Annotated in this window: 50 protein-coding genes, 1 tRNA gene, 2 pseudogenes and 1 other annotated feature; of the genes and pseudogenes, 31 read left to right on the top strand and 22 right to left on the bottom strand. The window is 62.1% G+C overall.

The window, feature by feature from the left end; genetic code table 11:
- The first annotated feature begins 83 nt into the window (after positions 1–83).
- The 7 genes and pseudogenes from ABIC65_RS22160 to ABIC65_RS22130 all read left to right on the top strand — a co-directional run bounded on the left by ABIC65_RS22160 (position 84) and on the right by ABIC65_RS22130 (position 4,640).
- Positions 84–293 (top strand): helix-turn-helix transcriptional regulator, encoded by a 210-nt coding sequence (locus tag ABIC65_RS22160; protein WP_354311709.1) that lies wholly within the window; start codon positions 84–86, stop codon positions 291–293.
- A gap of 140 nt (positions 294–433) precedes the next feature.
- A pseudogene (locus ABIC65_RS22155) lies at positions 434–1,258 on the top strand (integrase core domain-containing protein).
- Positions 718–834 (top strand) — a sequence feature (AL1L pseudoknot). Its footprint overlaps the pseudogene before it by 117 nt.
- Before the next feature lie 274 nt (positions 1,259–1,532).
- On the top strand, positions 1,533–1,793 hold the full coding sequence (locus ABIC65_RS22150) for a hypothetical protein (protein WP_354311681.1): 261 nt from the start codon (positions 1,533–1,535) through the stop codon (positions 1,791–1,793).
- Between the two features lie 456 nt (positions 1,794–2,249).
- Positions 2,250–2,489, top strand: coding sequence for a hypothetical protein (locus ABIC65_RS22145; protein WP_354311680.1), 240 nt, complete (start codon positions 2,250–2,252; stop codon positions 2,487–2,489).
- Positions 2,486–2,773, top strand: a complete 288-nt coding sequence (locus tag ABIC65_RS22140; protein ID WP_354311679.1) for a hypothetical protein — start codon at positions 2,486–2,488, stop codon at positions 2,771–2,773. Before ABIC65_RS22145 ends, ABIC65_RS22140 begins: the two co-directional genes overlap by 4 nt.
- Before the next feature lie 954 nt (positions 2,774–3,727).
- On the top strand, positions 3,728–4,309 hold the full coding sequence (locus ABIC65_RS22135; RefSeq protein WP_354311677.1) for a PEPxxWA-CTERM sorting domain-containing protein: 582 nt from the start codon (positions 3,728–3,730) through the stop codon (positions 4,307–4,309).
- A gap of 109 nt (positions 4,310–4,418) precedes the next feature.
- Entirely contained in the window at positions 4,419–4,640 is a 222-nt protein-coding gene (locus ABIC65_RS22130; RefSeq protein WP_354311676.1) for a hypothetical protein, read from the top strand.
- Between the two features lie 37 nt (positions 4,641–4,677).
- Here the strand turns inward: ABIC65_RS22130 and ABIC65_RS22125 are convergent, their stop codons facing one another.
- Complete coding sequence (locus ABIC65_RS22125; RefSeq protein ID WP_354311675.1) at positions 4,678–4,989, bottom strand: ArsR/SmtB family transcription factor; 312 nt, start codon at positions 4,987–4,989, stop codon at positions 4,678–4,680.
- 798 nt (positions 4,990–5,787) lie between these two features.
- On the opposite strand from ABIC65_RS22125, the gene ABIC65_RS22120 reads away from it, so the two are divergent.
- The 5 genes and pseudogenes from ABIC65_RS22120 to ABIC65_RS22100 all read left to right on the top strand — a co-directional run bounded on the left by ABIC65_RS22120 (position 5,788) and on the right by ABIC65_RS22100 (position 10,148).
- Positions 5,788–6,186: a hypothetical protein gene (locus tag ABIC65_RS22120; protein WP_354311674.1), complete on the top strand. Its 399-nt coding sequence runs from the start codon at positions 5,788–5,790 to the stop codon at positions 6,184–6,186.
- Between the two features lie 397 nt (positions 6,187–6,583).
- A complete protein-coding gene (locus ABIC65_RS22115; RefSeq protein ID WP_354311673.1) occupies positions 6,584–6,898 on the top strand; it encodes a hypothetical protein in 315 nt (104 codons plus the stop codon).
- Between the two features lie 340 nt (positions 6,899–7,238).
- Positions 7,239–8,060, top strand: a complete 822-nt coding sequence (locus tag ABIC65_RS22110) for a sulfurtransferase/chromate resistance protein (RefSeq protein ID WP_354311672.1) — start codon at positions 7,239–7,241, stop codon at positions 8,058–8,060.
- 11 nt (positions 8,061–8,071) lie between these two features.
- Positions 8,072–9,459 (top strand): annotated as a pseudogene (chrA, locus tag ABIC65_RS22105) (chromate efflux transporter).
- Positions 9,456–10,148: a superoxide dismutase gene (locus ABIC65_RS22100; RefSeq protein ID WP_354311670.1), complete on the top strand. Its 693-nt coding sequence runs from the start codon at positions 9,456–9,458 to the stop codon at positions 10,146–10,148. The pseudogene chrA and the gene ABIC65_RS22100 overlap by 4 nt, the downstream one beginning before the upstream one ends.
- Before the next feature lie 680 nt (positions 10,149–10,828).
- Here ABIC65_RS22100 and ABIC65_RS22095 read toward each other — a convergent pair.
- Positions 10,829–11,011 carry a PEP-CTERM sorting domain-containing protein gene (locus ABIC65_RS22095; protein ID WP_354311707.1) on the bottom strand — a complete coding sequence of 61 codons (183 nt, stop codon included), beginning with the start codon at positions 11,009–11,011 and terminating at the stop codon, positions 10,829–10,831.
- A gap of 1,502 nt (positions 11,012–12,513) precedes the next feature.
- Here ABIC65_RS22095 and ABIC65_RS22090 point away from each other — a divergent pair.
- Both ABIC65_RS22090 and ABIC65_RS22085 read left to right on the top strand, forming a co-directional pair.
- The gene (locus tag ABIC65_RS22090) at positions 12,514–13,095 is read left to right on the top strand and encodes a GAF domain-containing protein (RefSeq protein WP_354311669.1); all 582 of its coding nucleotides are present in this window, start codon (positions 12,514–12,516) and stop codon (positions 13,093–13,095) included.
- Complete coding sequence (locus ABIC65_RS22085) at positions 13,088–14,923, top strand: sensor domain-containing diguanylate cyclase (protein ID WP_354311668.1); 1,836 nt, start codon at positions 13,088–13,090, stop codon at positions 14,921–14,923. Before ABIC65_RS22090 ends, ABIC65_RS22085 begins: the two co-directional genes overlap by 8 nt.
- A 621-nt stretch (positions 14,924–15,544) precedes the next feature.
- On the opposite strand, the gene ABIC65_RS22080 is transcribed toward ABIC65_RS22085, so the two are convergent.
- The 6 genes from ABIC65_RS22080 to ABIC65_RS22055 form a co-directional block, all read right to left on the bottom strand.
- Positions 15,545–16,576 (bottom strand): GGDEF domain-containing protein, encoded by a 1,032-nt coding sequence (locus ABIC65_RS22080; protein ID WP_354311667.1) that lies wholly within the window; start codon positions 16,574–16,576, stop codon positions 15,545–15,547.
- A gap of 610 nt (positions 16,577–17,186) precedes the next feature.
- Positions 17,187–18,686 (bottom strand): serine hydrolase domain-containing protein, encoded by a 1,500-nt coding sequence (locus ABIC65_RS22075; protein WP_354311666.1) that lies wholly within the window; start codon positions 18,684–18,686, stop codon positions 17,187–17,189.
- Between the two features lie 70 nt (positions 18,687–18,756).
- Positions 18,757–19,395: a hypothetical protein gene (locus tag ABIC65_RS22070; RefSeq protein WP_354311665.1), complete on the bottom strand. Its 639-nt coding sequence runs from the start codon at positions 19,393–19,395 to the stop codon at positions 18,757–18,759.
- Positions 19,392–19,658, bottom strand: coding sequence for a PadR family transcriptional regulator (locus ABIC65_RS22065; protein WP_354311664.1), 267 nt, complete (start codon positions 19,656–19,658; stop codon positions 19,392–19,394). Before ABIC65_RS22065 ends, ABIC65_RS22070 begins: the two co-directional genes overlap by 4 nt.
- 638 nt (positions 19,659–20,296) lie before the next feature.
- Positions 20,297–21,130, bottom strand: a complete 834-nt coding sequence (locus ABIC65_RS22060) for a metallophosphoesterase family protein (RefSeq protein WP_354311663.1) — start codon at positions 21,128–21,130, stop codon at positions 20,297–20,299.
- Positions 21,131–21,291: 161 nt separating this feature from the next.
- Positions 21,292–21,924: a tyrosine-type recombinase/integrase gene (locus ABIC65_RS22055; RefSeq protein WP_354311661.1), complete on the bottom strand. Its 633-nt coding sequence runs from the start codon at positions 21,922–21,924 to the stop codon at positions 21,292–21,294.
- Between the two features lie 425 nt (positions 21,925–22,349).
- On the opposite strand from ABIC65_RS22055, the gene ABIC65_RS22050 reads away from it, so the two are divergent.
- From ABIC65_RS22050 to ABIC65_RS22040, 3 genes are all read left to right on the top strand, one after another.
- Complete coding sequence (locus ABIC65_RS22050; protein ID WP_313540432.1) at positions 22,350–22,532, top strand: hypothetical protein; 183 nt, start codon at positions 22,350–22,352, stop codon at positions 22,530–22,532.
- A 227-nt stretch (positions 22,533–22,759) separates the two neighbouring features.
- Entirely contained in the window at positions 22,760–24,328 is a 1,569-nt protein-coding gene (locus ABIC65_RS22045) for a PAS domain-containing sensor histidine kinase (protein ID WP_354311660.1), read from the top strand.
- Positions 24,329–24,886: 558 nt separating this feature from the next.
- On the top strand, positions 24,887–25,882 hold the full coding sequence (locus tag ABIC65_RS22040) for a sigma-70 family RNA polymerase sigma factor (RefSeq protein WP_354311659.1): 996 nt from the start codon (positions 24,887–24,889) through the stop codon (positions 25,880–25,882).
- 409 nt (positions 25,883–26,291) lie between these two features.
- On the opposite strand, the gene ABIC65_RS22035 is transcribed toward ABIC65_RS22040, so the two are convergent.
- The 3 genes from ABIC65_RS22035 to ABIC65_RS22025 all read right to left on the bottom strand — a co-directional run bounded on the left by ABIC65_RS22035 (position 26,292) and on the right by ABIC65_RS22025 (position 31,781).
- On the bottom strand, positions 26,292–29,468 hold the full coding sequence (locus tag ABIC65_RS22035) for a PAS domain S-box protein (RefSeq protein WP_354311658.1): 3,177 nt from the start codon (positions 29,466–29,468) through the stop codon (positions 26,292–26,294).
- 333 nt (positions 29,469–29,801) lie between these two features.
- Complete coding sequence (locus tag ABIC65_RS22030; RefSeq protein ID WP_354311657.1) at positions 29,802–30,692, bottom strand: alpha/beta fold hydrolase; 891 nt, start codon at positions 30,690–30,692, stop codon at positions 29,802–29,804.
- Positions 30,693–31,055: 363 nt separating this feature from the next.
- Complete coding sequence (locus ABIC65_RS22025) at positions 31,056–31,781, bottom strand: glycine betaine ABC transporter substrate-binding protein (protein ID WP_354311655.1); 726 nt, start codon at positions 31,779–31,781, stop codon at positions 31,056–31,058.
- A 268-nt stretch (positions 31,782–32,049) separates the two neighbouring features.
- On the opposite strand from ABIC65_RS22025, the gene ABIC65_RS22020 reads away from it, so the two are divergent.
- From ABIC65_RS22020 to ABIC65_RS21990, 7 genes are all read left to right on the top strand, one after another.
- On the top strand, positions 32,050–32,613 hold the full coding sequence (locus ABIC65_RS22020) for an ester cyclase (RefSeq protein WP_354311654.1): 564 nt from the start codon (positions 32,050–32,052) through the stop codon (positions 32,611–32,613).
- Positions 32,614–32,633: 20 nt separating this feature from the next.
- Entirely contained in the window at positions 32,634–33,758 is a 1,125-nt protein-coding gene (locus ABIC65_RS22015; RefSeq protein ID WP_354311653.1) for an L-dopachrome tautomerase-related protein, read from the top strand.
- Positions 33,759–33,766: 8 nt separating this feature from the next.
- Positions 33,767–34,069, top strand: a complete 303-nt coding sequence (locus ABIC65_RS22010) for a putative quinol monooxygenase (RefSeq protein ID WP_354311651.1) — start codon at positions 33,767–33,769, stop codon at positions 34,067–34,069.
- Between the two features lie 19 nt (positions 34,070–34,088).
- Positions 34,089–34,925 carry an SDR family oxidoreductase gene (locus ABIC65_RS22005; RefSeq protein WP_354311650.1) on the top strand — a complete coding sequence of 279 codons (837 nt, stop codon included), beginning with the start codon at positions 34,089–34,091 and terminating at the stop codon, positions 34,923–34,925.
- Positions 34,926–34,975: 50 nt separating this feature from the next.
- Positions 34,976–35,866 (top strand): LysR family transcriptional regulator, encoded by an 891-nt coding sequence (locus tag ABIC65_RS22000; RefSeq protein WP_354311649.1) that lies wholly within the window; start codon positions 34,976–34,978, stop codon positions 35,864–35,866.
- Positions 35,867–35,965: 99 nt separating this feature from the next.
- On the top strand, positions 35,966–36,979 hold the full coding sequence (locus ABIC65_RS21995) for a zinc-binding alcohol dehydrogenase family protein (RefSeq protein WP_354311647.1): 1,014 nt from the start codon (positions 35,966–35,968) through the stop codon (positions 36,977–36,979).
- Positions 36,980–37,536: 557 nt separating this feature from the next.
- Positions 37,537–37,842, top strand: a complete 306-nt coding sequence (locus ABIC65_RS21990; protein ID WP_354311646.1) for an I78 family peptidase inhibitor — start codon at positions 37,537–37,539, stop codon at positions 37,840–37,842.
- 104 nt (positions 37,843–37,946) lie between these two features.
- On the opposite strand, the gene ABIC65_RS21985 is transcribed toward ABIC65_RS21990, so the two are convergent.
- From ABIC65_RS21985 to ABIC65_RS21950, 8 genes are all read right to left on the bottom strand, one after another.
- Positions 37,947–38,822: an NAD(P)H-hydrate dehydratase gene (locus ABIC65_RS21985; RefSeq protein ID WP_354311645.1), complete on the bottom strand. Its 876-nt coding sequence runs from the start codon at positions 38,820–38,822 to the stop codon at positions 37,947–37,949.
- Positions 38,819–39,580 carry a histidine phosphatase family protein gene (locus ABIC65_RS21980; RefSeq protein ID WP_354311706.1) on the bottom strand — a complete coding sequence of 254 codons (762 nt, stop codon included), beginning with the start codon at positions 39,578–39,580 and terminating at the stop codon, positions 38,819–38,821. The genes ABIC65_RS21985 and ABIC65_RS21980 overlap by 4 nt, the downstream gene beginning before the upstream one ends.
- 463 nt (positions 39,581–40,043) lie before the next feature.
- Positions 40,044–41,864, bottom strand: coding sequence for a M61 family metallopeptidase (locus ABIC65_RS21975; RefSeq protein ID WP_354311644.1), 1,821 nt, complete (start codon positions 41,862–41,864; stop codon positions 40,044–40,046).
- Positions 41,865–41,914: 50 nt separating this feature from the next.
- Positions 41,915–42,154, bottom strand: coding sequence for a DUF6894 family protein (locus ABIC65_RS21970; RefSeq protein WP_354311642.1), 240 nt, complete (start codon positions 42,152–42,154; stop codon positions 41,915–41,917).
- An 85-nt stretch (positions 42,155–42,239) separates the two neighbouring features.
- Positions 42,240–43,385, bottom strand: coding sequence for an alpha/beta fold hydrolase (locus tag ABIC65_RS21965; protein ID WP_354311641.1), 1,146 nt, complete (start codon positions 43,383–43,385; stop codon positions 42,240–42,242).
- A 173-nt stretch (positions 43,386–43,558) separates the two neighbouring features.
- Entirely contained in the window at positions 43,559–44,092 is a 534-nt protein-coding gene (locus ABIC65_RS21960; RefSeq protein ID WP_093298229.1) for a hypothetical protein, read from the bottom strand.
- A 13-nt stretch (positions 44,093–44,105) separates the two neighbouring features.
- Entirely contained in the window at positions 44,106–45,251 is a 1,146-nt protein-coding gene (locus ABIC65_RS21955) for a zinc-dependent alcohol dehydrogenase (RefSeq protein WP_354311640.1), read from the bottom strand.
- 142 nt (positions 45,252–45,393) lie between these two features.
- Complete coding sequence (locus ABIC65_RS21950; protein WP_354311639.1) at positions 45,394–45,732, bottom strand: hypothetical protein; 339 nt, start codon at positions 45,730–45,732, stop codon at positions 45,394–45,396.
- Between the two features lie 664 nt (positions 45,733–46,396).
- Here ABIC65_RS21950 and ABIC65_RS21945 point away from each other — a divergent pair.
- The 3 genes from ABIC65_RS21945 (at position 46,397) to ABIC65_RS21935 (ending at position 49,682) form a co-directional block, all read left to right on the top strand.
- Positions 46,397–47,203 (top strand): NIPSNAP family protein, encoded by an 807-nt coding sequence (locus ABIC65_RS21945; protein WP_354311637.1) that lies wholly within the window; start codon positions 46,397–46,399, stop codon positions 47,201–47,203.
- Between the two features lie 317 nt (positions 47,204–47,520).
- Positions 47,521–48,999, top strand: a complete 1,479-nt coding sequence (locus tag ABIC65_RS21940) for a hypothetical protein (RefSeq protein ID WP_354311636.1) — start codon at positions 47,521–47,523, stop codon at positions 48,997–48,999.
- Positions 48,996–49,682 carry a DUF2161 family putative PD-(D/E)XK-type phosphodiesterase gene (locus tag ABIC65_RS21935; protein WP_354311635.1) on the top strand — a complete coding sequence of 229 codons (687 nt, stop codon included), beginning with the start codon at positions 48,996–48,998 and terminating at the stop codon, positions 49,680–49,682. The genes ABIC65_RS21940 and ABIC65_RS21935 overlap by 4 nt, the downstream gene beginning before the upstream one ends.
- Before the next feature lie 233 nt (positions 49,683–49,915).
- On the opposite strand, the gene ABIC65_RS21930 is transcribed toward ABIC65_RS21935, so the two are convergent.
- Positions 49,916–50,650 carry a Crp/Fnr family transcriptional regulator gene (locus tag ABIC65_RS21930; RefSeq protein ID WP_354311633.1) on the bottom strand — a complete coding sequence of 245 codons (735 nt, stop codon included), beginning with the start codon at positions 50,648–50,650 and terminating at the stop codon, positions 49,916–49,918.
- Between the two features lie 635 nt (positions 50,651–51,285).
- On the opposite strand from ABIC65_RS21930, the gene ABIC65_RS21925 reads away from it, so the two are divergent.
- The 4 genes from ABIC65_RS21925 (at position 51,286) to ABIC65_RS21910 (ending at position 55,624) form a co-directional block, all read left to right on the top strand.
- Positions 51,286–52,092, top strand: a complete 807-nt coding sequence (locus tag ABIC65_RS21925) for an NIPSNAP family protein (protein ID WP_354311632.1) — start codon at positions 51,286–51,288, stop codon at positions 52,090–52,092.
- Positions 52,093–52,444: 352 nt separating this feature from the next.
- Positions 52,445–52,711, top strand: a complete 267-nt coding sequence (locus tag ABIC65_RS21920; RefSeq protein ID WP_354311631.1) for a hypothetical protein — start codon at positions 52,445–52,447, stop codon at positions 52,709–52,711.
- Positions 52,712–53,009: 298 nt separating this feature from the next.
- Positions 53,010–53,597: a LuxR C-terminal-related transcriptional regulator gene (locus ABIC65_RS21915; RefSeq protein WP_354311630.1), complete on the top strand. Its 588-nt coding sequence runs from the start codon at positions 53,010–53,012 to the stop codon at positions 53,595–53,597.
- A gap of 119 nt (positions 53,598–53,716) precedes the next feature.
- Entirely contained in the window at positions 53,717–55,624 is a 1,908-nt protein-coding gene (locus ABIC65_RS21910; protein ID WP_354311629.1) for a hybrid sensor histidine kinase/response regulator, read from the top strand.
- Positions 55,625–55,885: 261 nt separating this feature from the next.
- On the opposite strand, the gene ABIC65_RS21905 is transcribed toward ABIC65_RS21910, so the two are convergent.
- Both ABIC65_RS21905 and ABIC65_RS21900 read right to left on the bottom strand, forming a co-directional pair.
- Positions 55,886–57,109, bottom strand: coding sequence for a tyrosine-type recombinase/integrase (locus ABIC65_RS21905; RefSeq protein WP_354311627.1), 1,224 nt, complete (start codon positions 57,107–57,109; stop codon positions 55,886–55,888).
- Positions 57,110–57,296: 187 nt separating this feature from the next.
- A tRNA-Met gene (locus tag ABIC65_RS21900) sits at positions 57,297–57,373 on the bottom strand.
- Positions 57,374–57,388 lie beyond the last annotated feature (15 nt).

Raw genomic sequence — 57,388 nt, 5'->3', positions numbered from 1 at the left:
CTTTTCCCGACTAGCCACCCGGCTCAGACTTCCCCCGAAGCGCTCCACCAATCCCCAAACGATACAAGGTGATAGCAATGCAGATGCAACCCGACCCACCAGATCGCATTCTCCGGATCAAGACCGTGCTCGCACGCACCGGCCTGACCCGCTCCACCCTCTACCGAAAGATGGAAGCCGGCACCTTCCCGAAGAACATCCGGATTAGCACCCGCTGCATGGGCTGGCGGGAATCCGCTATCGCTGAATGGCTTAGCAGCCTCCCATCGGATGAGCCCAACCTACACTCGTGAGGTGTTCTTCTCAGACGCATTCACCGCGACTGCTAATGGGCCGTAAGCGGTCAGGCCGCTTTCAGGCCGAAAAATGCGAAAGCGGACATATGAACCGCGCCGGGTTTGTCGGAGGCCCCAACTCCTGAGAGGAAGGGTCAATGACGAGCAAGACGACGAACAGGTTCTCGCCTAAGGTGCGCGCCCGCGCGGTTCGGATGGTGCTGGAACACGAGAAGGATAACCTGTCGCGGTGGGCGGCGGTAGTATCGATCGCGGCGAAAACCGGCTGTTCCGGGCAGACGCTCAACGAATGGGTGAAGAAAGCCGAGGTGGACAGCGGCATGCGCGGTGGTGTGCCGAGTGACGTCGCGGAGCGGATGAAAGCCTTGGAGCGCGACAATCGCGAACTGCGTCAGGCGAACGAGATCCTTCGCCAGGCGTCCGCCTATTTTGCGATGGCGGATCTCAACCGCCGAGCGAAGTGATGGTGTCGTTCATCGACGCGCACCGCGCGGTGTACGGGGTCGAGCCGATCTGCCGGGTACTGCCGATCGCCCCATCCACCTACCATCCCCATGTTGCCAGAAGGATGGAGCCGACCAGGCGGTCGGCTCGAGCAGGCGCTGCACGATCGTCGTCCTGCGCGAGGTCCTGGCCTTGTCCACCACTCGGACCGCGGCAGCCAGTACGTGTCCATCAAAGGCACCAAACGCCTCGCAGAAGCAGGTATCGAGCCCTCCGTCGGCAGCGTCGGAGACAGCTATGACAATGCCTTGGCCGAGACGATCAACGGCCTGTACAAGGCTGAGGTCATCCATCAACGCGGGCCATGGCGCAGCTTCGAAGCCGTCGAATACGCCACCCTCGAATGGGTCGACTGGTTCAACCATCGCCGGCTCCGCGAGCCCATCGGCTACATCCCGCCTGCCGAAGCTGAAGCGAACTACTATGCTGCCGCTGAGCAGATTGATATGGCGGCGTGACTAACATCCAATGGCCTCCGGCAAACCCGGCGCGGTTCAACGGTCGATGGTGGCTTTCACTTGGATGGGGTCGAGTTTGAATATCGTACCGAGCGTCGTCAGCGGGAGCGACCGCCTTCTGCTTAGCGAGCCGCAAGGCGCCATGTTGTGGCGGCGCGAGCGGTGGGCTTCTCTGTTTGAAGTTCTTGCGCTAACCTGTGGAGCAAGGAGGAGGCGCGATACGACCTTCATCCAGTCGGGCGCGCAGATGCTATGCAACTCGGAGCGATCGAGCATGGGTGGCCTCTTCTGGAGCCTTAAAGCGGAGCTTTCGCGAACCATCATCTTCGACGAGCTGGGCGGCTGGCCCTTCTCGATGGGCGACGATATCGCGAACGGGACCCTCGCGGAGATGTTGGACAGGTATCTCGACTTTCCCGAGGAGGAACGCTCGCGTCTGACGATCACGACCGCCACTGGATTCCGTCTGGAAGGCGAAGAAATTGACTCGCTCGTGGTGCGACGTCTCCGGGAGATGCCCTCGAACGAGGGGTGAGGGGCAGGTGCCCAGGCGGTACCTAGGCCAGTACCATTCCCAGCGCGTCGCAGCTCCGGCCGCCAGCACCGCGCAGGAAAGGTCGCGGCCGTCCGGTAGGCGGCAGCGCGCGACGATGCAGCTGTAGCTGGGCTCAAGCGCCTGGCAGGTCAGCCGGTGGCGGAGGACGAGCGCGGACAGGGTTCGCTGGCTCGCTCGGGCCCGCGCGTCGCTGCAGACGTACTCAGCGCGCCGCTGGCGGCAAGGTTCAGCGGATGCAAAGTCGGGGGCCTGGACGCCGGCAATGCGACCTTCGGCCCCTCGGCGCACCAAATCGGTCCGTCCCCATCATGGGCGCGGGTGACGGTGCAGGAGAACGTTTGCGGCGAACCGAGGCCAACTAGTAAAAGCACGATATCGATCATGATCAGGGGTTAGCCAATTGAGGCTCGATCACCGTCAGCCGGGGTTCGGGCTTTGAGCAGATCGCAGCACAGTGCAGATGAAATCCGCGAGGAGCTGGAGCGGGTTGCCGCCAGCCTGAGCACGCATGATGAGGATCTCGACCTCGATTTCCGGCGACCATTCTTGGCGGGCCCGCACTGGCCCTTCGCGCACGATTGGGACGTTTGCGTTGAGGTTCCCGACGGGCTTGAGGATTTGGCGTTTCGGACAATCGATGACGTCGCCACTCGCTGGAATCTGGAAGAGAAATGAACGGATCCGACGTCCATCGGCTGAGCGCCGGCACCGTCACCTTTCAGATGCCCCTCCACCAGCCGGCCTGGTCGTACGATCACGAGGCCCTCAACCGGTCTGTCGATGTCGAGGTGGAAGTCCGCGCGCTACTGCGATTGAGCAGCGCCTCCTCCGGCAAGTACGTCACGAGGCCTACGCTGGCGGGTAACAGGCAGCTGGTCGAGAAAGTGGCACGGCGCATTATCGATCGAGAAGGCCCGAGTTTCGTTCAGCCTGTCCGGGTGACTGCAAAGGACCTCTGACCCGTTCGCAGTCAGGGCAGCAAGCTGCGTGCCGAGTGAATACGTATGCAACGGCGGAAAGGCAGTGCGCGTGTGTCCCTCCGGTAACTTACGACATTGGCGCCGCGACTATAACGAGAGCCGTCCTCATACATCGCTTGGCTGACTGACGCCGGTCGAATATGCTGCCGTCGCGGCCAAGATCGCCGCCGAATGAACGCCGGATACTCACGCCCAAACTGGATGAGAAACCGGGGGACCCTCATGAACGCCGGATACTCACGCCCAAACTGGATGAGAAACCGGGGGACCCTCATGAACGCCGGATACTCACGTCCAGGATGGATGAGAAACCGGGGGACCCTCACGAAAGCGGACCAAGGGCCGAACGCGCATCCATCCACAACGCTGGCGCAGAAGCAGCTTTAAGAGTGCCACTCCTTCTCAGCAGACCCGTCGGCTTACGCACTCGGAGGTGTGGATCGAGTGCGTCCGAGAAGGAGTGACAGGCGATTTCTTACCCTTGCCGATTTAGAAGGCAACCCGGCTAAGCTGCCTCAATCGCCCGACTTTGAGACGACCTCATCGCACGCCAAATCGGGTCCGCGCCATCAGCTACATGCAAAAGAGAGGGTTGCCGCCCCCAATCGAGGGAACGAATCACTTCGATTTTAGGGCCCGATTGCGCACGGGAGGGGACGGCAGCAACTAGATAAGGTTGGAACTGGCGGGTGTCCACAGGAGTTGACAACCTTCGCACAAAAAAATCCTAAAATCGCAAACGTTTGACCATCATAACCTTCGCATGACTGAAGATTCCCCAAGAAAAAAAAATTCAAAGGAATCTAAGGCGGATAGCGAAAGTGGGACAGCTGCATCTCGCAACTGCAACAATTTGCGTTTGACAAGTCGTGGACTTCTAGAGAGTGCTCAACTGCCGGCATTAACCGGTTTTTAACCAAAGTAGGGGAATGTATGCGCACTCGTGTTCTCGCGTTGCTCGCGGCCACTACGGCAGCGATCGTAGCTCCCGCCACCGCGTCGGCGGCCACCACCATCAACGGCAGCTTTGCTGGCGCGCTCTTCGGCGTGACTAGCAGCACGGCGACGATCGGCGCCGGCAGCACGTTCTCGTCCGTCATCGGTGCCGTCTCCAACACGAGCGGTGAACTGTCGCCCGTGCCGCTCTTTACGTTTTTCAACCTCTCGCCCGTGACGGCGACCGCGGGCTCGGTCCTGTCGTTCTCGAGCGCCTTCGGTTCTTACACCGGCAAGGTGATCTCGGTCGCGACGGACACCAACGTCGTGAACCTCTATGCCCTCGGGACCTTCACCCCGACCGGCTCGCTCAGCGGCTATGCTGCTGGTGCGTCGTCGCTCACCTTCGCCTTTACCCAGACCGGTGGCGCAAACGCCGCTGTTTCTGGTGGCTTCACCTTCGCGTCGCCCCCGTCGGGCGTGCCCGAGCCGGCAGCTTGGGGCATGCTGATCGCAGGTGCTGGCATGGCTGGTGCAGCTGTGCGTCGCCGTCGCAGCGTGAAGGTCACGTACGCCTAAGGCGCAATCTGCGTGATTTGAAAGAGGGCGGCCCTGCTTTCGGGGTCGCCCTTTTTAATTTGGTGCGTCGTTTGAAGCTTTGCGGGATCGTTCGGGCTGAAGGCAGCGCATGACCGACTATCGAACTGCAACCCTAACGGACATCACTGCCCGGCTGGCACAGCTTGAGGCCCTGGCTCGTGATGTGGAGGATCCGGAGCTGGCGGATTGGGTTCGTAAGTTGTCGAGCTTGATGCGTGAGACCCAGGCCCTGGCCAGTGAGGTGCTGCGCGCCGCTGATGATCACCGCGGCCGCTGTCCAAATCGGCCACATATCCCCTCTTTGGGCTAACAGTCCTGGAATCGAGGCGCGGGGTGGCAATCTCGCCCTACTCTACCGCCCCTACCTCTGTTTTCATCGTCACCTCTCGAACGGCAGTAAGTAGCTGTCGGGCATCTTCGTTCACCAACGAATAGTAGATTCTCTGCCCCTCGCGGCGGGTCGAGACGAGGCCCGCAGCCTTGAGGATGCCCAGCTGCTGCGAAGCGGCCGTCTCTTGGATGTTGATTGCCTTAGCGACATCGCCAACTGACTTCTCGCCTTCGTAAAGCTCCCAGAGAAGCAAGATTCTCGTGCGGCCTGCTAATACCTTCAGAAAATCGGAATCACGCGCGGCGAGCTGGTGTAGGTGCTTCGTCATCGTGAGAAGAGTATGGATCTTGCACATAGCAGGCAAGCTATTGAACGTTCAAACCTTTTATGCCGCGCTTCGCAACTGCTCATTATGAGAGCGATACCAGCCACCGCTCAGCACGCAGTCTACGCTAGGCCGTCTACGACACGAAGCGCCCGAGGAGAGTACTTCGCTCCCACCACGGAGCTGTAGGTCACATCATGCACCGCGTTGCCGGTGCCCTCTAAGCGGACAGTGAGCGGGGCGCGGTGCACTCGCACCACTGAGACCGGCTCATTCCGGCCCTGGAGGTACACTGAGACGGTAGATCCATCTCCAAGGGCTAGCTCGACGTTTTTGATGATCTCCTGACCAGCTGCGCCGTCATCTGCGCTCATTGCGAAGTCTCCTCGGGTCCACAATGGACATGGTGCCGACGAATGCGAGCTAAACCAAAATGATGCAACGCAGCAACTCGTGGCGCGGCAATATGTTGGTTAATTGTGTTGAACCATTTCCGCATGCGCCTGTTCCTCAGCGTCTCATTGCGAGTTGTGATTTCTTACATGTCAAGCGCACTTCGCTGCGACGACCCGAATGCCGGCGCACTCTGCCAGGGCCTCCAATGCCGCTGACAGCCGAGCCCAGTCATCCGCCGTATGATTCCTTGCGAGTAGTCGGTCGAGCCAACGCGGTCCGCAGCCGGGATTGTCATACGGGTTTTTCTGGATGCTTATGAGACACGCACGCTTGCGAAACGACTTAGCTCCCCCGCAGCTTGTTGTTTAAGTGAAAGGGCGCATCCGCGCTCAACTTGGGGGCTATATGATTCAACTACTCGTTTGCGGCCTGCGGGCCGCCACCGGCATTGCTGCGTCCGCTCAAGATCTCGCGGCCACTCCGACCGCCAGCTCTGCTCGGTTGATGCCGATGAACACGCTCCTGGCCACCACCCCTGTCGAAGAAATCAGCTCGAAGAAGATCGACACAGGTAGCAAGGTGCGGTTCGTCACCATCGGTGACGTCTCCGAAAATGTCGGGCTGCAGCGCCGCACAGGCCGGCGTTTATCCATGGAGCTCGCGAAGCGCGTCGAGATAGGCCGGTCCGGCGACGCCCTTCCACTCCGCCTCGATCTCTTCGACCCGCACCTCGTGCAGCCCGCTATCCCGCAGGGCATGCTCCATGCGCAGGGGATCGGACGGGTCATCGAAGCGCCACGATAGACGGGTTCAGGCGGCCTCAAGCCGACTTCGCACCGCGCCGGGCAGTGAGCGTTCAAAGGCCGCTCCTGGATGCCGGCGGACGACGATAAGCGAGGAGCGCAACCGCGGCCCCCTTCCCCTTCGGCGGACCAAACGATTGCGAAACAGAGCCTCGCCATGTCCGCTTCTGGGAAGTTCTCAAGCGCCTCCCAACGGCTGAAAGTGGGCGCCGAGTGGCCCCTCCTGCCCTCCCGCCGCTTCGACCGCTCCCGCCCCAGTTGCGGTCATTCGCATTGGCCGCCACAAGAGCGGCATGAGGGTTGCAAATTGGACGCTGCTTGGGCTTTGCCTCTGTGCATCGACTGCTGGGTGTGATGCCTATTTGCGCCTAGAGATCCTCAACGCTACCGACGAAAACATGAACGTCGTTGTTGAGGGGCGTGACGCGCGGGTGGAGCCTGGCCTCAGCTATTCGGGTCAATATCCCGCTAGCGGATCAACCATCACAATTCGCATGGCAAAATGTTCACGGGATTACGTGACACCCAATCTTGATCAGTCGCCCTGGAAGTATTTAATTGGGCGGTCGGTCAAATTGAGAGCAGCTTCATCTGGCGAACTTATTGCCTATCCACCGACGCCTGACGTTGAAATCAAAGGCAATCCCCTGCGAGCGATGCAGGATGGCGCGGTAATCCTTCACCCTGTGCGGTCCGCTTGCCGCGCATCGTGAGCGCCAGCCCTATGTCCGCTTCCCACCCACTTCCAGCCGCCGACCGCAAGGATTGAGGGCCCGCCGTTTGCGTCCGCTTTCAGGAAGGCCGATCGGCCCCCTGAATGCCCGACTTTGGGCGCCGACCTGCCCCCACCTGCTCTCCCGCCGCTTCGACCGCTCCCCCCAATCTCGGTCGTTGATTGATAGCAAGATTTTGCCCGAAAGCAGACGAAGGTCGACAATGACCCTTTGACAGTCAGCTACGCGAAGTGCTTATAAGCAGCATGGGGATGGCGGTCTCCCCACGAGGCGTCAGCCGAAGCATCGCGTCCTAAACGTGGTTACCCAAGGACGCATTATGCCCTCGTTAAATCATATCGCCCCAGATAAGCTGGCGCGCCTCATCGGTACGCCCACATCGCCTGTCATTATCGATGTCCGCGCGGCGGATGAAACCTCATTGATCCCAAGTTCGCTCCGCCTCCGGCCCAAAGCTGTCGAGAGCTGGTCAGCGACCGTGGCTGGCACCGCAGTAGTTGTCGATGAAGACGGCGTTTCTGCGGCGCAAGCAACCGCCGCATGGCTGCGCACCGAAGGCGTCGCCGCGGACGTGCTGGAAGGGGGGCTGAGCGCATGGCGGACGGCTGGGCTGCCGCTCATCAATAGTACGAAGCTGCCACGCCGCGACGGCCAAGGCCGCACGGTCTGGGTGACCCGGTCGCGGCCCAAGGTCGATCGCATCGCCTGCCCGTGGCTGATCCGTCGCTTCGTCGATCCGCAGGCGCGCTTCCTGTTCGCCCCCGCATCCGACGTGCTGACTGTTGCCCGCGAGATCGACGCCACACCCTTCGACGTCGCGCATGACGACGTGTTCTGGAGCCACCGCGGCGAGCACTGCACCTTCGACCTCATGGTCGAGGAGTTTGCCCTGAGCGCTTTCGCCGGGCTCAAGTATCTCTCCTTGATCGTGCGTGGTGCCGATACGGGCAAGCCGGATCTTGTGCCAGAAGCGGCGGGCCTGCTTGCCTTCTCGCTTGGTCTCTCGCGCATGCATGGGGATGACCTCGATCAGCTCGAGGCCGGCATGCCGTTCTATGATGCGCTTTACCGCTGGTGTCGTGACGCCCGCAGCGAGACGCACGGTTGGACGTCCCACACGCCCAAGGAGGCACGGTCGTGAGCGCCGCGGCTATGGACAGCGCCCCCGCCGTGACTCGCCCGAGCCCGGTGACGCTTGCCGAGGCATTTTGGGTTTGGCTGCGTATCGCCATGCTGTCGTTCGGCGGTCCCGCCGGACAGATCGCGGTCATGCATCGCATCCTCGTAGATGAGAAGCGCTGGATCGGCGAGCAGCGGTTTCTGCACGCGCTTAACTATTGCATGCTTCTGCCCGGACCGGAGGCGCAGCAGCTCGCCACCTATATCGGCTGGCTAATGCACAAGACGAAGGCGGCATCGTCGCCGGCGTTCTGTTCGTCCTGCCCGGCGCCGTCGCGATCATGGCGCTCAGCTGGATCTACGTCCTTTACGGCAAGGTCGGTATCGTCTCCGCGATTTTCTTCGGCCTCAAGGCAGCTGTTCTCGCGGTCGTGCTCCAGGCGGTCGTCCGGATCGGCAGCCGGGCCCTCAAGTCCAACGCTTCGCGCGTACTGGCCGCCGCCGCCTTCGTGCTCATCTTCTTCATGGGGGTGCCGTTCCCGATTATCGTGCTCGGCGCCGGCGTGATCGGTTGGCTTGCCAGCCGGGCCGGCTCGGCTGCCTTTGCCGGAGGTGGCGGACATGGCGCATCGAAAGGCGCCCATGTCGCGGACGCCGACACATTGCTCGGTGAAGAGCTGCCGGCGCACGCCAGCCCGACCTGGCGCGAAACCCTGCGGACGGCCATTATCTGGCTGACCCTTTGGCTCGTTCCGGTGGCGGTGCTGCTGATCGCGCTCGGACCCGACAATGTGTTCAGCCGGATCGCCACCTTCTTCTCGACCATGGCGACGGTGACGTTTGGCGGCGCCTATGCAGTGCTCGCCTATGTCGCTCAAGAGGCGGTCGAAAGCTATGGCTGGCTGCAACCGCGCGAGATGCTGGATGGGCTCGGCATGGCCGAGACGACGCCCGGCCCGCTGATCATGGTGCTGCAGTTCGTCGGCTTCCTCGGCGCCTATCGCGATGCGGGAGGCATCGATCCGTTGATTGCGGCGACACTCGGTGGCTTGCTCGCCACCTGGGTCACCTTCACGCCTTGCTTTCTGTGGATTTTCCTTGGTGCACCGTTCATCGAGCGGCTGCGTGGAAATGCAGCCGTGTCAGGCGCCTTGTCGGCGATCACTGCCGCGGTTGTGGGCGTGGTGCTCAACCTCGCCATCTGGTTCGCGCTGCACACACTGTTTCGGTCGACCCGGCTGATCGCGACCGGGCCTTTCCACTTCGACGTGCCGGTGCTGACCAGCATCGACCCCGCCGCCTTCGTGCTCTCGGTTGGCGCGGCTTACGCCATCTTTCAGATGCGCGCCGGCGTAATCACGACGCTTTTCGCGACCTCGGCTGCGAGCCTAGCGCTCTATCTTCTCGGAGGTATCCAATGACGAATATCGATCGGCGTACTGCGATCAGCGTCGGCGTGGCGGCAGGCGCCGCTGCGCTCGCCATGCCAGCTCTCGCACAGAACACCCCGCCTAAGGCCACGTTCACGCCAAAGGACCTTCCCTTCGATCCCAGGCGCGTGCCGGGCCTGTCCGAGAAGCTGCTCGTCAGCCACCACGACAACAACTATGTCGGGGCGGTGAAACGCCTCGGCGCAATCACCGCCGAGTTCGCCGCGCTCGATCCGGCCGAGGCGTCGGTTTTCACGCTAAATGGCTTGAAGCGCGAGGAGCTGATCGCGTGGAACTCGATGATCCTGCACGAACTCTATTTCGCCGGGTTCGGACGCACTGGTGCGCCGACACCGGCGCTGGGCGCGGAGATCAAGCGTAGTTTCGGCAGCTTCGATCGCTGGGCCGCCGAATTTTCCAGCATGGGCAAGGCGCTTGGCGGCGGCTCCGGCTGGGTACTCCTCACCTGGAGCCACCGTGACGCCCGCCTCGTCAACCAATGGGCAGCCGATCACACCATGACGCTCGCAGACGGCACGCCGCTCCTCGCCCTCGACATGTACGAGCATGCCTATGCGATCGATTATGGCGCCAAGGCGGCGGCCTATGTCGATGCCTATATGAGGGTGATCGACTGGAGCGAGGCAGGGCGGCGTCTCAAGCGAGCGACCGCCGCCTGATGGCATTTTCCAGACTGCAGAAACGGTGCCGGTTCTGCTGGGCACGTTTACTCGCGTGCGCGCCGTCGCCGGCTTGGGCGAAAATCTCGTCCCGATGTCGGGCGCGGTCAGTTTGCAAACGCACCCAGAGCAAACATCGCGTTGCAAGGCGGCTGCTGTCGGGTCCGGACGTTCGCAATAACGCCGCCGAATAGCTTGGTCTGGTCGGGAGGAGCCGCAAGCCGGAGCTGGCTCAACGGCAGCTATGCCTATGTCTTCCCCAAAAAAAAGCAGTCATGTCGGCTTCCCACCAATTTTAGCCGCCGACGGGGCTCGGCTGTACGGCTGCGTCCGCTTTTGGGGAGGTCAATCGCCTCCTTGGATGTCCGACTTTGGGCGCGCAGCAGCCTGGCTTACCCCTGCTCCTTGGCCGGCGGTTTTAACCGCGCGCGCCCTGTCAGCCGTCAGCGGGAGGCGACGGATCCAGACTGTCACCCGCCATGAGCGCAAAAGCCAAATTTACCTCAAGCTAGAAGAGCCCGCCACACGACGTAGCGGGCTCTCCATTGGCCGCGCCAACGGTCAGGGGGTGACCGACACAGCGCTGCGATCCCGAGAGGTTGCGCACTCATCGGAGCCGGAATTTCACAGAATCCGTTCTGACGGCCAATTAGGGACAAGAACTTAGGCCTCGCGGGCTCTTACGCGTGGATTGAGGCAGCGCGTTCAGCAGAGTCGCGAAGACGACGCAGTCGACACCCGAGAAAACCGAAGGCGATCAGCAGCAGCGCCCAGGTACTCGGTTCTGGAACAGGCGAAACCTGCTGCGGCGCTGGACCCGTGGACCCGAGCTGGGGATTAAGGCCAGATGGCTTTCCAAGCATCCCGCCGGCGGTGTCTCCAACGCCAGCCGAGCTTCCGCCACGCACGATAAGACCCACATCCGGGTGAACCACATCGCCGGTCCAACTGCCAGAGCCTGCGGTTCCTTGGCCAGGAGGTAAGCTGCCACCCCCTATCGCGTCGCTCCCGCTTCCGATGGTGCTCCCTCCGCTTCCACCGGTTGTGCTCCCGCCGCCAACGATGGCGTTACCACCACCGCCAGAAATGCCGCCGCCGCCGATGGTACTTCCACCGCCCTTCGCAGGGCCGGCGCCAGTGGAGCCGCCACCGCCGCTATTCGGATTTCCTCCGCCTCCGCCGCCCACGCCAGCGCCGCCACCATTCCCGCCAAACCCACTTCCGCCACTGCCGTGTCCACCACCGATCGATATGAATCCGTCAGTTGCTACTGGCGATGAGCCGTCGGAGCGGCTTTCTGCGTTGCTCATATCCTCAAGAACCTGAGCGGTTGGCAGTGAGGCATCTGCCACTTGTTGTCCGCTGACCAGATCGCCAACGCTCGTCGGCGTATCGGCCGGGAGTTGAGCCGCGGCGGGTAGCGGCACCGCGGCAACGGCGGTGGCTGTTCCTAATTTCTGCGCCACCTCATCGGAGCGACGGAGTTTAGTGCTGATTGCACCCGCCCCTCGTGCTCCAGGAGACCTAGCACCTAGTACTGCGATTGCTGACGATCCTGCAGCACGGCCGGCGGCGACGGCTTCATAAACCGGCACAGTCACACTACCGGACGTGGCGACAAAGAGCACAAGGGTCAGCGCTGATGCTCGCATCAGCAATCGCTGCCGTGGCGATCGCAGAGCTCCTGCACTTGCCGTCGAGATACAAAGCTGCGGCCTACGTCGTGCGGAGATCTGGGAGCGCATCGCCGATTTATCCGAGTGATAAGAAGGCATCCCCTCTGGGCTGCATGACGGGTATCTACGGAACACCAAGCACCGCCGATACAGTGATGTTTCCAAAAGGTGTCCTCGATGTTTCGATTTAAGCCAAGCTACGTGTTTTCACGGGACATCCTCGGCTAGATGCGCAAGAGCGCGTGCGAAGGATGCTGCACAGAGGCACAGTGCCCGCCACGACCTTTCGGTTTCCGACAGCGTCACCCTGGGAAGCAGGTCGGTTATCGGCCCTTGGCTTCTCGGGGGGAACGCTGATCAACTACGGATAAGCGCTTTCCCTGATGGTGGTTCTCCGGGGGTGCTGTCTCTTGCCGGCTTTGCTAGCGCCGTAGATGCCGCTCGTGCGCAGTCCTCCCTCATCCTCCGGGCGGGCGGCATCCCCTACACAGATGCGTCCTGGCCCGCAGGTAAATCGCTGGCGCCGACACCGCTTGGAAACGGTTCGACGTTCCCTTCAGCGGGCAGACCACTGGTGCTGCCGCCGGGCGTTTACGCGACAGGAGCCGTTAACGGTCCGACTAATGCTCCGTGATTTACCGGATGCAGCGGGCGAGAAACCTTCAAAGTGTTTCGTCTAAGTGCAAGTGGTGACAACCAGATTCTTCAGTCCTGCGCCCTATCCCGCCGACGAAGCGCGCCGACAGCATGTGGTGCAGATGTTGGTAGGACAGAATCTATCGACGTTCGAGATCCAGGTAGCTGTCGACCGTGCCGCTGACATTTTCGGCACCCGCTACGCGGCGATGACGATTCTCGACCATGATCGACAGTGGATCGCCGTCAGTAAGGGGCTCAAGGTCAGTGTAATGTCTCGAGCTGCCGCTTTCTGCGGTCATACCATCCTTTCGACTGACCCACTTGTTGTCCAGGATACGACGGCTGATGAGCGCTTCGCGGGCAACCCACTCGTGCTCGGGTCGACGAATATTCAGTTCTACGCGGGTGTTCCGCTCGTGATACTGGGTGCCGCAGTCGGTGCCCTGTGCGTGTTGCACGATAGCGCAATCGACGACGTGCGAACCTCTCAAATCGACGAGCTGAAGACACTGGCTGGGAACCTGGTCCACAACCTGGAAGCCGAGCTCGGCCAAAGCCGCTCGGCTGGCCGGCCTCCCTCGAACGTTTCTCAAATTACGTCGCGCCTCAGCAACGGGAACCAAGATGCTTAGGTCGCTCGCGGGAAAGATCTACGCCGTTGGGATCGTGACCGGTCTATCTCTCACGGCGCTTGCCATCCTGCTCTTCGACTCGTCCTCTGAAATGGAAAACGGGTATCGCTGGGTTCAGCATACCCAGCTCGTTCTTGAGCGGACCTCCCGCCCGGTGGACCTCGTGCGTCGGGCAGAATCAGAACTCCGCGCATCGATTATCAGTGACGACCCGTCATTCTCCGCCGACACCCCCGACCTTCTTCGCCGCGCCGGGGATGATCTTGACGAGTTGGTCCTCATTACGTCTGATAATCCAGGACAGAACGCTCGGGCCAAAATACTGCGAGCAGCTGTTGAGCGGCGGATCCAGTTCATGCACTTCGGTCTCTCTCAGCTACACACAGGCAAGTACGAGACTCTGAGCAGGGCCGAAATGCAGGGTCGAAGCAGGCAGGCGGAGAGTCTCATGGCTGCAGTCGAGGCGCGGAAAGAGGAGATGCTGAAGGCCGAACGGGCCATGCTGTCCACCCGGGGTGCAAGAGCTGAAGCGCTGTTCAGATCGAACCGGCGGACGGTTGCGTTCGGGGTGCCGTTCATCATCCTCCTGATCGCGGTCTCGAAGCTTTTCATGGTGCGGGCGATCCGCAAGCCTACCGCGGCCATGCTGGACGCCATGGACGCCTTCGGTCATGGCGATGCTCACGCGCGTATGGATGATCACAAGATCCGAGCATCTGAGTTTTCGCTAATTGCCAGCGGGTATAATGACATGGCGGACCGCCTCGGCACCGCGATGGAGCAGCAACGCGCAAGCGAGGAGCGTCTCCACTTGGCGAACACCGCTCTGAAGGAGCGATCGACAGCGCTCGAGGAGCGGAGCTGCGTTGTGGAGCGGCTTGACGCAATGTCGCTTCGGCTCCTGGCTTCCCGCTCAGACGCTGAGTTCGCGCAGGTCATTTGCTGCTTCGTCCCGCAGCTGCTGCCCGGCACCGCTGGTGCCGTGTATGCGCACAGCAACAGCCGGAACCAGCTCGTTCAGATTGCTGCCTGGGGGGCAGCGGGAGACCTGCCTGAGTGGTTCGAGCCTGGCCAGTGCTGGGGTCTTCGGCTGGTGAAGCCCCACATCAACGACACGTACGGCACAGAGCTCGCTTGCGGTCACGTGTCATCGGGTACCAAGTCACACTGCGAACCTCTGCTCGCAGGCGGTGAGGTAATCGGCATGATCCACCTGGCGGACTTCCTGCCGGCATCCGAGCGGTTTCGCATGACGATGCTGAGCCGCGAGATCGGGTCGGCACTGGTCAACCACATGCTTCAGAGAGATCTGAGAGAGCAGACCATTCGGGATCCGCTGACTAGCCTCTTCAACCGCCGGTATCTCGACGAGACGCTGACCATGGAAATTGCGCGGGCGGCCAGATCCAAGACGCCTCTGGCGCTCATCATGTGCGACGTGGACCACTTCAAGCGATTCAACGACGAGCATGGGCACGACGCTGGTGACGTCGTACTCCGCGCCGTTGCGGCGGAAATGCAAAAGCACTTCCGCGATGGGGACGTCGTCTGCCGCTATGGTGGAGAGGAGTTCACGATCATCGCACCAGGCGCAACTGCGGAGGCGATAGCAGCGCGCGTCGAAGGCCTGCGATCGGCTGTGGCCAACCTTCGCCCACGCGCCGGCAATATGGAGTTGCCATCCGTAAGCATGTCCTTTGGCATCGCCGGCTACAGCGAAGAAATGGGCCGCGGGTCGGACCTTGTCGAGCTAGCGGACGAAGCGCTCTACAGAGCTAAGCGTCAGGGGCGGAATCGCGCTGTTATTGCTGAGCGACTTGCAGCCTAGCAGCCCTCAGGGGGTTAGTTGATGTTGTGGGCCAGCCCCAGCAACCTGAGGCTGGCCCTGCGACCCGTAGCTCTTCCGCTCGGAACAACTGCCGCTTAGCCGCGAGGATCGAAGTCGGCAGCCTCGGACTTCAACTTATGTGAAGGCGCAGAGGTCCGGAAAGCGTGGATCGCGAGCAACATGCTGTCTCCAGAAGGCCCGCTTATGAGGGCCGGTGTTAGGGGATCTCTGGCTTCCCGGCCCTGCTCTCTCTGCCCCCACGCTTCGACGCTGGCGAACCAGCTGAGAACGCGGGCTCCGGCCTGAGGAACTCCGCTCTCAGGGACCACTCTAAGAGCCACGGATGTCGGCAATGGGCGCGCTGTCGCCCTCCCGCTACCCGCTGCGTCCGGTTGCTGGCGTTCCCGTTCGCGGCCAATCTCGCGTCCCCTTTGGTACCGTGCGCGATGGCTTGCAATGCGGATCAACCGCCCTGACGAGTGTAGAGCAACCGGGTCCAGGGGCGCCGAGACGATAGGTTACCTGCTTCACAAGGGGAAACCAGCCCACTTTCCAGTAAGCAGGCCTATACGGCGCGTGACATCTCCACACGGCGACCATACCTACTGATCCAGCTCAAGGTTAGATCCTGTCATCAAGGCTAAAGCGTACGCAATTTCGACCGGCCTCCTTGGCGTCATACAAAAGATGGTCTGCTCTGCCGATCGCGGTTCTGCAATCATCATCACCGACGACTGTGGTCAGCCCGGCAGAGATTGTGATTTCGCCTAGCGGCAGATCAGAATCAATCATTATATAACGCTTTGCTTGCAAGCTAAGCCTGGCACTGTTCAGCAACACATACGCTTCCTCGAGAGACGTGCCGATGAACAATATCGCGAACTCCTCACCTCCATGGCGAGCAACTAAGTGTGGTGTGCAGGCCTTGGTGAGTGTCTCTCCAACAGCTCGAAGCACCTGATCTCCTACCGCATGTCCGAACCGGTCATTAACGGACTTGAACCTATCTATGTCGCAAACCGCGACCGCACGTGACGTGCGATTTGGCTTCGCTTCTTCGAAAGCCTCTTCGAAAGCCCGACGGTTTGGAAGCTTGGTGAGAGGATCGGTACGCGCGTCTGCGCGCGCTGATTCGAGCTTGCACCGGAGTTGCTGGGCTTCGGTCTCGGCAGCATCAAGCTTTGCTTCTGCAACCTTGACCCGCTCTAGCATGGCTGCCGTTACCCTGAGAACGACCTCTACGGTCGGTGGCGGGGCGTGCTGCGACATCGCCTTCGTGCTTTCTGCCAAATCTCTCCCGAAGTCAGCAGCCTCGGTACGAAGAGTAAAGATCAGGTCCGCGAAGGTTTCGACTTGCATCTGCACTTTGGCAATCGCCTGCGCAGCAACTGACGGACCATCATTGCCAGATGTGGACGTGTTGGTTCCGTCACGCATCAGGGTGAACACGTCTGTCGGAGTGATCCTGACCCCGGTATCCGTGATCAGGTGAACCGCCCTAGCAATTAGCCCTTCCGGCTCAGTGATCAGCTCATAAGCGAGCGCGTAATTTTCCGGTGTCGCCTCAAGACGCTGGTCCGCAAGAAATTCACTGATCTGCGCAATGAGATCCGTCTCAGCAGCCTTCGATTTTCTTGCTCTAAACGGCGCCACGCGATTTGTGCCTCCCGACGCCCACAAGCGCCCTGCCTCGGAGTTTACCGCTGAAACGCTAAATTCTCGTTGCGCGCTCGGTCACTTCCCCGCCCGCCGCAGGCGAAGGCCTCTTGAGTCGGATATCTACCCGCCAGCCAGATGAGAAAAAATCTCTCAGCCGAAGCTCAGTTTCTACGTCTGCAGCCCAGGCATCGCGAACCAAGCCGGGGGGATGCTCGCTTTTAGGTACCGGGCCGATAAAGGACTCCCGCCGGTAGGCCGAAGCAACATTGCGCGGACGGATAAGCTGACCTTCTGCTAACGTCCTTCTTCCCGCCGCTGGCTGAGCCGATATAGGGCCGTCCGTTTGCGTCCGCTTTCGGGAAGGTAGATCGGCCTTCTGAATGTCCGACTTTGGGCGCGGAGCTGCCCGACGCCCCTGCCCCCGACGTTTTTGACCGCTCCCGCCCCAATCACGGTCGTCGGGCACTCGGATCGACAATGCTGAAAGTGGTCCTTCGTGACGGCTTCATGCCCATCCAAGAAGGGTTCAGCTTCGGGCACATGCTAGACCAAGCTGCTGGCCACTTCACGTATTGGACGTGCATCTCAGCGGATAGGGAATGGCTCAGTTGCCTATAGTCGCCGATGATATCGCCTTCGAACGCACCAGCTTCATCGGCGGACCGCCTTCGATGATCGTGCAGCTCGAAAAGTCCGGCGCGAACTCGCACGTGATGCCCGTCTGCTCGGATCGAAAGCGCCTGGGCGAGAGAGCGATCAGACGCTCGAAGGCTGGGGCGCCGACGAGCCTTGCAAACAATCCCTCGGGGCGTGCTTCAAAATCGACCTTGAGCCCACCACCCTCGAAGTGCCCGGCAGCTTTGGAAAGCTCGGCGAGCGACAGCGCCTTTTCCTCGGTCGCCGGCGCCGCGATCTCCGGCCATCCATAGTCGGTCGCAACGGCGCGGACGACGTCTGCTGTAAGTCGTCGGCCATCGCCACCATTGGTCATCACAACGATGCCGTCGCCCTTACCGGCATAAGCGATCATGAAAGAATCGAAGCCGGTATTCACGCCATCGTGCCCGAAGCGCAGAGGACCGTCGGTATAAAGGGCAAGGCCGAGCCCCCAGTTGCCCTTGACCGGGATCATCATCTCACGCGTCATGGCGGGCGAAAGGCGGTGGCCCTTCTTGCCCGCCGCGGAGGCCTGCAGGTCGATCAGCAGGCGCGCGAGATCACCGGCGGTTGTCCACAAGCCCGCCGGCGCGAGCTGCGGCAGGACTTCGTAGTTGCCCGGGATCGGTTTGCCCCAGGCGGAGCCGAATGCCATGTCGGCGCGGATCGCCCGCGACGGCGGCATGGCGAAGGCGCTGCGCTTCATATCAAGCGGGCCCAGCACCTCGCGTTGCGCGAGGTCAGTAAAGGAGATTCCGCTTACGTCCGTGAGCGCGAGTTGCGCCACCACGTAGCCGCCGCCGGAATATTCGAACTGTTCGCCTGCTGGAAGTATGCTGCGAACGGGCGGGCTGTCGGCGCCTTCCAGGATCTGAACGGTGGTGGGGAGCGTCGCGCCGGGCTGATACCCGTGATCGAAACCATGAACGTTCAGCCCCGCCGTGTGGCTCAGCAGCTCGCGAAGGGTGACGCCGTTGGGTGCCAGTTTCTCGTCCTTCGGTAGTTGCCAGGAACGCAGCGCCTCGTTGATGTTCCGATCCAGCCCAATCTTGCCTTGCTCGCCCAGCCGCAGTGCTATCACGGCCGTCACGACCTTGCTGATCGATGCGGCCTGGAAAGCGGTGTTCGGCGTGACCGGTGCACAGCTCGTGAGATCGCGAACGCCCCAGCCGCGCGCCCAAGCGATCTTGCCGCCATGAATTACCGCGACGCTAATTCCCGGCACGTCGTACCGGCGCATCTCCTCGGCGAGGGTGAGCGGCCTGTCGCCCGGCTTGATGACGGGCGGTTGGAGGTTCGTCTCAACAAAGCGGGTATGCGCGTTGCTCGGTCCGCCTGCTGCTGCGGACGGCTCCGGACAAGCGGGCCGTGCGGTCTGCGCGGCCGCGGGGGTGCCTGTGATCGTGCTCAGCAATAAGGCGAGCAGCAGCGTTCGTGCCTGCGGCATCGTTTTTTCTCCAGCATGGGGACGGGACGGAGGATGGTCGTCGGGCGGCCAGCGAAGCGCTGGTCTGCGCTTATCCGCTCGAGCGTTCGGGCGGCGGCGGGGTCAGCTCGGCATGCCAGCGGGAGAGGCCCGCGAGCACCACCAACTCGACCGCAAGTACTGCGCCCTGGGTGACGACTTGGCTGGTATCGAGGAACAAGGTGCCCATGAAGAGAATCAGCGTCGCTATTGTGGCAAGGATGGCCATGCCGGTCGATGTGACGCGCGACCAATCGCGTTCGAGCATCAGCCAGGCGACGCGCAGCTGTCCGCCGCCGGATAGAAGCAGCAGGATGGTCAGCGACGGCACCGCCGCACGATAGGCGCCACCGAACAGAAGCTCTTGCGCAGGAATCATCGTTCCGCGCAGCCCCTCCGTCCCCGGGAACAGATAGGGCAGGCCGAAAACCGCGCAGCCGACCTGGAGTGCCGCCATGGGCATCATGATGCCGAGCGCGAGCGTGTAGTTCGTCAGGATGAACCGCCCCTCTTCCTGCATGGGCATCTGACGCAGCGCGCCGAACAGGCATCCGATCGCGAATGGCAGCGGGCGCCCATCCTCGACGACGGCATCGAACTCTGCCCGCATGGCCTGCGCCCACTCGCGTCGGCCTTCGCCCAGGCATCGGCATGCAAGCGCCATCAGTGCGCGGGAGAATGCCGGCATCATACCCGAACGACCTTCCCTGCTAGCGTACCGTCGCGGAGCGCGATGTCCTGCATCAGCGCATAACCGTCGGCGGTCAGCCGATAAGCGTGACGTGCAGGGCGGCCGACCTGGGCGGGCTCGCGCCATTCAGCCTCGACCAGTCCCTGATCGGTCATCCTCATCAGCAGCGGATAGAGTGTGCCCGAGAGCAGACCCGTTTCCTTCATCAGATCATAGCCATGGCGCCACCGCCGACTGGACAGCGCATTAAGGAGTGAGAGCATCTGCTTCGAGGGTAGCCGCTTTCGCATCACTTCTTATCTTCAACATATGTAGATTTAAGAGTCAAGGCCGACCAGCAGGCCTCTCCACGAAAGCCGAAAGGGGCCGCGCTCACGAATGTCCTCAATCGAACTGACTAGAAAAGGTCCAAAGCCGCCGAGAAAGCTTGCCGTCGAGAGATGGCATCTATTGTTGCTTCTCGTCCCTTAGCCGACCGTCTGCAGTCCACCCACTTTCAGCCGCCGACCGCGAGAATTGAGGGCCCGCCGTTTGCGTCCGCTTTCAGGAAGGCTGATCGGCCCCCTGAATGTCCGACTTTGGGCGCGCAGCTGCCTAGCACCCTCCGCTCGCCGGCTTGGCCGTTCACACTACTGATGAGATCGACGGCCCGCCGCCACCCTGCGCGCGCGGAACAACCCGGATACGCCGCGGGGAAGTTCATTAAGATCGAGCCCTTAAACAGGTTCTCGCCACCTCCGAGATCCCCCACTCCTGGCGGAGGTGGCAAACTATCCAGCGACCCAGGCCCGCCGACGGGTAACGTCCGGGCGCATCTTCGCTATCCGACCGGCATCACGGCCTTCTCACACGCAAACGCAGGCGTAGAGCCGCACCCCCTGCGGCGAGAGCCCGCGGGTGATCAGAGGTCCTTACGGGATTGCCACTCCCCACCGTCGTACGTGAAGGCAACCTTGCTGCCTTCGAGGAACGACGTGCCGCCCCACGCGATCACTTGGAGGCTGAAGCGGTCATGGCTGGCTACTTCAAGCCAATTGAAGCTCTGCGGCTCCGCATTTCGTAGCCTGGTCGAGGTAGCGGTCCCTGCCTGGATGATGATCGCGGAGCCCGCCTTCTCAGCCATCTTCCGCGCGGACTCGGCATAGGTCCTGTGGAAGTGCCCCGCGAGGGCTATGTGCACCCCGGCTTCGCACGCGCCCTTGACTGCCTCATCATGTCGACCGACCGCTTCGCTTAGTTCGCCGCCGGCGCCGATCGGCATCGAGAAGAGCGGGTGGTGGGTGACCAGGATCTTCGTCTTGCTTGAGCTGACCGCCGCGAAGCGCCCTTTCATCAAGGCGATCTGCTCGCGATTAACCCGACCGTCTTTGATCGTAAGCGAACGTGCGGTGTTGATCCCGAGGACGCTGATCTCGTCATTCTCAAACCACGGGCAAAGATCGTTTGAGATGTAGCGCTTGTACCGCTGAAGCGGTGCCGCAAACCGCCGAACGACGTCATAGAGCGGTACATCATGGTTTCCGGGTACCACCAACAGGTTGTGGCCGGCTGCGCGAAGGCGATTCACATAAGCGGCGGCCTGACGAAACTGGCTGACGCGCGCACGCTGCGTGAGGTCTCCGCTTATGATCACCAGGTCAGGCTGGCGGGCCTGCAGCCAAGCCTCGGTCGCGGCTACAATCTTGGGGTCGTTGGCTCCGAAGTGGATATCCGAAAGATGTGCAATAGCTGCCATCGCCGCTCAACGGCGATATGGCAAAGGGGTTTCACGTCGTCCGACGGAGGGCTACCCATGACCGCTTTTAGGGAGCGCTACGGAGCCTCTGAGCGGCAGGAAGGACGCGCGCAGCGGCAGCGAAATGGCGGCCCATTAAACGGAACTGGGCCGCCTTGCGCTCAAATCTCCGTCCGCTCGGCAAGCAGCAGCGCGTCCTCCACATCGACGCCGAGGTATCGGACAGTGTTTTCAATCTTAGAGTGACCCAGCAGGATCTGGATCGCACGCAAATTTCCTGTTGCCCGATATATCATCGCGGCCTTGGTGCGGCGCAGAGAGTGCGTGCCGTACTCCGCGCTTGGTAGACCCACGGCATCTATCCACTCGTGCAGGAGGCGTGCGTATTGCCTCACGCTTAGGTGCTCAGCCGGGTTCGCTCGACTTGGGAATGCAAAATCCTGAATTGATCCGCCCCGGCACTCTAGCCAAGCCAGCAGGCTTCCACGCACATCCGAGGTCAGTTCAAACTGCACTGGCCTGCCTGTCTTCTGCTGCACGACAATCGAGCGGGTTCTGACATTTACGCCTGAAACTAGATCGCCAATCTTAATCTTTACAAGATCACAGCCACGTAGTTTGCTGTCGATGGCCAAATCGAAAAGTGCCCTATCGCGGACGCGACCTTCTCGATCTAGAAAAAAGCGTATTGCCCAAATCTGCTTCTGCGTCAGCGGTCTTTTTATACCTACCGACCTTCCAGCGTTCCATGCGGGCCGCGACTGTAGAGCTGGATCGTACTGCGAATGTGACATTGCTCCTCTCCATGGCCAACTGTGACCAGGACAAGAACGCGTCTAAGTGCCGCGCCACCTCCGCGGGATGGGGGGAACGGAGGTGGCAGTGAACTTGATAGATATCGAGGCTTAACGCTCGGCTATGATCCCCCTCCGAGCATTACCGGATCAGCGAGAGTAGCCAGTCGTCCGAAGCCCTTACGAGGAGCATAGGCAGCGTGAGGGCTCGCACTTGGTATGCGCTGAGCGGTCGCCCCTTCAAACTCCACCCCGCGACGTGGTGTCCGCTTCTGGGAAGCCCTCAAGCGCCTCCTAGCGGCTGAAAGTGGGGCGCGCAGCTGCCCGAGGGTCTGCCGGCTCCCGGAAATTAGCCTTGTTATCCTTCTTTGTTATCGGCCTCTATGCAAAATGCAGGACATTGCGTTCGCGATAGGGGATCAAAAATGAGCGTTAGCACGACGGACGAGGACATCAGCTCTGAACGCGCGGAATTGCACTTCCTCGCCGCTTTGGTTGAGGAGCTAATGCGCAAGATGCACGTCGCAGGGGTACTCAGCCAAGCAGAGCTGAATGAAATTGAGCAAGCCGTTGCGCAGCGAATTGGAGGAACGCCCCGAGCCTGGTGAGACCTCCAACGAGGCCTCCGAGGGCTTGGGCGCCTGCTGGTTCTCACACCGAGCCGGCCACAGCCGCCGATCTCGCTGGGATGCCCTCCACCGGACAGCGGAGGTGAGACTAACTCTCGCGCAAAGCGCTATTCTCGCGAAAACAGATGCAAAAATTAACTTGATCTTAAGCGAAGGCTGCGGAAAGTTATTGCCCGCCAGGCGCAACAGGTCGAGCTTGCACATTGATGACGAACGCATCTTCTGCATTATGGGAGATTATCGGGCAGTCTGACCAGTCTCCGATCTGCGCCTTTGATCATGAGTTTAAACTTATCGCCTTCAATCGCGCTCACAGCGATGAGTTCTATCGTATCTACAATTATCATGTCCAAATTGGAGATGTTTTCCCGGATTTGTTCCTTCCAGAGCAGCGCCCGATCATCCGCGGCTTCATGTCGCGAGCGCTTTCGGGGGAGGTGTTCAACGTCACCGAGGAGTTCGGCGACCCTGATCTCTCCAAACCCTATTGGGACATCTACTATGCCCCCTTGAGAGACGCCGATGGGACGATCATCGGTGCGTTTCACCACGCGAAGGACATCAGCGCCAGGCTTCGAGCCGAGGCCGCACTTCGCACCGCCGAGGATGCGCTTCGACAGTCACAGAAAATGGAGGCGGTCGGCCAGCTAACGGGCGGCGTCGCGCACGACTTCAACAATCTGCTGACGATCGTGAAGTCGGCGATCGAGATGCTGAAGTTGCCCACCCAGAAGGAGGGGCGCCGGGAGCGATACATCGGCGCAATCGATGAAGCAGTCGGTCGGGCCGCGAAGCTCACTCAGCAGCTTCTCGCATTTGCTCGGAGGCAAACGCTAACGCCGCAACCCTTTGATGTGAGAGCGAACCTTGATTCGATAGAGGAAATGCTCAAAACACTTGTCGGCACCAGAGTCGTAATATCGCGAGTCTTGCCTGACGAACCAGTCTGCGTTCGCGCGGACAAAAACCAGTTCGATACCGCTTTGGTCAACCTTGTCGTCAATGCCCGTGATGCGATGGCTGGCGAGGGTCGCGTCCAAATTAACATAGAAGCGGTTGATTCGATGCCCGCTCTTCGGGAACGCCCCACCATAGCGGGGCCCTTCGTTGCGGTAACTATCGTGGACACAGGAACTGGTATCCCGCCATCGGACCGCGAGCGCATCTTCGAGCCCTTCTACACCACAAAGCCTACGGGTTCGGGAACGGGCCTTGGACTTTCGCAGGTATTCGGATTCGCACGTCAATCTGGGGGCGACATCCAGGTAGAAAGCGAAGTCGGCGCCGGCAGCCGCTTCACCTTGTATTTGCCTCAGATCGAAGCGCCCGTCTCAAACGAGGCCGTTGCTTCGGTCGAAGATGAGATTGTCACCGACATGACCCCTTGCGTCCTGGTAGTGGAGGACAATGCGGAGGTAGCGGCGAGCACCGTCGATGCTCTAGACCAGCTCGGCTTCAGCACCGTCTTGGCGACGAACGGGCTGGAAGGGCTGCGGGAGGTTAACAGCGCTCCCGAGCGCTTCGATGTGGTTTTTTCCGATGTCGTAATGCCGGGCATGACGGGCATCGAGATGGGCAAGGAAATCCGCCGCCTGCATGGTGGGCTCCCGATCGTGCTGGCCAGCGGCTACAGCCACGTTCTGGCCGCCGGTGGAACCGACGGTTTCGAGTTGATCCACAAGCCCTATTCCATCGATCAGGTCTCGCGAGTTCTACGGCGTGCCGCCGCGCACCGGGAGCGGTCCGGTTTCTCTCCAGGTAACGCAGGCGCTTGATCGCTACGAAGGTGGACGGGACGACCACTCACTGGTCAGATGGTAGGCATCTGAGCACCGAATCATCATGTATTCGCGGGTGAGCTACGTCGCGCCCCGTGCCATTGGCTGCTCCGCCGGAAAAATTTCACGCAGCTAAACCGAACCCCTGCGCTAGCCTCTATATGGTAAAGGAAACGCTAACAGGGAGCCTGTCGATGATGAATTTCGTAGCCGCTGCTCTCCCCGAAGAGCGCTCTTCTCGAGAGCTTAGCCGAGATCGTGCCGTGGACGAACTGCGTCATTTTGATGTCTGCCCCATGTGCGGACAAGCAGTCGACCGCCGCGACGACCTTTCCGTGATGTACCATCTACCTTTGGGTCACGCGCCGATGCCTCGCCACTGAGTTGGCTCACGGGTAGTGCTGAGGGCTTTGCGCGTGTGGTACCTGCGAAGCCAGCCGCAAGCCGATACGCGTTTCCACCTAAACTGGCGTTTACCACTTCGTTAACTGGTTAACGGCAATTTTCCCTGGTGCCCGGGCCTCACGATGTCCGGCCGCGAACCAGGGGAAGATCATGACGTCCCAGACCACGCTCGCGCTTGAAGCGGCAGTTGCAGTTATCCTCGAGAACCGTCCCAAGGACGGTGCAACGTCGACCAACCGGCAGCGTGTGAACGTGGACCGCGCGCATGCGCAGATCATGAAGCTCATCGCACCCCGCGTTCGCCACTTCGTGCGGCAGTACGGGCTCATCAATCATTTCGAAGATGCTGAACAGTGCTGCGCCATCGCCGTGCATCGTGCGGTCGAAGCGTATGAGCCGGAGAAGGCGCAGTTCACGACGTTCGTGAACTGGCAGATCCGAGGCGAGCTCCAGAGCCTACGGTTCCGCGTGATGACCGATCAGCGGCCGTCCGCGAAGAGGGTTGCCGCCACGACGGTCTCTCTCAACGCCATCCTGGACAGTGACGGCGAGATGGGTTCGTTCCTGGACGCCCTCGAGGATGAGTTTGCCGTCGAGACAACGGAGTCTGCCGCCTCGGACTATCTGGCGGACGGAGCGAAGTCGTCTCTAATCGGTGCCTATGTCGATCACCTGCGCACGGTGGGAATGGAGGCACTCGCCCGCCGCCCGCTGCCTAAGCGTCAGGAGGCGGCCCTTCGTAAGGAGCTCCCGCGCCTCCGCATGAACGGCATCGCCGCTGCAGACCTCGAGAAGCTGGAAGCGACGATCGCGCGCGAGCGAGAGATCGTCGAGGGTCGCCTTTTCAGTGGTGCGAGCCTCGAGCAACTCGCGGCCGAGACGGGTGTGACCGCAGAACGCGTTCGGCAAATCACCAAGCGCGCTGCCAAGGCGATCGCCGGCATCGCTGGCGTAGACCCCCGCTTCACCGTCATGGCCGAGGCTGGCCGCCCCGCTTCAAAGCGGGCCCAGGCTCGTGCAACCAAGGCATCTATCCTTGCCGATGCGGCACTTCCACACAATCGGCTGTCGCACGTTGCGGCCATGGATCAGTTCGGACCGGACTACCAGTCCGCTTTCGACGCTTCCGCTGCGCTGAGGCAGTGACTGCTCCTACAGACGAGCCGCTTTTGCTCGGACGATCCGGGTCGGACGCTTGCCGTTAACCATATGCCAACCTGTTCGATGTAGTGATTACAACTCATGCAATCCTCGACTCAAGGCGCCTCCTCGGGGCGCCTTTTTTGGCGACGATCTAAGGCGCCGATTTCCACCCAATGCCAGCCGCAGACCGCACCGGTCGAGCAGCGCAAGATTCCGTCCGCTTTCAGGAAGGTCCATTGGCCTTCTGAATGTCCGAGTTTGGGCGCGCAGCTGCCGGCGCTAATATTTCGAAGCATTGGTCTGCGCTGGAAAGTTACACGCAGGAAAGCTTGCCTTCACGAATGATCGCCAAGCCGTTGCATCAACGAATTTCGCTCGTAACCCTATTCTGTTATGCCGCATATTGCGTACGCTAGATAGCCGCTTCGGGAAAAAGGGCATTGATGCTTTGAGCTAGTTCTGAACTACGAAACGGCTTGGTCAGCCGAGGCAAGTCGGGTGCAATCCCTTCAACATCTGCGTAGCCGGAGACGACGAGGACAGGAAGTTGCGGGATCATACGTTGTGCTTCATGCGCGAGTTCAGTGCCGCTTATTCCAGGCATCAGGTGATCAGTTACGAGAATGTCTGGCATCGTGCCCGATCGAAGCAGGGTGAGCGCTTCCTCACCTGACCCAACCTCGATAACTTCGAATCCGAAGTCCGAGAGCATATCGCTGGTGCTCATCCGGACAAGGTCTTCGTCGTCGACCAAGAGCGCGACTCCTCGACCAACCCGAGTCTCCACAGAATGACGAACCGGGTCCTGATCTTGGATCGGAGCTGCGCTGATCGGCAACCATAGCGTCACAGCTGTTCCCTGTCCCGGTGCGCTTTCGACGGTCAAACCCCCGCCGAGCTGCGCAGTGAGGCCGTGAACCATGGAGAGCCCGAGACCCGTGCCTTTTCCAATGCCCTTCGTGGAGAAGAAGGGCTCCACAGCGCGGCTCAGCGTTTCCTCGTCCATGCCATTGCCAGTGTCGCGGACTGAGAGCCGTACATAATGGCCTGCCTTCAACCCGGCGGAGTGCCCTCCGCGGACGCTCTCTCTGGCGGCCGCAATCGTGAGCTGCCCGCCCCCCGGCATTGCATCCCGAGCGTTCACCGCCAGGTTCAGCAGCGCCATCTCGAGCTGGTTAGGGTCGGCGTTCGCCGGCGGCAGTTCGGAATCGAGTTCGACGCGGACATCGATGGTGGGTCCTACAGTCGACTCAATAAGCCCTGCCATTTCACCTATAAGGGTGACCAGGTCCACCGCCGTCGATTGCAGCGGCTGGCGTCGAGCGAAGGCAAGAAGCCGCTGCACTAGCGTCTTTGCTCGCTCTGCCGATTGTAGCGCGCCGTCGATCAATCGACGCTCACGCTCGCTGCCGAGTCCCTTTCGCACCAACAGATCAAGCGAGCCAATGATCGGCGTCAGCAGATTGTTGAAGTCGTGAGCGACGCCTCCTGTGAGACTGCCCATCGCCTCCATTTTTTGGCTCTGCCGCAAAGCCTCCTGTGCTGCTGCCAACTCAGCTTCCTTTGCCTTGGCGAGGCTTAAGTCGCGGCCGACAGCGATAAAGTTGACACCATCAGGTTCAGGGGCGACCGTCCATTCAATCGGCTTCCAGTCGCCGGTGGACGTGGCGATTCGATTCTCAAATCGCGCTGGGCGCCGCGTCTCGCTCATCTGCTGGATTGCTTCGAGCGTCGGAGGAACGTCCTCAGGATGCATGAAGGTCGCGTAGTCGCGCGTGAGCAGCTCCCTTTCGCTCCACCCCAGCACACGCTGCCATGCCGGGCTAACGGCAGACATCATCCCGCTATAGTCGGCACGAGCCAGCATATCTTGCGACAGGTTCCAGATGCGGTCACGCTCTGCTGCACGGATTGATACCTGCGCCTCCAGTGTCTCGTTCAGTCTTTTGAGGTCTGCCTCAGCGGTCTTGCGGTCGTGGATGTCGACAGAAGCACCAAACCAGCGAACGATTTCTCCCGTGGCGTTGTCGCGGTACGGCTCGCCGCGGACGAGGAACCAGCGATATTTTCCCGAGGCTGACCTTATCCGATGCTCGACAAGGAAGGTCGTGCCGGTTCTACGAGCCTCGTCGAAGGCAGCCATCGTCAGCGCCACATCGTCAGGGTGGACGTGCTCCGCCGCCACGCCGCTAGCGGTACTCGGATGATAATCGGAGCCAGTGAAGTCGGACCAGTGCTTGTTAAAGAACTCCGTACGCCCCTGAGCGTCCGTGATCCAGACGATCTGCGGCACAGCGTCGGCCATCAGGCGGAACTGCGCTTCACTGGCGCGAAGTGCGGTCTCGGCTAATTTACGATTATGGATGTCGATCGAGCTACCGACCCAAGTCGTGATAAATCCGGCTTGGTCTCGAATGGGCTCAGCTCGAGCCACGTACCACCGATATTCGCCGTCGTGCCGCCGGTACCGAACCTCTGTTTCGTATAGCGTGCCTCCGGCTCGGGCGTCCGACCAAGCTGCGGAGGTGGATTCCTGGTCATCAGGGTGAAGCACCGAGATCCAACCGTTTGGAAGGGCCTCAGCTTCCGTCTGGCCAGTGTACTCGTACCAGCGGCTGTTGAAATAGGTAAGGTCACCATCAGGATCTGCGAACCACACGAACGTGGGCAGCGCGTCCGTCAGCCGACGGAGACTGGCCTCGCTCTCTCGTTGCCGGTCCTCAGCTGTTCGCCTCTCATGGATGTCGATGACAGAGCCGACATATCCCCGGTACGAACCATCGTCTCCAAAACGGGGAGAGGCTGCGTCCAACGCCCAGCGATAGCTACCGTCTGCGCATTGAAGGCGGTACTCAACCCGGAACCCGGACCGCGCACCGTTCGCTTCGCGGAACACCCGCTCCGCCTCCTCACGATCGTCAGGATGCGTTGCATTCAGCCAGCCGAACCCCTCGGCCTCTCCAGGAGACTGGCCCGTCCATTCGTACCATGCGCGATTCAAATAGGTGCAGTAGCCACTCTCATCGGTGACCCACATCATCACCGGCGCGTGGTCAGCCATGTTGCGGAAGCGGGATTCGCTCTCTTGTACTGCGCGTTCGGCTCGGACCCTGCCGGTGGTTTCCGTGCAGGCACAGAACATGCCGGCGATTTCCCCAGCATCACCATAAGCGGGAGAATAAGAGAAGGTGAACCAAGTCTGTTCGTCGAACCCTTGACGGTGCATCAGCAGCGGGAGGTCCTGACGATAGGTTGCTTCTCCCACCATGGCGGCATCGATGAGGGGTGAAATATCCGGCCAGATCTCAGCCCATATATCCTGGAACCTTTCGCCGAGCGCGGCAGGGTGCTTGTTGGCCAGGATATCGGCGTAAGCGTCGTTGTAGAGGAAGCCGAGATTTGGCCCCCAAGCCACGAACATGGGAAATTTGGATGACAGCATTAGGCCAACCACCACTCTGAGAGCCTGAGGCCAGGTGTCCGGCGCTCCCAATGGTGACGCAGACCAATCTCGATGGCGGATGAGGCGGGCAATCTCGCCGTCATGATCAAGGAAGCGGAGGTGGCTGGGCGAAGCGGAAAGGCTCATAGGATCCTTGTTTGTAGGTGCTTCAATGCACTCACAAGCTCAAACAGGCGAAACGTCGTACCTATCCGAAACGGCTGATCCTCAAGCACTTTCCACCCGCTTGCATTCGCCGCCAGCTCGATCAACCTTCACCCGTTGATGTCTGCTTCTGAGCACGAGGATCGGCGTGCTGAATGGCCGAAAGTGGGCGCGTTGCTGCCTGGTGCCCCTGCCTCCCCCGCGCGACCTTTACCGACCAATCCCGGTCATTAGATGAAACGAAATGCGTTTTTCTGAGCGGACTAGTCAAAACGCTTTCGCGCCAGGCTCGGAGCGCGGCGGCCGCGCGGCCAATTATCGAACTACGTGCTCCCGGACCGCCGCGACGCCTTGAAGAATGTTGTCGACTACGAACTTCGGTGCTTCGTGTGGCAGGCCATGGCCGGCCCGTTCGGCGACGTTCTGATGCGCGTTGGTCGACAGCGACAGATATCCACGCTGCATTCGCTGCGTTGCGTCTTCCAGCTTGACGGCGAGCGGCTCCGACAAGCCAGGCACCATGCGGAAGCGCGGGCTGTGCGTAGCGATGATGACCGGCTTGCTGCCAAGAGAGGTGAGGAGATGCGCCTGCCTCGCGCTTGCCCGCATATCCAGCCGTTCTTCGTTTTTGCTGGGATCCGTCTGCATACTGATAAGAAAGGAGCGTGCCTCGGTGACGGCCTTTTCCTCGCCCTGGGCGGGCGCGGGCAACAGCGTTAGCCATGTCGAAAATTGATCGGGATGCGTCGTAGACACCAGCACGAGCCCGGCGGTGTCGGATGGATATTTGGCGGCGAACACCTGCGCGTGGAGCCCGCCTACCGAATGGCCGACCAGAAGGTAGGGCCCCTCGATCCGGGCAGAGGACAGTGCTGCGTGCAGGTCAGCCGCGGAATCGAGGCTGGAGCGCGACCCCGCAGGTGCCGGATCGCTCCCGCCTAGACCGGCGCGATCGTACAGGCAGACTCGCGTTATCGAGGCCACTTGGTCGGCGATGGCGTTCCAGCCCGGATCTTCGACAGGTGCCGTTCCCATCCCGGCGTCGATCACCACGGAGGGACTGCCTGCTCCCTTGCAGGCTAGCCGTATGGAGCGCCCGCCTACATCGAAACGGCCGTCGATCGCCTTATCGTCGCTGATAGCAGCTGTTGCGGGCGAGAGGAGAGCAACGCAGGCGATGAGCTTCGCCACAAGAGTCTGGTGCATGCTGGCTCCCGGTCGAAAGCAAAAACATAGGCGGCTGCACGGACGCATGACAATGGCCGCCTTCGAAGACATTTTCTGCAAAGCTGCCTGTCGGGAAACCACCCACTTCCAGCCGCCGACCGCGAGGATTGAGGGCCCGCCGTTTGCGTCCGCTTTCAGGAAGGGCATCGCCCCCCCCTGAATGTCCGACTTTGGGCGCGCTGCTGCCTGGTGCCCCTGCCGTTTCCGTCCGCGGCCTTCGCGACCATGTTCACACGTTCACTTTGTCACCATCACCGTCCGCGTCTAGTAGGACCCGACGGCGAGGCACTTCTAAAGGCGGCCATCTTCTCCACTCCGGATCGTTATGTTTCCAAGTCGACATCAACGGCCGTCCCGCACCAGCGCATCTTCAAGCGCGCTCACCCGCGCATTGCCCAGTTGTAGCGCCGCCAGGTCCGCCAAGGCGGCGGCACCGACGCGAGCCTCGGCGTCGCGGCGGACGATCAGCGTCGCCGCGTCGGTGCCGCCGAGGAGGCCCAGCGGCTCTTCCAGGGCACGAATGGTATAGCGGGCATGAAGATATTGCGGATGCCATAGCGGCACCACCACCCAGGCCTTCTCTGCCACCGCTGCTTCGAAGCGATCAAAGCAATCGGCTTCGCTGCCGGTCTCGAAATAATAGCCCGCCGCCGCGAGCCCATAGCGCTCGACGATCGCTTGCGAGAAGCGGCTGATACCCGCGCCGGGGTTGATTCCCTGGATGCGGCGTTCCATCCGCTCGAGCGCCGGCCCGCGCAGCAGATCCGAAACGCTTGCCACTTCTGCCGGCACATAGTTCGGCACACCCCAGATGCAGTAGGGCGTGTAGAGCACGGTCAGCTTGCGCACGTCACTTTCGAACGGCGCCAGATATGCGCCATGGCTCGCCGGCAGCCAGGCGGAGACGAGCAGGTCCACCTCGCCACGCCCCATGCGTCGGAACATGTCCTCATGAGGTGCAGCAGAGCGCTCGACGCAATGGCCGTGGCGCTCGAGGACGGACTCGACCACGCGCGCGCTCGCATCGTGAAAGCCGAGTGCAATGTGACCGACGCGGATGACGGACATGGCAGAATCCCCTTTTGGATGTGCGCCCTTCGTGCACGCACCTGCGGCCGGGGGGCATCACCAGCTTCGAATGATGGTCATGCGTCGGCGCATGATGTGCCGCATCCCCCACCGGGGGCAGGCCCTTGGTGGTCCACGGTGCAGGTGGTCATGGCGGCTGATGGAGCCAGGGGACGCCCATGCAGCGCTGCATGGTGAACATGCGAGGTTGGCCGTGGAGCGCGGCGGAAAGGCTTCCCATTGTTCTCGGCAACGAAAGGACAACGCCATGAAGACCCATGTCACAAGGATTGCCGTTGCCGCCGCCATCACGTCCGCCATGCTGCCGGCAAGCGCCGGCGCCGCGCGCCCGGACGACCAGGCCGCGATTGCTGCCACCCGTCCGCAGGAGCTGATCGTCGCGGCCGATATGCCGACCGCCGAGCGCGCACGGTTGCTCGCGCCGGTGGACGCCTTTTACGGCTTCTGGGCGAACGGAAGCGCTACACTGCTTGCCCGCGCAATCGGTGCCGACTTCGTCGACCATACGCTGCCCGCCGGCAGGCCGCAGGGGCCCAGCGGTCCCGCCGCCGCGTCCAAGGCATTTCTCGCGGCCGTGCCCGACCTCAAGGTCACCGTCGCGCAGCGGCTGGTGGTCGCCGACCGCATCGTCTCGCATCTGCGCTTCACCGGCCACTTCACCGGCAGCTTCGGCGGTCGGCAGGGGCGAGGCGAGCCGGTGGACTTCATCGCGACGGACATCGTCCGCGTCCGTGACGGTCGCATCACCGATAATTGGCATCTGGAGGACAATCTGACGTTCCTCCAGCAGATCGGCTTGGCTGCGCGGTGAGCCCGGGAAAGGAAAGCTCCATGAAGCATATCGCCACCGCGCTGGCCCTTGCCAGCGCCGCCATCACCGCACCCGCCCTTGCCCAGCCGGCCAGAGTGGAGGTGGTCGCCAACCTCACCGGGGCGATTCCCACCGGCATCACCATCGCCCCCAATGGGCGCATCTTCCTCAACTACCCCCAATGGGGAGATCAGGCGCCCTTCGCGGTGGGCGAGCTTCGCGGCGGCAAGGTGATCGCCTATCCCGATGCCGCGACCAACGATCCCCAGGGCGACCCGGCCCGCCATTTTCTCAGCGTGCAAAGCGTCGTCGCGGACGGTGCCAACCACCTCTGGGTGCTCGACACCGCCGCGCCCGGTTTCGCCGCGCCGATTGCCGGTGGCGCGAAGCTCGTCGCGATCGACTTGGCAACCGACAAGATCGTCCGCACAATAGTGCTGGGCCCCGATGTGGTGCTGCCCACCACCTATCTGAACGATGTCCGCTTCGATCTCCGCCAGGGCGAGGCCGGCGTCGCCTATATCACCGACAGTTCGGTGAAGGGCCCCGGAGGGCTCATCGTCGTCGATCTTGCCAGCGGCAAGGCACTGCGCCGTCTGTCCGGCCATGCCAGCACCATGCCCGATCCGGGCTTCACTCCGCGCATCGAGGGCGCGGTGCTGATGAACCGGCCCGCTGGCGGCGCGGCGAGCCCGTGGCTGGTGGCGACGGATGGCATCGCTATCTCGCCGGACGGGGCGACGCTCTATTACTGCGCGCTCTCCAGCCGCCACTTCTACGCCGTGCCCACAGCGCTGCTGCGGGACCCGGCGACCGACGACGCAACCATCGCTGCCGCGATCCGCGACCTTGGCCCCAAGGCGCCGTCGGATGGCCTGGCCGAGGATGATCGCGGCGTGATCTACGCCGGCGATTACGAACATGGCACCATCCGCAGCTTCGCGGACGGCGTCTGGAAGACGATCGCGCGCGACCCGCGCATCCTGTGGCCCGACACGCTGTCGGTCGGCACCGACGGCTATCTCTATTTCACGGCCAACCAGCTCTACCGCCAGCCCGGCTTCCACCAGGGCAAGGATCTGCGCAGGCCACCCTATCAGTTGCTGCGCGTGAAGATCGGGGCCGGCCCGGTCTTGTTGAAGTGAGGATATCCATGACCGACACCGACCATATCCATCTCATCGCCCATCTCGTCGCCAAAACGGGCAAGGAGCAGGCGCTGATCGACGCGGTTCTTGCGGTCGTGCCCGCCGTTCGCGAGGAGCCGGGCTGCATCGCCTATGTGCCGCATCTCAGCCGTGAGCACCCGGGAACGGTGGTGATGGTGGAGGCCTGGGAGGATCAGGCCGCGATCGATGCTCACACCGCTGGCGCCAGCTTCACCGCGCTCGCTGCGCGCTTCGACGAATTCCTCGCCGAACCGCTCCGCCTCGAAACCCTGCGCCGGCTCGCCTGAGCGGCGAAGGAGAAACAGCATGTCCAACTGGTTCATTACCGGCATCAGCAGCGGCCTGGGCCGCGCGCTCGCCGAAACCCTGCTCGCGCGCGGCGATCGCGTATTCGGTACCGTTCGCGCGATCGAGCGCGTGGCCGATCTTCGCGCGCACTATCCCGATCGACTGCACCTCGCCACGCTCGACCTGCGCGCCACCGAGGCGGTGCGCGCCGTGGTGGACGACGCGTTCGCGGTGCTCGGCAGCATCGACGCGGTCGTCAACAATGCCGGCTACGGCCTCTTCGGGGCGGCGGAGAGCCTCACTCTCGAGCAGATCAAAGACCAGCTCGCCACCAACCTTCTCGCGCCGATCGAAGTGGCGCGCGCGGCGCTCCCCCATCTGCGCCAGCAGGGCAGCGGGCGGCTGATCGCCATCTCCTCCTATGGCGGCCAGGCGACGCATGGCGGCGCATCGCTGTATCACGCCAGCAAATGGGGACTGGAGGGCTTTTTCGACGCGCTCGCGCAGGAAGTAGCCCCGTTCGGCATCGGCGTGACGATCGTCGAGCCAGGCGCGGCGCGTACGGGGTTCCGCGCGGCCGCCAGCGCCGCCCTCGGTGTAGACCTGGACGCCTATCGCCAGACCCCGATCGGGCAATTGCGCGATATCCTCAAGGATCCGGCCCGCACGCCGGGCGGAGATCCCCAGCGGATGGCTACAGCGATCATCGAGAGCGCATCCGACGAGACCGCGCCGCTGCGGCTGGTGCTGGGCAGCGACGCCCAGTCGATCCTTGATCGCGCCCTTTCCGCCCGCCTGGAACAGGTGCGTGCGCAGGTGGAAACCGCGTCCCGCACGGATGCCGTCGCCGCATGAGCGTGCGTTCTGCATCTTGTACGGACGCGCGCGCGCGGCGATGAAGCGGCATGACCGCCGAACCGACGCTTCGCCTCGACTGGGATGATCTGAAGCTGTTCGTCGAGATCGCCCACACGGGCACGCTGACCGCGGCCGCCGAGCGGCTGCGGCTCAGCCAGCCCACGGCAGGCCGTCGGCTGCGCAGCCTGGAGGCGACGGTCGGCGCGGCGTTGTTCCAGCGCACGCCTGGCGGCTTTCGCCTGACCGACGAGGGAGAGGCAATTCTCGTCCATGCCGAGCAGATGGCGGAGGAGGCGGTCGCCCTGCAACGCAAGCTGATCGGCGGCGCGCGCGGGCTGGAAGGCGTGCTGCGGCTCTCCGCCTCGGACTGGGTTTCGTCGCGCGTGCTGGCGGCACCCTTGGCCGGCTTCGCGATCGAGCATCCCGGCCTCGTGGTGGAGGTGCTGGCCGATTCCCGCCTCTATGATCTTCAGCGGCGCGAGGCGGATCTGGTGCTGCGCTTCGTGCCTTTCTCCGGCAGCGACATCGTCCAGCGCCGCTTCCTGCGCATCCGCTATGCGCTCTATGCAGCGCCCGCCTATCTGGAGCGCTGCGGCGATCCGCGCGCGAGCGGTGACGGCACCGGCCAACGGCTCGTGACGATGAACAGCGCGCTCGATCAGCTCCCCGACGTCGCATGGCTGCGCGGTCGCTGGCCCGCCGCCACGCCGGCCTTCCGCAGCAATAATCGCGAGGCACAGGGGGCCGCCTGCGTCGCCGGCGCAGGCCTGGCAGTGCTGCCGCGGGTAATCGGCGACCAGCTGCCGCTCGCACGACTGGAAAGCGAGGCGCCGCCGCCGCGCGACCTGTGGCTCGGCTATCACCAGGATCTGCGGCGGTTGCGCCGGCTTCGGTTGCTCGTAGACGCGCTGAGCGCCGCGTTGCCTAGCGAACTCTGAAGGGCATGCCTCATCGCATAGCGGTCGTGCGGAACTGGCCATGGCATTACGCATTCGCATGGACAATCTGACGGCCGAACGATCATCAGGAGGTTCGACATGAAAGCCATCGGTTACCACCAGCCCGGCAGCATCGACCGCGAAGACGCGCTGCTCGACCTGGACGTTCCCGCACCCACACCCGGCCCGCACGACCTGCTCGTCCGCGTGAAGGCGGTGTCGGTCAACCCGGTAGACGTGAAGGTCCGCAGCGGCAGCCCGGCACCAGAAGGCGGCCCGAAGATTCTCGGCTGGGATGCATCCGGCATCGTCGAGGGAGTGGGAGACGCCGTTACCCTGTTCCGTCCGGGCGACGAGGTCTTCTACGCGGGCGACATCACCCGCCCCGGTGTCAATGCCGAGTTGCACATCGTCGACGCGCGCATCGTCGGCCACAAGCCGGCCAGTCTCGACTGGGCGGAAGCCGCCGCGCTGCCGCTCACCGCGATCACCGCATGGGAATTGCTGTTCGACCGGCTCAACGTGCCGCACGGCCGCAAGCAGGCGCAGGGCAGCCTGCTCGTGATCAATGGCGCCGGCGGCGTCGGTTCGATCCTGATCCAGATGGCGCGCCGGCTGACCGGCCTCACGGTGATCGCCACTGCCTCGCGCCCGGAGACGATCGCCTGGGTGGAGCAGATGGGCGCGCATCATGTGATCGACCATCACAAACCGCTGGACGAGGAGCTTGCCCGGATCGGCCATGCGGAAGTCAACTATGTCGCCGGCCTCACCGCCTCGGACCGCTACCTGCCGCTGTTTCCCAAGATCGTCGCGCCCCAGGGCCACATCGCGCTCATCGACGATCCCAAGAGCTTCGACATTGTGCCGCTGAAGCGCAAGTCGATCACCGTTGCCTGGGAGCTGATGTTCACCCGCGCGATGTTCCACACGCCCGACATGATCGAGCAGCACCGGCTGCTGGAGGAAGTGGCGCAGCTCGTCGACGCGGGCGTGCTGCGGACGACGCTGCGCGAGCGGGTGGCAGGCATCGACGCAGCCAGTCTCAAGCAGGTGCATGCGCTGCTGGAAAGCGGCCGCGCGATCGGCAAGACCGTGTTGGACGCGCTGTAATCAGCGCAATTGCCGGCATGGCTTTGGGCAGGTCATGCCGGCAAATAGGACCAAGCTCAGTCCCCTGGATCATTTCGGTGCTTGCAACTGCGCTGCCCCCTCCCCGCTTAGTCGCCGATCAACACGGAAGCGTCGGAGGTAATTGCGAACCAGGGGCAGGGAATGTCCGCTTCTGGGAAGTGGGTTACGACCTCTTAATGACGGGAAGTGGGCGCGTTGCTGCCCGGCGCCCCTGCCGTTCCGCCTTCTGGCCGTTCACGCCTCAATTTCCATCCCAAGTGGTTTAAGGCGAGACAGGAGTGATCGTCGGGAACCTAACTGAACGCGTACCAATAAATGCGCTGGATCGAAAGTGAACGAACCGACGGAACGTGATCCTAATTGGCGTCCGACCAGAACAGCCGATCTGCCGGAGACAGCCGGGTGTTTATCCTTCAAGCTCGGTGAGCAGAAAGTGCGCCTTGCGCTCTCGATCGAACCGGCACAGGAATGGTACCTCGTAGCACAACGTTCACACGCCGCCGCTTACGGTCACTTCGATTTCACAGGACCGCGCAATGCTCTGTAATCCGATAAAATTGGCTGTTTCCCATTCTCTTGCCGCTGCGTCGCTGGCGACGGCCGGCTGCTCGACGAAGCAAGTAGCGCCCCCCCTGTCTCCGGGATCGTGCGACACGCCCGCCGCGCGTCGGTTAGTTGGCAAAGTAAAGCCGACCGACGCAGAGGCCATGCGCCTGACAGGTGCGACTATTGTGCGTCAGATCGCACCCGGGGATCCCGTCACGCACGATCTGCGCGGAAATCGAGTCACGATCGCCACGGATCCGGCCTCTGGTCGCGTCGTCGTAGCAATGTGCGGATAGGTTGCGAAGCGGGCTTAGGCATGTCCGCTTATAGACATGCGCCAGTGCCTTCCAACGGTGGTTATTGGGCGCAATACGGCCGCTTCCTCGCGAAGTTTGAAAAATTAGACCTCGGCCATCAGCTTAGGGATCTCCCCAGGAAGTTCGCGGCTGAGAAAGCCGATCGGCCCGACCCGCGCAGCCAGCCGACGCCCCGCTTCACCGTGCAGCCATACCCCCCACGTCGCAGCAACAAAGGGCGCCGCGCCGCGCGCTAGCAGCCCGCCAATAACGCCTGCCAGAACGTCGCCGGAACCGCCTGTCGCCAATCCGGGACCGCCACCCGGATAGCGGAGGATCACCCCCTCCGGAGTCGCAACGTGAGTGTCAGGACCCTTCAGCGCCACTACCGCGCCGAACTGGTGCGCGGCCGCCTTCACGACGTCGGCAGGAGAACGGGCAATTCGATCCGGATCTTCGAGCATGAGTGCTGCCATCTCGCCTGGATGTGGCGTTAGCACCGTACGACCCACATGCGCCTTGATCGCCTGGTGACGATCTGCCGCTACCCCGAGCGTCGCCGCGTCCAGCAGCAACGTTGGCGGAGGCTCCTTGGCCGCAAGCACTGCGTCGAGTAACGCTCCTGCATCGGCTTCTTTACCAGTGCCGGGGCCGAGGATCAGCGTGTCGCATCTTCCGAGAAGTTCGACGAGCCGGCTTCCAGCTGCGGCAGCTAGCTCACCCTCGCGGTTCGCCGGCAGCTCGAAGACCGCAGCTTCAGGCATTGCCAGTCCGAGCCCAAGGGCTGCGCGTTCCACCGTAGCGAGTTGGACCTTGCCGGCGCCAGCGCGCAGCGCTGCCTCGGCTGTCAGCCGAAGTGCGCCGGGCACCCGCTCGGATCCACCCGCAATCAATACCCGGCCGCGCGCGTTCTTGTCTGTGGCTGTCTCGCAAGGCGGCAGCGGGTTGGCAGCAAGCCAAGCGCGATCGAGCGGGGTCATCCGCGGGCGCCCACCATAGCATCGGGTGCTGCCGTTACAGTCGTGCCCGCACCCTCCTCCATCGGCGCGGTGACGTTGTAGCGGACCAACTCAAGACCGTTGTCGTCACAAACATATTCGGTGACCGAACAGTTGGCGACATCTCCCTCCTTATCGATTGCCAGGATCTCAGCCTCGCTGAGTCCTTCGATAATATAGCGCATGCAGAGCACCACGACCTGGTGCCCGACGATCATAACCTGCTTTCCGGCATAGTGCAGTGAAACGGTATCGAGCAATGACCGTAAGCGTAAGATAACATCACACCAGCTCTCGCCCCCCGGCGGTCGGTGATAGAATTTGCCGAGCAGCCGCCGAAACTCGGCTTGTTCGGGAACCAGCGTCGCGATCCCCGCGGTTGTGAGCCCGTCGAGAATGCCGAACTCCTTTTCGCGCAGCCTCTCATCGATGCAGAGCTTTGTCTCAACCGCAGCGCCGCCCGCGTCTCGGAATAGCGTCGCAGTCGCGTGCGCGCGGGCGTACGGGCTGCAGAGGATCGCATGCGGGCCGCCGTGCCCACCTCCTTCCGAGAACCACCGCCCCAAAGCGCGCGACTGTCGCTCACCTAGCGCAGACAGCTCTACGTCTACGTCTCGCTGATCGAGCGCAATCCGCTCCGCGCCGGCGCTATGGGCCGCGTCTCGCGCGACGTTACCAGCACTCTGTCCGTGCCTGACTAGCCAAAGCCGAGATGGCCAGCGGGAGGTAGCTGAGTTCATTCCTGATAAATGCGGGCCGCGCACGCTCGTTCCTCCTCGCGTAGCATCGCCAGAGGCTGACATGCAGACGGCTTCCGCCCTAGTTGCGGCCATTCACGGGAATGGTCATTCTGTGCCTGGGAGCATCGGCGCGGTGCCAAAGCCAAAAGCATCAGGATTTGGATAAGGTGGGGCACGTCGATGCGTTCAACGTGGTGGTCGGAACTATCCTCATCTTGGAGGTCAGTTTCTGGCTCGCTCGTTTAGTGCGGTTCGCGAGGAAAGCGAAATCCATCTCGTATGATCGCAGCCGGGGGCGGCTTGATCGGGCAGGTGCCGCGGGCAGAGCGCCGAGCGGCTATAGCAATGTGCTCGCCGCCGAGGGTACGCACGGCATTCCGCTGGTGCACAAGCCATATTCAATTCATGCGCTGTCGGCGACGCTCTACCGCCTGTGCGGCGGGATTGACGCTCGCGGCAGCGATTACGCGGTAGCGCGCCGGGGCCGCAAGATGTCGTCCATTCGGCGGGTTGCTCCCTCCACCGGTTCCAGATGCGGGTAGCGGTGCCCGGAGCAGTTCGCGATAACGACGGACCGCTCGCGCTTGCCGGTGCGCAGCTGCACCTCCAGCGGGCCACGGCACGCACCTACCGCCTCGCGCAGCACCTCGAGCGAAAAAGGCTCCCCCTGCACTGCGAGCAGCGTCGAGCCTGCCGTGAGCCCCATCGCGAAAGCGGGCCCTTCCCACAGCACTTCACCCACGGCACCGTCGGCCGCTACCGTCAGCCCTAGCGAGAAGGTGAGGTTGAGATTGCCCGCAACCTTCTCGGCATTAGCCCAATAGGCGCTGGGCTCGTCACGGTAGACGAGCCGGTACCCGCCACGGTCAATCCCCGCCAGCGGCGCGCCTTCGTGTTTGCCTCCGATGCGAGCGGCGAAGAAGCCGCCCCAGTCGAACGGTGCGAGCTGCTCCAGCGCAGCCACGACGTCTTCGAACACATAGGTGCGCGTGCTCCAATCGCCTGGCTGGTCGGCGCCGAAGAAAGCGCGGGCGAAATCGTCAAGCGAGCGCGTCTCGCCGCTCAGCTCCCGGATCCGCGTGTCGACGTCCAGCCAGACGAGCGCGCCTTCGGAATAATAATCCTCGCTGCGCTGCCAGCTGGGCCAGGGCAGCGGCGCACGCGCGGCGATAATAGGGTCGCGGGTGGTGTCGCTCATCGGGCGCCAGCGGCTGCCGGCGCGCACTTCGTGGGTAGCGGCGGTGAGCGCCAGCGCGCCGAGCGCATGTTCAGCCGCCCATAAGCCGGAGCGTGCGCACAGCACCCGATCCCAATATTGCGTCTGCCCCTCATAGACCCACATCAGGCTGTTGCCGATCGGCCGATAAAAGCTGGGCGTCCACGAATCGGCGCCGCGCCGGTGTTTGCCGTTCCAGCTATGGACGAACTCGTGCGGGATCGTGTCGCGGCGCGAGAAGCTTTCGTCCCAGTCCGTGAAATAGCCCGGCAGTGTCGCGGCCTCGCACGATCGGTGATGCTCGACGCCGATGCTGTCGATCGTTTCGCTCAGCGCGAACAGCACCTCGTAGCGATCGAAGGGCCGGGTACCGAACAGCCGGTCCGCTTCCTCGATCAGCGCGCGGTGGGGAGCGATTTGCTCCTTCGTGGCGTCGAGCTGGTCTGGCGCGTCGGCGACCATCGCCAGGTGGACCCGCGCCTGATCGTCAAGTGCGACACGGCGGAAATGCCGCCCGGCGATCACGGGCGAATCCACCAGCACGTCCAGGCTTACGGGCGGGAAGCCGACGCAGTCGTCGTCGCAACCTGCAACCACTTCCATTGCGCAGCCATGTTGCCAGCCGTGCGGCAGCAGCAGCGAAGGTGCCACTTGTATTCGGCGCGAAAAATGGCCCGCCGGGTAAAGCAGCACAGTGTTCCACTGCAGCATCAGCAAATCGGGGCCGACCACGACACGCCCTTGCGCCGGATCGGTCGGCGACAGGAACTGGAAGCGCGCCTCGATGGCGTCGACCCCTTCCGGCACGTCGACAAGGAAGGCATGCACGTTTACCGGATGGCGCCTCCACCGCAGATCCTGACCGCCCGCTTCCAAGACCAGTCCGGCGAACAGTTCGATCGGCGCCTGAGGCGCGTGATAGCCGGGCAGCCATTGTGGGAAGAGCAAGGTCAGTTCGCCCGCCTGCGCGACGGGGATCGTCTCGCGCACCCGGAAGATCCGTCGCTCGACATCGCGCGCGTCGACATCGAGGATGATGGTGCCCGGATAGGGCACGTCTTTCGGCATGGCGACGGGCGCCGGTTCCGGCACCGGCTGTGGCAGGCCGCACATCGGATTTACGAGATTTGCCGGGCGAGATCGGCGAGCAGGATGCGGGCCACGGGTTGGCGGTCCTCATCCTCGATGTCCAGGCTGCCGTGCAGGGCACAGGGGGCGCGGCGGACATGCTTGTGCAGCAGCACGCGCCCGACCTGATGCGCCGCGATGAGCGCCTGACGCAGATCCGGCAGGTCGCGCTGCTCGCTCAGATGCGCGATATTGTTGGGCGTTCGGAAGCAGAAATGATAGCTGGGCATGAGAATGAAATGCTAAACATTCCATGGCGTTGCGGCTAATTGATCTGATTTAGCAAGTTCGCGCATTTCGAGACGGCAGGCACCCTCAGAGCGGCGTTGGCCCACGAAAATGCACCGCCTGTGCGAAGTCGATGATCGCGGTGTGATAGGCCGCAGCCTGCGCGATCGGTCCCATGTGATTGGCGCCCTCCATGATCTGCAGTTGGCCGCGTGGTGCGATATGGGCGATGTGTTCGGAGGCTTCGGCCTTCGTAACGATATCCTTGCTGCCGCCAAGCACCAGGATCGGAACCGGGCACGCGCGCAGGGCCTCTTCGGCGCTCCATCGGAACATCGCCAGATCGCCGTGCGCGGTCACCGCGGGATTCTGCATCGTCATCAGGCGCGCGGTGCAGTCCAGCTGGGTTCGCGTGACCGACCGGCCGAAGCCGAGCCGCGTCGAGAGGTGCGAGGTGCCGCTGAGGTAGCTCTGCCATGCGGCGAGCCAGGCCAGCGGTTGCAGTAGGATGGTCAGGCGCATCAGCGGCTCGATCACCGGCCAGCGCAGTGCCTGCGCCAGGCCGCTCAGGATCATGGTCTTGAGCGGATTGGTGTAGGTGGTGTTGAGAAGGACAACGCCGCGCACGTCGCTGCCGGACAATTCAGGCTGGTCCCGGACCAGCGTCTGAATGATCATCCCGCCGATGCTGTGCCCCGCGAGCACTGCGGGGCGTCCGCCGGCAAGCTGAAGCACGGCGGCGAGGTCCTGCGCAAAGCCGCGCATGTCGACCTTGGCGCGGGCGCGTTTCGACTGGCCCAAACCGGGCAGGTCCCAAACGATCAGCTGAAAATGGCGCCCCAAGTCCCGCTTGGCATAATGCCAGATGCGGCTGTCGAGCGACCAGCCATGGGTGAGGATCAGCGGCGGGAGATCGTCCGACCCGTGGATCTCAACGTACAGCCGGGCACCGGTCGGGCTATCGACAAAGGTGCCGTTTCCGCGTTCCAGGCGCATGGGGTCCGTGTCCCCGCGCGCCACGAGCAACAGCACCACCGACCGGCCCAGGAAAGACCAGGCGAGCAAGCTGCCCCCGGTCCAGAGGCGCCAATCCTCGCGAACGCGGCGGAGCACGCCCTCTGCATCGCGCACCCATTCGCCGTCATACCAGCTCCAGAGCAGATAGGCGGAAGCGGCCAGGAGGCAGAGCGACAGAATGGCGAAGAATGCGCGTAGAACGGATAGCGAGCCCATGATCTCTCCCGGGGAGTCTGACGGTCGCGAACGGATCGCGACCGTTGCCCGTTCCCAGCGATAACAGTAACTTGGGATAGTGCAGCTTGGTGTCGCCCCGACCGCGCGACTGGGCGGGGGCGTTCGGCCCCGCCCAATCTCAGGATGGCCAGTACTGCCACACTTCCACCGCGTCAGCGCTCGCCTGCATCCTCGATCCGCTGCGCGGAACCCCGGCGGGCAAGCAAGGCGACGGTGAGGGTCAGACCGGCGACCACGGCGACCTTGGTGGCGAAACCCCGCTTGTTGTGCGCAAGCTCGGCGCGGATGCCCATCTCGCCGGGGATGTTCGGCAGCTTGGCATGCGCCAGGTCGTCGACCACGCCCTCGACCACGTTGATGCGGTCGGCACCCAACAGCAGCAGCCAGTGCAGCCAGTTGGATTCGCTCCAGCGGAAGGCGAGGCGGCGCAGCACGCCGCTCAACCCGCTCGGCGGGGTTGAGGTGCCGACTACCGCAGGCCGACGGACATGCTCGATCGACTGGAGGATCTCCACGTCGGTTCGCTGGATCGGCGGGCGGTCCCATTGGCGGGTAAGCCCATGATCCTGCGTCTGGTCGCGCATCGGATAGGTGGGGTCGTTGCGCGGATCGGCATCCACCCCCCAGCCGGGGATCGTCGAGGTGTCGAACAGCGCCGGGCTCTCAGTCTTGCGAACGAGGTTCATGCGGGTCTCCTGCTCAGCCATGGGGCACCAGCACCGGCTTGATGCAGCCATCCAGCTTGGCGGCGAAAAGATGATAGGCGTCGGCCACGTCGGCCAGCGGCACCTTGTGGGTGATCATCGCCTTGGGGTTGATATGGCCGGCGCGGATATGCTCGATCAACCGCGGCAGCAGCCGCTTGACCGAAGCCTGGTTGGCGCGGATCGTGATGCCCTTGTTTACGACATTACCCATCGGCACCATGTTGCCGGTCGGCCCATAGACGCCGACAACGGACACCACGCCGCCCTTCTTCACCGAATTGATCGCCCAGTGGAGCGCAATGGCCGATCCCGCCTCCAATTTCAGCTTGGTGCCGAATAGCGTCTGCAGAAAATTGCCCTTCGCATCGCCGCCGACCGCGTCGATTGCGACATCGACGCCGAGCCCGTCGGTGGTCTTCTTGAGGAAGACAACGACGTCGTCGACTTCCTTGAAGTTGTAGACCTCCGCCGGGCCGAAGCTGCGGGCGAATTCGAGGCGGTAATCGATATGATCGAATACGATCACCCGGCCGGCACCGAACAGCCAGGCGGCGCGCGCGGCCATCAGCCCAACCGGCCCGGCGCCGAAGACCGCCACCGTGTCCCCCTTCTGAATGCCGCCCATCTCGGCAGCCTGATAGCCGGTCGGGACTACATCCGTGAGCAGCACCGCGTCGTCCGGATCCATCCAGTCGGGCAGGATCATCGGGCCGATATCGGCATAGGGCACGCGGACATATTCCGCCTGGCCGCCATCATAACCGCCGGCGGTGTGCGAGTAGCCGAAGATGCCGCCAACTGCAGTGGCCTGCGCATTGGATTCGTGGCAGTTGCCGAACAGGCCCTGCTTGCAGAAATGGCAGTGGCCGCAGGCGATATTGAACGGCACCAGGACGTGATCGCCTGGCTTCAGGTTCGGCACCTCGGCGCCGACTTCCTCGACGATGCCACAGAATTCGTGACCGAACGTCATGCCGACGCGGGTGTCCGGCACCATGCCGTGGTACAGATGAAGATCCGATCCGCAGATGCAGGAGCGCGTCACCTTAACAACAGCATCACGCGGATGCTGGATGCGAGGCATCGGTTTCTCGGAAAGGCGGACGCGATAGGGTCCGCGATAGTCCATTGCCAGCATGCGCATTCCTCCATTGCGCAAGCCAACAGCAGCATTGGCGAGTTGTTCCGCACATTGATCTATGTGTGGTCTTATTGCCTCGAATGTTGTTGTTTCAGGCAACTACCCCTCTAAGCATGATCGCCTGCCCCTGCAGCCTTCCTCAAGGCTTTACATCGTGGCCGAGATTCTCGCCGTCTGCGCCGGTCTTCTTGTACCCGGAGCCGCCCTTCGGACCTTCATCGAACTCCTCGCCTTCGCGCGAACCGGAACCATGGAGCGCGCCAGTTGCCGCGTCGAACGATGCCCTGCGACCGTTCTCCGGCCCGATGTCGCGATCGCCCAGATCGGCGGGGAGCAGGCTCTCGCCGTCGGAATGAACGCGGCCACCGGGATCGAGACGGGCGAGCTCCGCTTCTTTGTCCCTGTTGTAATCCTGCCCGGAATAGCCCTCCAGATCGTTGAACGGAGTAGCTGCAGGCGTGCCAGAACGATCGGTCATGGGGTTTCCTCTCGGCAATGGAACGCACAAGTTCGAAAGAGGAGCCGAGGAAAACGTGGCGCAGTGCCCCACAAATGCTCGCAATGACGATATAGTCCCCTCCATCTTTCGGCCCTACTGACGGAGATCTTCGCCTGATTCAGGCACGCGCAATGCATGCTTCGTCGGCACGCATCCTGTCAAAACTAAGAAGCCTCGCAGGCGTTGTTCATTGTCGATGCGCCTTCGGTCCACTGCCGGGCTACCTACTTCGGCGCAGGCAAAGGCTTGGCCGTCGCCGACGGGAGCCGTACCATTGCAGCGCCAAGCACATGATCGTCATCCCGAAGCGGCCACTGGAGGAGACCTTCAAGGCAGACGTTCCTGCGCCAGGTCAAACCGCTCGCAGAGGCACAGGACATCCTCGCGGAGTGCATCCGTCTGGGTAGCGCGTGATCGGGCGAACGTTGAATGTCGGCTCTTCGCAAAACCCGTTGTTGAGCACGGAAATTCGGAATGGCCGCTAAGCCCCACTTGCAGCACCCTGCAGCGCGGATCTGAACGTTGGTCGTTTGCGGCCGCTTCTGGGGTGATCAATCGCTGTGATGAACGTCTAAAAATGGGCGCATTGACGGCGCTCGTGAGAACGGCTTGGTATGTTTGTGTAACCTGCGGAGAAATCACGGTGCAACCGATCAACCGACGCTCGCTGCTCGCAGGCGCTACCGCGACCGCCGTTGCTCTGGCTGAAGGAGACGGGCGGGCGCAGGCACTCGCCGCGGCAGGGGGCTCCGACGTTTACGAGCTTCGGACCTATCGCCTGGTTCACGGCTCGATGAAGGAGCGGCTGGACGCTTACCTTCAAGATGCCTTCATTCCGGCTGCGCGCCGTGCAGGTTGCGGACCGGTCGGGGTTTTCACCGTGGTGATCGGACCCGGGAGCCCCAGCGTTCACGTTCTAGTGACCCATCCCACGATTGTTCACTTCGCCTCTTTGCCTAGTCAATTGGCCGCTGACCCGAGCTATGCGATGGCGGCCAAGCAGTTTACCGACGCCAATCCGGAAGCTCCGTCGTACGCTGCTCTTGATGTCAAATTGATGCAAGCCTTCCCGCACTTTCCTCGTGCCCAAGTTCCCGATATCAAAAAGGACAAAGGCCGTATATTCGAGCTGAGGACGTATTTCAGCCATAGCGACGAAGCAGGCATGACTAAAATCGGGATGTTCGACACTGGAGGGGAGATAGAACTGTTCCGGCGTCACGGCCTTACGCCGGTGTTCTTCGCGCAGGATCTTACCGGAGCCCGCCTGCCGAGCTTGACTTACCTTCTGACTTTCCCAAATGTTGAGACCCGCGACAGAAATTGGGGCGCGTTTGGCGCGGATCCTGCATGGCGGCAGCTTGTCGGCACCCCAGGCCTCACGGATCCTGAGATCACGACCGGGATAGAAAATCAGATCTTGAGGCCAACGAGCTATTCGCAAATCTGAACGGCGGCTCACGGCAGCTTACGGACCCCGAATCGCCCCTTTTGGAAGCATGAGGCCATGGCTCACCCCAGAGCCCCGCCCTCACCTGCGGGCCGGTTGCCGCCAGGTCTCGAGCGTCTTGGCTGCCGTCGAGGCGGCTTGGGCTATAACCGCGTTTCTGCAATGCGAAGCTTCTGAGTGGCAGGCACCGCAAGCGTTGTGGCCATATGCCCGCCTCTTGACTATCTCGGCCGAGCCGCAAGGCCCCTCAACAAAATCAGCAAGATGCGCGGCGCTGGAGATGGCCAAGGTCCCGCGCTCTGGGTAAGCGCAATGGCGTGCTTCCGATTTCAAATGTGGTTCATAGCCCGCTCTCCCATGTTCGTGCTCAGCGTGAGCTACCCTATTTCATCGAGGAGGATGGAGCTGCCTGGACGCCTATCGGACACAATGATGCGATTACCTGGCCCGAGCTTGCCCCGTTGTTCCGGCGCCGGGATCCCGCCTCCGTCGAGCGTCACCTCCTGTGGTTAAAGGAGCATGGTGTCACCGTCATTCGGCTGATGCTGGAATATTGCCATGGCGAGCATCGGTACCTGGAGCGACCCGTGGGCCGCTTCGTGCCCAACATGGTGCAGTTTTGGGACGACCTGTTTCGACTGCTCGAAAAGGTTGGCCTGCGCGTCTTGCTGACGCCCTATGACACGTTCTTCATGTGGATCCGCTGGCGACATCATCCCTATAACCGCGCGAACGGCGGCATGTGTGCCAGACAGAGCGAATGGCTGATCTCTCCGGAGATGCGCGCGGCGATCAAGCACCGACTCGCATTCGCAAGCGCTCGCTGGGGCAACAGCCCCGCCCTGTTCGCTTGGGACATCTGGAACGAAATTCATCCTGCGCATGGCGGTGGTGATCCAGCGTCCGCCGCCCCTTTCATCGAAGACGTGGCGACCTGGTTGCGCGGGTATGAAAAGGACCGGCACGGCTACGCCAACCTTCAGACGGTGTCCGTCTTCGGTCCCGAGCTCATCAACCATCCAAGCCTGTCAGAGGCGATCTTCCGGCACCCGGCACTCGATTTCGCCAACACGCATCTTTACGAGAGCGGCACGATCGACTTGCCTCGAGATACGGTCCAACCTGCCCTCGCCGTGGCGCGCCTGATGTGTATCGCAGTCGAGGAGGCGGGCGGTCGACCAGTGTTCGATTCTGAGCATGGCCCAATTCACAGCTTCAAGGACAAGAAGCGCACTTTACCTGTTGACTTCGACGACGAGTACTTCCGCCATATCCAATGGGCACATCTGGCAAGCGGGGGTGCAGGTGGAGGCATGCGTTGGCCGAACCGGCACCCACATGTGCTAACAGAGGGAATGCGAGCCGCGCAGCGGGGGCTGGCTGAATTTCTGCCACTCATCGATTGGCCCCGCTTCCGCCGTCGCAACCTATCGAACGAGCTCCGCTGCGACGACTCTGGTCTTGCTCTGGTCGGATGCGGCGACGAGCACCAGGCCCTGATTTGGACCATCCGTACCGACAGCCTTTCTACAGAAGGTATGGTTGAGCCACGGCAGGATGCACGGCCACTAAAGCTGGCCGTCCCAGGTCTGCAGAACGGTAACTATGTGGTGACCACCTACGATACGGTCCTAGGGTCGATCGCGGCACGCCTCCAGGCGGTAAGCACGGGCGGTCTGCTGGAGGTAATTGTCGGCCCCGTGCGCTCTTCTCTTGCGGTATCCGTGCGGGAAGCGGAGCAAAACGGAGGCGGTGCCGCCAAATCGCAATGTGGACTAAGGACCCTTGCGCCGTGAGCGAGCTCGCCCAGAACCCTCGGATTGCCGAGACAGCCTTGTACCGACCGGTGAAAGCATTCCTTCAAAGCCAAGGCTTTGACGTGAAGGGCGAGGTCTGCGGATGTGATGTGGTCGCCGTTCGGGGCGACGAGCCGCCTTTGCTCATCATCGCTGAACTGAAGCTCTCCTTCACCCTTGAACTCGTACTGCAAGCAGTCGATCGTTTGCGCTGCGCGGACCTGATCTACCTCGCGGTAATCTCGAGCCGAAAAGGACGTGATCGCGATAGCCGCGTTCTTAGATTGTGTCGCTTGCTCGGCCTTGGCCTTCTCGCCGTCGATCTGAAGCTGAGCACCGTTTCCATCCTTGTTGAGCCCTCTTCCTATAGACCCAGGGTTGATTTGGCGCGGCGCGCTCGGATCCTTCAAGAGCACGCGAACCGCCGAGGCGATCCTGCCGAAGGAGGCTCCACACGCCGGCCACTCATGACGGCCTACCGGCAACGGGCGATCGCCTGCGCGGAGGCCATCGGTGGTGGCGTAGCCCGACCGCGCGACCTGAAGCACCTTGCGGAAGATGCCGGTCAACTGCTGCTGCGGAATGTTTACGGCTGGTTCCTGAGAGAAAGGCCCGGGCACTACAGATTATCTGACCATGGCGCGGCGATGTTGAACGATTTGAAAAGCAACAAGCATCAATAATTTTTGGCTACAGCGAAGGTCCTCGCAAAGAAATCCCCTCAGAAGTTGAACGCTGCTTCCCCGCCGAGATGGTCTGCATGTCTCCCTCGGCATCCGAAAACTGATCAAAGCTACACAATGGAAGACAAGCCAGCGGCCGATACTGGGAAGCATCTCTCGCCTAGCGAACGGTTGCAGCCAGGCTCAACCCTAAGCTAAATGCGACAGCAACGATATACCAGCTTGTGGGAGCTCTACCTCGGGCCCACTCCGTTGCTCCCGTCTGATTGCGGAGGCTGCGACGGGATGTGACCGACACTCAGCACCTGGTTAGACGCTTTGGCCGGGGCAAGCCGCACGGTGCCCGAGCGCCACGTCATAACGCCGGCCTCGCGCAACGCTCTCAAGGTGCGATTCACATGAACTGGTGTCAGTCCGAGTGCATCGGCAAGAGTTTCCTGCTTGATCGGGGGCTTGAACGTGTTTGCCTGCGCTAGACCGACCTGCGAGAGACGATCGTACATCTCGATCATCCAGTCTTGCACGCGTTCGGCCGCACTCATTCGACCGACGCGTACAACCTGACGATAGACATTCAGTTGGTCCTGCTCAGCTATCGCGTCATAAGCTCCGACGAGGGCGCCTCCTTCAGGCGCAACGCACAAGATCGTTTGGCCAATCGCCACGACGCTAGTCTCTATTGATGATGCAAGTCGTGTTTGAGCACTCACAAGGTCACCGGGCACGTAAAAGCCGATTATCTGTAGGCGACCGTCGCGCAGACAATGCGTTCTCGCGAGCCAGCCGTTGAGGACCAGGAAGCGTGACTGAGTTGAACCTACGACGCCAGCGAGAGACTTCCCGTTCAGAAGTGAAAATGATGATCGAGGTGCTCGCTGAAGCGCCAAAAGCTCAGATGCTGACAGCTCAGCGACCTGTGTGAACCGCTGGATCAATAGCTCTTCGAACGAAGCGCGCATGCTGTCCATAACATCCAGCAACCAACTCGGCGCAAGCTAGTTCCGCCACCTTCGTTATGCCGCGGCGAAGAGTCTGCGCCGCATATTCCATACCAGTAGCGGCATCGAGGGCATAGATATCAGCCGATGTCAGCACGTACCGGTCACCTGACGCATCAGTGAGGGCGTTCGAGGAGCCGAGCTCGCCGCTTTCATTCATGCATCCCGGGTACGACCGGCGATCACTCCCGCCACAACTATCCCTCTGGTTCTGAGCAAGAGTGGCACAGCAGCGTCGAGGCCTCGGCTGCCTATGCGGTTCGGCATGGATGACCCGAAGGGCATAACCCGGCGCGTTGTCGTTCTGCCGAATCCCGCTACAGGTGGTGCGCGGCTTTCGGTTTTCGGGCGCGATATCACCACCCTTTTCCGTGGAAGATGGCAGCGTAGATCTGTCTGCGGCTGCCCTGGCGCGGGATCGGCTTACGCTTCCTCCTGCGCCTGCCCCATCTTCCAACCCCGCTGGCGCAGCAATGTTCGAGCGGTATCCTTTCGCGTCCGCTTTGGGGGAATGCGCTTAGGCTTTGGAACGTCCGGAAGTGGGCGCATTGACGGCGCTCGTGAGAACGGCTTGGTATGTTTGTGTAACCTGCGGAGAAATCACGGTGCAACCGATCAACCGACGCTCGCTGCTCGCAGGCGCTACCGCGACCGCCGTTGCTCTGGCTGAAGGAGACGGGCGGGCGCAGGCACTCGCCGCGGCAGGGGGCTCCGACGTTTACGAGCTTCGGACCTATCGCCTGGTTCACGGCTCGATGAAGGAGCGGCTGGACGCTTACCTTCAAGATGCCTTCATTCCGGCTGCGCGCCGTGCAGGTTGCGGACCGGTCGGGGTTTTCACCGTGGTGATCGGACCCGGGAGCCCCAGCGTTCACGTTCTAGTGACCCATCCCACGATTGTTCACTTCGCCTCTTTGCCTAGTCAATTGGCCGCTGACCCGAGCTATGCGATGGCGGCCAAGCAGTTTACCGACGCCAATCCGGAAGCTCCGTCGTACGCTGCTCTTGATGTCAAGTTGATGCAGGCCTTTCCGCACTTTCCTCGTGTCCAAGTTCCCGACACCAGAAAGGACAAAGACCGTATATTCGAGCTGCGGACGTATTTCAGCCATAGCGACAAAGCAGGCGCGACTAAGATCGGGATGTTCGACACTGGAGGGGAGATAGAGCTGTTCCGGCGTCACGGCCTTACGCCGGTGTTCTTCGCGCAGGATCTTACCGGAGCCCGCCTGCCGAGCTTGACCTACCTTCTGAATTTCCCAAATGTTGAGACCCGCGACAGAAATTGGGGCGCGTTTGGCGCGGATCCCGCATGGCGGCAGCTTATCGGCACCCCAGGCCTCACGGATCCTGAGATCACGACCGGGATAGAGAATCAGATCTTGAGGCCAACGAGCTATTCGCAAATCTGAACGGCGGCTCACGGCAGCTTATGGGCGTCGGATCGCCCCTTTTGGAAGCATGAGGCCATCGCTCACCCCAGAGCCCGCCCTCACCTTCGGGATGCCTACCTCCCTCTCCTTTCCCCATGACCCGCTCACATCGAATAGCGGCAGTCCAAGGCCGATCGCGGGGCGCGCTGACAGGATGTCTGCTTTCGGGAAGCGCGCTACGGTTTCCGCACGGCGGGAATTGGGCGATAATCGTCCCCTTCACACAAGGGCAGACCAGCTCCAGCAGGCTGGCCGCCTTCGCGTCAGGAGCCGTAATGCCAGACGGGCGTTTAATAGCGCGGGCAAGCATTTGAAAGCCACGGGAGACATCATGTCCGGTGAAGAAACGACGGCGGGCCGTGAGATCATCACGAAGGCCATCACAGCACTGGAAGATGGCTATACGGTCCTGATCCGCCTCAGGGGGCGGGATCGCGGCATCAAGGCAGCCAGGATCGTGCCGGACCTTTTGAGCTTCCGGGTCGAGGAGACCGACGGGTTTAGCTGTGATGTTGCGTTCAGCGCCGTAGAGCACGCAGCCTACAGCAAGGAGGGCGGTGCAGTTAGCTCGACGCCGAGCGCGGCCGAGAATGCATGAATGGTCATCCTGCCGAAGGTTGCGTCGCTGATTACAAGACACCCGGTTACAGCCGTGGGCAGCGCCGATTGGGCGCTGTTCGCTCATGACCGCTACTGGCGAGTGTGCTGAGTTTCCTGAACTGCGGGAAGTGGACGCGCGGCAGCTTCGTTCTCGTGCCTCCATGGCCGCCCGCGTATTAAGGGCACCCACTTTCTTACGGATCGGCATGACGGGACGTACCGCAGTTGCTCGGTTATAGAACGGCCGAAATCAAACAGGCGGAGACGCCGCATGGGAGCTCGTGAGTTGCGTTGAAATGAAAAAATCGTTGATCCGTTCCATTCGGCTTTCGCCGATTGCATCAGTTCTCACCGACCCCCGTGCAGACGACAATCCCATCATCGCGGCAAATCGGGCTTTCGAGGAGCTGACAGGTTATGCGGAAGCTGAGCTAATCGGTTGCAACTGTCGGATTTTGGCGGGCCCGGCGACCGAGCCCTCCCGCTCAGCTGCCCTCGCCCGCGGAATTGCCGCAGCCACGCCTCTGGTGGTGGAGCTGCTGAACTATCGGAAGGACGGGAGCAGCTTCGTCAACGCTGTGATGGTGGCCCCCATCTTCGACGACAGTGGCGATCTGGCTTATTTCATGGGCACCCAGATGGCAGTCGGGGAACGGGGAAATGGCACTGCGCTCGAATCGGAGGCGGAGCGCATTGCTCGTCTGACCCCGCAGCAGCAGGCGGTCCTGAAACTAATGGCGAAGGGCATGCGGAACCGACAGATCGGAGAAGCGCTGGGCTTGAAGGAACGGACGATCAAAATGCACCGTGGTGCGCTCGTTCGGCGATTGGGAGTCTCCACAGCCGGGGAGGCAATACGGCTCGCCATCCAGGCCGGGTTCTAAGCCTTCGCGGTTGCTCCAACCTTGCGGAACCATGATTCATGTTGCGCACACGTCCCGGCGCAGTATGCACTTTGGTACATATTGGCCAACCTGGGGGGGTTAGCACAGGGATTTGAGTCTTGGGATCTGATGACGCTAAGCCGCACGCGCCTGCAGAGACCTTTCAGCTGCTGGTCGATGCGATTACCGACTACGCCCTCTACATGTTGGATCCGAACGGCCGTATCGTCACCTGGAACAGCGGCGCGGCTCGCTTCAAGGGCTATGCCGCCGATGAGATTATCGGCGAGCATTTCTCGCGCTTCTTCTCGGTCGAGGATCAGGCGGCGGGGTTGCCATCGCTCGCACTTCAGGCCGCCGCGCGCGACGGTCGCTTCGAAGCGGAGGGGTGGCGCATCCGCAAGGATGGTAGCAGCTTCTGGGCAAATGCCGTCCTGGACGCGATCCGAGGTGAGGATGGTACGCTCCTCGGCTTCGCCAAGATCACGCGGGACATCACGGACAAGCGTCGGCTCGAGCAGGCGACCTTTGAAAGCGCCTTGCAGCTGCAGATGCTCGTCCAGGGCGTTCGCGACTATGCGATTTACATGCTCGACAAGCAGGGCAAGATCACGAGCTGGAACTCGGGCGCACAGGCGATCAAAGGCTACAGCGAAGCTGAAATTCTAGGGCAGCATTTCTCCCGCTTCTACACCGAAGCGGACCGCGCGCGCGGTGCACCAGACATCGCGCTTAAAACTGCCTTGGAGCAAGGCAAATTCGAGGCAGAGGCGCAGCGGGTACGCAAGGACGGCTCGTTGTTCTGGGCACATGTGCTGATAGACCCAATTCACAACGAAGCCGGCGAGCATGTCGGATTTGCCAAGATAACGCGGGACGTGACCGAGAAGAAGGAGGGCGAGCTGGAGCTTCGCCGCACGCAGGAGGCGCTCTTGCAATCACAGAAGCTACAGGCGCTGGGGGAACTCGCCGGCGGAATCGCTCACGACTTCAACAATCTGATGACGGTGATGCGCGGATCCGCGGACTTCCTGCTTAAGCAGCCCGACCTGCCGAGCGAGAAGCGCATCCGATATCTGAACGTGATGCTCGAGACCGCCGAGCGAGCAACAAGCCTCACGTCGCAGTTACTGGCCTTCGCCCGCCGTCAACCTCTCGAACCCGAGGTGATCGATCTAAGCGTGCGCTTGGATGCAATGGGCGAGATGCTCCAGCGGACGTTAGGCAGCGTTTATGAGCTGACGCTTGACCTCGCGCCGGGCCTTTGGACGGTGGAGGTCGACCCCGCCGGTCTCGAAGCAGCGCTGCTAAATGCCGTTCTCAACGCCCGCGATGCTATGCCGTCCGGCGGCCAAATCACGATCTCAACACGCAACAGCACTCGGGACGAAGGAGACGGCGTCCTGCTGGCGATCCAGGACACAGGGGAAGGAATCGCACCTGAGACATTGAAGCGAGTTTTCGAACCCTTTTTCACGACAAAGGCGACCGGAAAAGGCACCGGTCTGGGGTTGTCCCAGATCCACGGCTACGCCGTTCAATCAGGAGGGTCCGCAAGGATCACGTCCGAAGTCGGCCAAGGCACGAGGGTGGAGCTCTGGATCCCGCGCACCTTGAAAGAGCACGCTCGTGAAGCGGCACCTGAGGCGCAAATGAAGCTTCCCGACGGTCTTCGGGTATTGCTGGTCGAGGATAGCGAACACGTCCGCTATTTCGCGCACCAGCTACTTGATGACCTAGGTTGTTGTGTTCTGGACGCTGAGAACGGTCGCGAGGCCCTCGCCCTCCTTCAGGAACACGAGGTCGATCTGGTCTTTTCCGACATCGTCATGCCCGTCATGAGCGGCCTGGAACTTGCCGCCGAGGTAAAGCGCTCGCACAGCCACGTTCCAGTGCTGCTCGCGAGCGGCTATAGCAGCAAGCAGTTCATCCCCCGCGACGAGCGGGAGTTTCCCATTCTCCGCAAGCCGTACAAACTGGGAACGCTCGCCGCGAGCATCAACCAGCTCCTCGAGCGCAGCGACTAGAGTCGCTGACTTGGTTCCTCCATAGGTTGATATACAGGAGGGGATAACGGCGGTGGACCTCATAGTGAGGAAAGCCGTCGATCCTCTATTACGCAGATGCCTACTTCCCTCCCCTTTCCCCATGACCCGCTCACACCAAGTAGCGGTAGTCCAAGGCCGATCGCGGGGTGCGCTGAAAGGATGTCTGCTTTCGGGAAGCGCGCTACGGTTTCCGCACGGCGGGAAGTGGGCGCGCAGCAGCCGCGTGCCGTCCGAGGGAATTTATGCAACTCTCTGAACGGCTGCCTCATTGATGTGCTGCTTCGGGAGCAGGAACTCGTGGATATGATCCGCCCATTCCTGCAGCATGCGCCTTCGAGGCGAGAGGTACAGCGCGCTGTTGTACGCGCTGCGGACGTCGTCACGGTCGGAATGGGCGAGCGCCATCTCGATCCAGTCCGCTCTATAGCACTCGGCTTCATTCGCCCACGTGGAGGCCAGACCTCGGAAGCCGTGGACGGTCTGCCGACCGCGATAGCCCATGCGATAGCAACCATAGATCATGGTATTCTGGGAGATAGGCTGGCCGATCTTGTCCCCTCCGAAGACATACGCGCCAGTTGAGTAGGTACGAACGTCTTCGAGCAGCACCACGATCTGGCGCGAAAGCGGCACGATGTGCTCGCGCCCCATCTTCATACGCTCCGCTGGCACGCGCCAAAGCGGCTCCGACCCGTCGAGCCCCTCGAATTCGTCCCACCGCGCAAGCCGCGTCTCGTTGGTACGTGCCCAGGTCAGCAGCGTGAACAGCAACGCCGCTCGGGTGACGGCACGCCGCCGGGGGTTCTCCTCGCCATCGTAGCTATCGATCGCCTGCACCAGTGCCGGCAGCTCCTGCAGCCCCACCCGTGCCATGTGCCGCACCCGCGGTTTCGGCTTCAACAGGTCGGAGAGATAGGCCGACGGATCTTGATCGGCCCAGCCCTGCGGAATGGCGAAGCGATAGATCTGGCTGACATGCTGCTTGATCCGCCGGCTGACGTCGAGCGAGCCGCGCGCCTCCACGGTCCGTACCATGGCCAGCACGTCGGCGCTGGTGATAGACCGCAGTGGCCGATCGCCAATCACCGGAAAGGCATCGCGCTCGAGCCGCGTCATCAACCGCCTGGCATGGCCTTCGTCGAGATTGCCCTCGCGGTTCTCGTGCCAGGCGCGCGCCGCCTGCTCAAACGTCTTGCCGGCGGGCGATTTGTTGCTGGCGCCGGGGTCCCTGCCCTGCCCGAGCGCCACCCTCGCCTCCGCGCGGCGAAGCCGCGCCTCTGCCAGGCTGAGATCGGGATAGCGGCCGAAGGAGAGGAGTTTCTCCTTGCCGTCGAACCGGTACTTCATCCGCCAGAGCTTCGAGCCGTTCGGCCGGACGAGGAGGTACAGGCCCTCGCCGTCGGCAAGCTTGTAATCCTTCTGCCGCTTGGTCGCGTAGCGGACTTCGAGTTCCTTGAGCGCCATCTGGGGGTACTCCGCTGGGGTTGCGGCGATTACCCCAGAAAATACCCCCAAAAGCAAATCGACGTCCTGGCGTTCAGTGGGGTCCAGAGAGGCCTTCTGAAATCGCGCGACTCGGCGATAAGCAACGGAAAACAGGCATAAAAAAACCGCCTCAGGATGTCCTGAGGCGGTTTGGTATATTTGGGTTTGGTTGCGGGGGCAGGATTTGAACCTGCGGCCTTCAGGTTATGAGCCTGACGAGCTACCGGGCTGCTCCACCCCGCGCCAATGCTGGTTGCC

Source organism: Sphingomonas trueperi (assembly GCF_040545665.1).
Classification (GTDB): domain Bacteria; phylum Pseudomonadota; class Alphaproteobacteria; order Sphingomonadales; family Sphingomonadaceae; genus Sphingomonas; species Sphingomonas trueperi_B.
The sequence above is the reverse complement of the archived record's forward strand: the minus strand, read 5'-3'. Positions and strand labels throughout refer to the sequence as shown.

Bases quoted from the DNA above. Each gene is read 5' to 3' on its own strand.
- ABIC65_RS22160 (WP_354311709.1), top strand. From the start codon at position 84: ATGCAACCCGACCCACCAGATCGCATTCTCCGGATCAAGACCGTGCTC.
- ABIC65_RS22150 (WP_354311681.1), top strand. From the start codon at position 1,533: ATGGGTGGCCTCTTCTGGAGCCTTAAAGCGGAGCTTTCGCGAACCATC.
- ABIC65_RS22140 (WP_354311679.1), top strand. From the start codon at position 2,486: ATGAACGGATCCGACGTCCATCGGCTGAGCGCCGGCACCGTCACCTTT.
- ABIC65_RS22135 (WP_354311677.1), top strand. From the start codon at position 3,728: ATGCGCACTCGTGTTCTCGCGTTGCTCGCGGCCACTACGGCAGCGATC.
- ABIC65_RS22130 (WP_354311676.1), top strand. From the start codon at position 4,419: ATGACCGACTATCGAACTGCAACCCTAACGGACATCACTGCCCGGCTG.
- ABIC65_RS22125 (WP_354311675.1), bottom strand. From the start codon at position 4,989: ATGACGAAGCACCTACACCAGCTCGCCGCGCGTGATTCCGATTTTCTG.
- ABIC65_RS22120 (WP_354311674.1), top strand. From the start codon at position 5,788: ATGATTCAACTACTCGTTTGCGGCCTGCGGGCCGCCACCGGCATTGCT.
- ABIC65_RS22115 (WP_354311673.1), top strand. From the start codon at position 6,584: ATGAACGTCGTTGTTGAGGGGCGTGACGCGCGGGTGGAGCCTGGCCTC.
- ABIC65_RS22110 (WP_354311672.1), top strand. From the start codon at position 7,239: ATGCCCTCGTTAAATCATATCGCCCCAGATAAGCTGGCGCGCCTCATC.
- ABIC65_RS22100 (WP_354311670.1), top strand. From the start codon at position 9,456: ATGACGAATATCGATCGGCGTACTGCGATCAGCGTCGGCGTGGCGGCA.
- ABIC65_RS22095 (WP_354311707.1), bottom strand. From the start codon at position 11,011: ATGCTTGGAAAGCCATCTGGCCTTAATCCCCAGCTCGGGTCCACGGGT.
- ABIC65_RS22085 (WP_354311668.1), top strand. From the start codon at position 13,088: ATGCTTAGGTCGCTCGCGGGAAAGATCTACGCCGTTGGGATCGTGACC.
- ABIC65_RS22075 (WP_354311666.1), bottom strand. From the start codon at position 18,686: ATGCCGCAGGCACGAACGCTGCTGCTCGCCTTATTGCTGAGCACGATC.
- ABIC65_RS22070 (WP_354311665.1), bottom strand. From the start codon at position 19,395: ATGATGCCGGCATTCTCCCGCGCACTGATGGCGCTTGCATGCCGATGC.
- ABIC65_RS22065 (WP_354311664.1), bottom strand. From the start codon at position 19,658: ATGCTCTCACTCCTTAATGCGCTGTCCAGTCGGCGGTGGCGCCATGGC.
- ABIC65_RS22060 (WP_354311663.1), bottom strand. From the start codon at position 21,130: ATGGCAGCTATTGCACATCTTTCGGATATCCACTTCGGAGCCAACGAC.
- ABIC65_RS22055 (WP_354311661.1), bottom strand. From the start codon at position 21,924: ATGTCACATTCGCAGTACGATCCAGCTCTACAGTCGCGGCCCGCATGG.
- ABIC65_RS22050 (WP_313540432.1), top strand. From the start codon at position 22,350: ATGAGCGTTAGCACGACGGACGAGGACATCAGCTCTGAACGCGCGGAA.
- ABIC65_RS22045 (WP_354311660.1), top strand. From the start codon at position 22,760: ATGACGAACGCATCTTCTGCATTATGGGAGATTATCGGGCAGTCTGAC.
- ABIC65_RS22040 (WP_354311659.1), top strand. From the start codon at position 24,887: ATGACGTCCCAGACCACGCTCGCGCTTGAAGCGGCAGTTGCAGTTATC.
- ABIC65_RS22035 (WP_354311658.1), bottom strand. From the start codon at position 29,468: ATGAGCCTTTCCGCTTCGCCCAGCCACCTCCGCTTCCTTGATCATGAC.
- ABIC65_RS22030 (WP_354311657.1), bottom strand. From the start codon at position 30,692: ATGCACCAGACTCTTGTGGCGAAGCTCATCGCCTGCGTTGCTCTCCTC.
- ABIC65_RS22025 (WP_354311655.1), bottom strand. From the start codon at position 31,781: ATGTCCGTCATCCGCGTCGGTCACATTGCACTCGGCTTTCACGATGCG.
- ABIC65_RS22020 (WP_354311654.1), top strand. From the start codon at position 32,050: ATGAAGACCCATGTCACAAGGATTGCCGTTGCCGCCGCCATCACGTCC.
- ABIC65_RS22015 (WP_354311653.1), top strand. From the start codon at position 32,634: ATGAAGCATATCGCCACCGCGCTGGCCCTTGCCAGCGCCGCCATCACC.
- ABIC65_RS22010 (WP_354311651.1), top strand. From the start codon at position 33,767: ATGACCGACACCGACCATATCCATCTCATCGCCCATCTCGTCGCCAAA.
- ABIC65_RS22005 (WP_354311650.1), top strand. From the start codon at position 34,089: ATGTCCAACTGGTTCATTACCGGCATCAGCAGCGGCCTGGGCCGCGCG.
- ABIC65_RS22000 (WP_354311649.1), top strand. From the start codon at position 34,976: ATGACCGCCGAACCGACGCTTCGCCTCGACTGGGATGATCTGAAGCTG.
- ABIC65_RS21995 (WP_354311647.1), top strand. From the start codon at position 35,966: ATGAAAGCCATCGGTTACCACCAGCCCGGCAGCATCGACCGCGAAGAC.
- ABIC65_RS21990 (WP_354311646.1), top strand. From the start codon at position 37,537: ATGCTCTGTAATCCGATAAAATTGGCTGTTTCCCATTCTCTTGCCGCT.
- ABIC65_RS21985 (WP_354311645.1), bottom strand. From the start codon at position 38,822: ATGACCCCGCTCGATCGCGCTTGGCTTGCTGCCAACCCGCTGCCGCCT.
- ABIC65_RS21980 (WP_354311706.1), bottom strand. From the start codon at position 39,580: ATGAACTCAGCTACCTCCCGCTGGCCATCTCGGCTTTGGCTAGTCAGG.
- ABIC65_RS21975 (WP_354311644.1), bottom strand. From the start codon at position 41,864: ATGCCGAAAGACGTGCCCTATCCGGGCACCATCATCCTCGATGTCGAC.
- ABIC65_RS21970 (WP_354311642.1), bottom strand. From the start codon at position 42,154: ATGCCCAGCTATCATTTCTGCTTCCGAACGCCCAACAATATCGCGCAT.
- ABIC65_RS21965 (WP_354311641.1), bottom strand. From the start codon at position 43,385: ATGGGCTCGCTATCCGTTCTACGCGCATTCTTCGCCATTCTGTCGCTC.
- ABIC65_RS21960 (WP_093298229.1), bottom strand. From the start codon at position 44,092: ATGAACCTCGTTCGCAAGACTGAGAGCCCGGCGCTGTTCGACACCTCG.
- ABIC65_RS21955 (WP_354311640.1), bottom strand. From the start codon at position 45,251: ATGCTGGCAATGGACTATCGCGGACCCTATCGCGTCCGCCTTTCCGAG.
- ABIC65_RS21950 (WP_354311639.1), bottom strand. From the start codon at position 45,732: ATGACCGATCGTTCTGGCACGCCTGCAGCTACTCCGTTCAACGATCTG.
- ABIC65_RS21930 (WP_354311633.1), bottom strand. From the start codon at position 50,650: ATGGACAGCATGCGCGCTTCGTTCGAAGAGCTATTGATCCAGCGGTTC.
- ABIC65_RS21920 (WP_354311631.1), top strand. From the start codon at position 52,445: ATGTCCGGTGAAGAAACGACGGCGGGCCGTGAGATCATCACGAAGGCC.
- ABIC65_RS21915 (WP_354311630.1), top strand. From the start codon at position 53,010: ATGAAAAAATCGTTGATCCGTTCCATTCGGCTTTCGCCGATTGCATCA.
- ABIC65_RS21905 (WP_354311627.1), bottom strand. From the start codon at position 57,109: ATGGCGCTCAAGGAACTCGAAGTCCGCTACGCGACCAAGCGGCAGAAG.